Below are 51716 nucleotides of genomic sequence, written 5' to 3' on the forward strand. Positions count from 1 at the left end.
CGGCGCCGGTTGATGTGACGAGCACATAGGCGATGACCATGCCGAAGTAGATGGCAATTCTAAGCGCGATGAACGGGTTCGGAGGAACGGCGCGCCGGGCGATCGGCAGCCGGTTGCTGCACCGCTTCGCCCTTCACCGCATCATTGGAAAAGACATTGATGATCGGCGCATCGAAATCCGCACCGGATTCTTCGATCAGGCGCTCGCCAAGCTGGTCGCGCAGCGTGCGGCCGTTCATTTCGCGCACCGAACCCTCGGGCAGATCGCCAAGCTGGAACGGTCCGTAGGAAATGCGGATCAGGCGATTGACGGACAGGCCAAGCGCGCCGAGCACATTCTTGACTTCGCGGTTCTTGCCCTCGCGCAGACCCATCATGATCCACACGTTCGAACCCTGCTCGCGTTCAAGCGTGGCTTCGATCGCGCCGTAGAACACGCCTTCGACGGCAATGCCATCTTTCAGCGTATCCAGCTTTTCCTGGGTCACGCTGCCATGGGCGCGCACGCGGTAGCGGCGCAGCCAGCCGGTGGACGGCAATTCAAGCGCACGCGACAGGCCGCCATCATTGGTCAGCAGCAGAAGGCCTTCCGTGTTGATATCCAGACGTCCGACGGAAAGGACACGCGGCATATCCTTGGGCAGGGATTCAAAAACCGTCTGGCGCCCTTCCGGGTCGCGGTTGGTCGTCACCAGACCGGCCGGCTTGTGATAGAGCCACAGGCGCGTGCGCTCCTTCTGTGGCAATGGCTTGCCATCGACTTCGATGCGGTCTTCGCGCTTGACATTGATCGCGGGGCTGGCAAGCACCTTGCCATTGACCGAGATACGGCCGGCAGCAATCATCGTTTCGGCTTCGCGGCGCGAGGCTATGCCTGCGCGGGCCAAGCGCTTGGCGATGCGTTCGCTCTCATCAACCGGCGCATCCTCGTGCGATGACCTGCGCGGACCGCGCGTCGCGGGATCCCGCGCCCCGTCATCGAACTTGCGCGGAGCCGGACGGCCACCGCGACCGCCATCGGCGCCCTTCTTGTCGAAGCTGCGCTTTTCAAAGGGACGTTTACCGCCCTTTCCGTCATCATTTGAACTGGTCATGGAATGTTTGCCTTTCAGCGGGGCTAACTACCAGCTATGACGGCAGCTTGCGAGTAAATTCTGGACCATGAGCACAGCGTGAACCAAAAAACTGATCCTATGGGGCCTATGGACCTTGCCCTGGCCGAGGCGAAGGCAGCGGCAAAACGCGGCGAGGTGCCGGTGGGCGCCGTTCTGGTGAAGGACGGCGTGGTTCTGGCCCGGGCGGGAAACCGCACCCGCGAACGCAACGATCCCACCGCCCATGCGGAGATTCTGGTCATCCGCCAGGGCTGCGAAGCGCTTGAAGACGAGCGCCTGACGGGTTGCGATCTCTATGTCACGCTCGAGCCGTGCACGATGTGCGCCGCCGCCATTTCCTTCGCCCGCATCCGGCGATTGTACTACGGGGCGCAGGACATCAAGGGCGGCGGCGTGGAGAATGGTGCCCGGTTTTTTGCCCAGCCCACCTGCCATCATGCGCCGGAGGTCTATTCCGGCTTCCGTGAACAGGAAGCCGAAACCATCCTCAAGGAATTCTTCCGCGCAAAACGGCTCTAGTTGTCGGCGCGTATACGGGCGGAAAAGTCTTCCGCCTTGTCGGCATCCATGGCGCGCTGGTTGATCGACGCCGCCTGAATCTCCGCGTCGAGCGGCTTGCTCCGGTCAATGGCACCGAGATCATAGAGATAGCCGGGCAGGTAACCGGAGAGGATGACGCGGTAGTCCAGCGGCACACCGGGGGTGATTGCCCGGATCATGTCAAAGATGACAGTCGTGCAATTGGCCGTCACCGTATTGTAGAATTGCGCCTGTTTGGACAGCCGGTTGCCGGTGTCGAGATAGGAGAGAAACAGGGCCTGCCGCATTTCCGGCGTCAGGTTGACCCGATAGCGATACACATCCTCCTTGCGGATATTGGTGCGCAACCGGATGATGTCGCGCTCGTCGGCGGCGATCATCGCCAGCTCGAACTGCTTGAAAAAGCCGCCGATCTCCGAGAACTGCTCATGGCGCTTCTTGCGGATTTCAGCCGAGAAAACCACCTGATCGCCATTGTTGAAACCGAAACTCACCAGCGTATGCGCAATCGCCGGGCTCGACCAGTACGACAGGAACACATCCACCGAGGCCAGGTTTTCCAGATCATAGGACCGGACTTCCCAGCGCGGCGTGTAGTCCGTCTGGCTGCGCCATTCGAAATTGCGGACATTGGCCAGCGTCACATGATTGCCAACCAGCGTTCCCGTGACCGTCTGCGCCACATCATCCGCCCAGATGCGGTTGAGCGACGGCATGATGGTGCTCCACCAGAACAGGAGCGCTGCCATGACCGGAATGAGGACAATCAGGGCGCGCCGTACCCGCCCCGTCACTTCGAGCCAAAGAACCGCCAGCCCGATCAGAATCCAGACAATCACAGCGCCAGCCACACCTGGTACGTCCAGGGGAAGCTGGTACCAGAGCGCAAATCCGCCCCAGAAAAAACCGAAGGCCGTCAGGAGAACGAGAATGATCAATCCGGGAATACGCAAAAGACGCAAGATCGGTGGCCCTCAACTGACAAAGTGCACTGCAATAGTCTCGGTACATCAAGGCAAAGGCAAGACGCTTTGTTGAGTCCAAAAAAGAAAGGCTCCTTGAAGGAGCCTTTCACGTATTGCTGCAGTCTTGCAAAATTCCGGTGGCATCAATTCCAGGGAATGAGGTTCTTGAAACTGAAGCCCTTGTCCTTGCGGGCGGCGGCCTTGCGGTCGCGTTCCTTCTTGGCTTCGTCCTCGCCAAGCTCATCGGCAGCAGCCGTTGCTGCCGGGGCGCGATAGGCCAGCGGCGGCTCGCTCAGATAACGGCGCGTTGTTGCCGAACCGGCGGTCGACGCAAGGCGGCGCGCGCGGAATTCGGCAGACTGCTGGCTTGCCGTGCTCACGCCCGAGGGTGGCGGGTTCCTGTCGTTGTAGACACCGTGCTCGCCATTATCGACGGTCCTGGAGGCGGGAGGCGAGTCATTCTCGATCTGCGGCACATAGTTGGGATTGTTCTGGTTGGCCGTCGCCTCATCGCGCAAACGCTTGCGCCGCTGTTCCGGCGATTCCGGCCATTTGGCGCCATTCGCTGCAACGGCATTTTCCTGCGGCGCGGGCAACTGGCTCGGCCTGCCACCAACGGGGCGCACAAGATCCGGGCGCGGATTATACGCAATCGGATCTTTTTTCTTGGGACTGAACGAGGCGATATTGGAAACGTCGTCCAGCAGCTGGCTGCCGGATGTCTTGCTGGTGCCATAGGTTGGTGACGACATGCACCCGGCCAGCGTCAAGGACGCAAGCATTGCACCAAGAACTGTAATACGTCCGTTCAAATCCATACTCGCCACTTTCGCCTCAAGCTCATATTGCCGACTCCGCCGAGTCCATATGCTTGATCAATGCCCTGCCTGTTAAATCAGGCAACTCAATGGCAAGCCTTTTACATGAGGCCGGTCCCAATAAGCAAGCCGACGCAGGCTTTTGTTAAGCAAAATGCGGATCATCCGGCGAATGATCCGCATTTATACACTCAAAAGGCAAGTTTGCCGAGTTTTGCCAGTTCATGCAGTGCCGCCGCATCACGGGCCGAGACATCCGGATAGGCCGGATCAGAACCCACATCATGGGTATAGCGCCATGAACGGGCACATTTCGTACCGGAAGCGCGTTCGGGAACGACAGCCACGCCCTTCACGTCCTCGGTAGTGAATGCTCCGGCCGGCGCCGGTTCATTCTTGATCGTGATGGCACTGGTGATGCAGATTTCCGCCATATCAAGATCGGCAACGGCAGCAAACAATTCCGGATCGGTGACAAAAACCACCGGCGCCGCCTCGAGTGACGAACCGATGCGCTTGTCCGCCCGCTCCAGCTCCAGTGCACCGGTGACGGCGCGCCGGACATCGCGCACCTTGCGCCACTTCTCGGCCAGGGCTTCGTTCTTCCATTCAGCCGGCGTGTCGCGGAACTGTTCGAGATGAACCGAGACGGCGGCGGGATACTGGTCGAGCCAGGCTTCCTCCGTGGTGAACGGCAGCATGGGCGCGAGCCAGGTCACGAGACGGTCGAACAGATGACGCACAACCTGCAGGGACGCACGGCGCTTGATGCTGGACGGTGCATCGCAATACAGCGCATCCTTGCGGATATCGAAGTAGAACGCCGACAATTCAACGTTCATGAAATCGATCAGGGAACGGGTGATGCGCTTGAACTCGAAGGCGTCGTAGCTCGAGCGGACCACCTCGTCGAGTTCGGCCAGACGGTGCAGCATCAGCTTTTCAAGTTCCGGCATATCCGCATAGGCAATCTCATCCCCGGCATCGTGGGCCAGCGTACCCAGCATCCAGCGGATGGTGTTGCGCAATTTGCGATAGGCATCAATGTTGGTCTGGATGATGTTCTTGCCCAGACGCTGATCTTCCCAATAATCGGTGGTCATGACCCACAGGCGCAGGATATCGGCGCCGGAATCCTTGATCACGTCCTGCGGCGTGACCGTATTGCCGAGCGATTTCGACATTTTGCGCCCTTCTTCATCCATGGTGAAACCATGAGTGACGAGGGTATTGTAGGGCGCACGGCCGCGGGTGCCGCAGCTTTCCAGCAGCGACGAGTGGAACCAGCCGCGATGCTGGTCGGAGCCTTCCAGATAGACGTCGGCAGGCCATTTCAGGTCAGGACGGTCTTCCAGCGTGAAGACATGGGTCGAGCCGGAGTCAAACCAGACATCGAGAATGTCGCGCACCTGCACCCACGGCTCATTCGCCTTTTCGCCCAGGAACCGCTCACGCGCACCTTCGGCAAACCAGGCATCGGCGCCTTCCTGCTCGAATGCTTCGAGAATGCGGGCATTGACCGCATCGTCCTTGAGCACGTTGCCATTCTCATCGGCAAAAACGCAGATCGGCACGCCCCAGGCGCGCTGGCGCGACAGGACCCAGTCCGGACGGTCCTCGATCATGGCGCGCAGCCGGTTCTGGCCGCCGGCGGGCACGAAACGCGTCTCGTCGATCGCCTCCAGCGCACGCGAACGCAATGTGGTCTGATCGCCGAGGTCCTTGTCCATATAGACGAACCATTGCGGCGTGTTGCGGAAGATGACCGGCTTCTTCGAGCGCCATGAATGGGGATACGAGTGCTTCAACCGGCCGCGGGCAAACAGCGCGCCGCGGGCGATAAGTTCGTCGATGACGGCCTTGTTGGCATCGCCCTTCTTGCCGTTGTCGTCGATGACACGTGCGGCTCCGCCTTCGCGGTCCGGACCAAAGCCCGGTGCGTCCTTGGTATAAAAGCCGGCATCGTCAACCGTGAACGGGATAGCCGGAGAAATACCCTTCGCCTCGAGTTCACGCGCAGCCGCAGTCCAGGCATCAAAGTCCTCGCGGCCATGGCTTGGAGCGGTGTGCACGAAGCCGGTACCGGCATCGTCGGTGACATGATCGCCGGCCACCATCGGAACCACAAATTCATAGCCGCCGCCCAGCCCCTTGAAAGGATGCGCCAGGGTCATGGCGGCAAATTCGCCAGCCGAAACAGCCCTGATCCGCCTGAAGGTCAGCTTGGCCTTGGCGGCGGATTCCTCCGCGAGCGCATCGGCGAAGATCAGCTTTTCACCGGGGCGCGGCCCAAAATCATTCTCAGCGGTTTCGACCTCGTAAAGCCCATAGGCAATGCGCGGGGAATAGCTGACGGCGCGGTTGCCCGGGATGGTCCACGGCGTCGTGGTCCAGATCACCACATGCGCCGAGCCAAGATCGCCCGTGCCGCCCGCGACCGGGAATTTCACCCAGATCGTGTCACTTTCGTAATCCTGATACTCCACCTCGGCTTCCGCCAGCGCCGTGCGCTCGACCACCGACCACATGACCGGCTTGGAGCCGCGATAGAGCTGACCGGACATGGCGAACTTCAGAAGTTCCCCGGCGATGCGGCTCTCCGCATGGAAAGCCATCGTCGTATAGGGATTGTCAAAATCACCTTCGATGCCGAGGCGCTTGAACTCGACGGACTGGATCTTGATCCAGTTGGCGGCGAATTCACGGCATTCCTTACGGAATTCGTTGATCGGCACGTCGTCCTTGTCCTTGCCCTTGGCGCGGTACTGTTCCTCGATCTTCCACTCGATCGGCAGGCCGTGGCAATCCCAGCCGGGAACATAATTGGAATCGAAACCGCGCATCTGGAACGAGCGGGTGATGACATCCTTGAGGATCTTGTTCAGCGCATGGCCGATATGGATATTGCCATTGGCATAGGGAGGACCGTCATGCAGAACATAGAGCGGGCGTCCCTTGCCGTCTTCGCGCAATTTCCTGTAGAGATTCATTTCGCCCCAGCGCTTGACGAATTCCGGTTCCTTGGCGGGCAGGCCCGCGCGCATCGGAAAATCGGTCTGCGGCAGATAAAGTGTCTTCGAATAGTCGAGTGGGTTGGCGGTGTCGGTCATTTTTCCAGCTTGTGAACAGGCCCGCGCGTCGTCGCAGCAGGCAAAGATGTAAAGAAAAGCAAAAAAGAGCGCGATGGCGCATCCGGAAAACCCGGACCTTCCGCACCCGCAAGCCTAGGCTTCAGGCAAACCGGAAGGCCGGGCCAGTAATTCGTGGTGTCTGAAGCGGTATGGACTGTGCAAGGGTCCAGGAAACAGTTTTCATGAGCGCGCTTTTAGCAATCACTGCTTCCAGAATAAAGGGGCTGACGCAATAAACTTCGCATCAGCCCGATATATCGATCAAAGCGCGAAGTCGAAGCGGTAGGTTGCCTGCAGGCCGAAGGTCGCCTGATTGGCCGATCCGCGCTCCTTGACGATGCTGGAATCGGCGGCTGGCCCCATCAGGCGGCTATATTCCGCATAGGCGCTTGTTTCGATCTTGTCGGTCGTCTTCCAGGTGATCTGGCCGCCAAGGCCGAGCGATTTCAGACCGCCGCCATCGGGACGGTAGGTCGACAGGCCCGATGCCGCCGCTTCCGTCGGGTTCACCCCGTAATACTGCTTGAAATAGTCCCGAGATGCCACGGTGGCGCGCGGGCCGGCCGAAACGCGCACGGTGGGGGTCAGATCCGTAAAGGCATCGACGGCAAAGTCGGCAACGACGCCGTCATGCGAACCGATGCCGCGCCGGACCTCGACGCGGCCGCGAATATTGTCCGTCGGGTAGAATTCGGCAAAGCCGCCGAGTTCAACGCCCCAGTCGACATCATGCACGCCCTTGAGATTAGCGTCGCCGCTGTCCCGGCCGGTGATCAGCTTGCCAGTGATACCGGTGCGGAACACGCCCGTATCGATCAGGCCGATCGATGCGTTGTCATTCAGGGAACTGAACCGGGTGGCGGATCCGGCACGGCCAAGCGAGATGACCGGCGCGGCGCGCAGAAGATAGTCCTTGGCACCTTCATAACGCGGGGCGATGAAGCCTTTTGCACCGAGTTTCAGATACCAGTCGCCCGACCACCAGTTCTGACGGGGAGCGGCAGCCGTCTGGTTCTGCTGACCTTCATAGTAATAGTCATCGGCAGAGCCCGGGACGGCACCGGCAAGAATAAGGGCGCCCGAAAGAGCAGCGACGAGACGAACATGCATGAAATCACTCCAAATTTCGCCTGGGAGGGCGGCAGATTTGAGAATGACGCTAGCGAAGGATAGATAAAATTGGATTTATTCTTATGGTAAACGATTTACCGTTTCATCGAAAATTAATCGTATCATCGAGAGGAGACAGCGGTTTCACACCCTGCAGCAGCCCGCGCGCCTCCTCCTCGTCACGCCGGATCTGCTGCATCATCGGTTCGAGCCCGTCGAACTTTTCTTCGCCGCGCAGATAGGCGAAGAACGAAACCGCGCAGACTTCCCCATAGAGATTGCCGGTGAAATCGAAAACATAGGTTTCGAGCAGCGGCGCACCGTCGGTATCCACCGTGGGTCGGCGGCCAAAGCTGGCCACGCCGTCATAGAGTGTGCCGTCGGCGCGGCGGAAGCGCACGGCATAGATGCCTTCCTGCAGATGCGTCTCGGGCGGCAGCACCATATTGGCCGTGGGAAATCCGATTGTCCGGCCGAGCTGCTTGCCTTGGATCACTTCGGCCCGAATCCGGTGGCGGTAACCCAGAAGTCCCGACGCTTCGACAATATCGCCCGCGCCCAGAAGTTCGCGAATGCGGCTGGATGAAATGGCCTGCCCGCCCTCGTCGCGGAATGCATCGACAAGCGTGACCTGGAAGCCGCGCTTTTCCCCGGCATCCATCAGAAAGGCCGGACCGCCCTGGCGGCCCTTGCCGAAATGGAAGTCAAATCCCGCGACAATGCGGCTTGCCCCAAGACCGGCAACGAGAATCTCGTCCACGAACACATCGGCCGTAAGCTGCGAGAAATCCCGGGTGAAATGGCATTCCACCACCGCGTCGAAACCGAGTGCTTCCAGGATCGAGGCTTTTTCCGCCGCGGGCGTCAGCCTGTCGACCGGCTGATCCGGCACGAAGACGCTGCGCGGATGCGGCTCGAAGGTCAGCACCAGCGACGGCTTTCCGGCGGCACTGGCGGCATCAAGCGCCCGCCCCAGAACAGCCTGATGGCCGCGGTGCACGCCATCAAAATTACCAATCGCCACCACGGCGCCCTTCAGATGCTGCGGCAGATGCGAAGGGTCGGTCAGGCGTAGAATCGGCATGGTGCATGTACCTCAGGCGAGAGCCGGCATGGTGGCAACGGGGTTGCTGCCATGCTTCTTGAGAAAGGCGAGCAGCTCTTCCAGATCGAATATGCCGCCCCTTACATAATCGCCGGCGTGAATGCCGCCGGAAATGTAGAGCACGTCGATTCCGAAGAGATCGGCACCCTTCACATCCGTCAGCATGCCGTCGCCAATGGCAAGCACGCGTGCGAGGTCGACTGGCCCGCCGCGCACGGCCTCCGCCGCGGCAATGGCGGCTTCGTAAATGGGGCGATGCGGCTTTCCGGCAATGAGCGTGCGCCCGCCCATCTGGCCATAATCACGCGCCAGGGCACCCGCGCACCAGATCAGCCGGTCGCCGCGCTCGACAACAATGTCGGGATTGGCGCAGATGAAAGGCAGGTTGCGCGAGCGAAAGCGCGTGAGCATGTCGGCATAGTCTTCGGGGCCCTCCGAATCGTCGTCAAAGAAGCCGGTGCAGACCACGACATCCGCCTCACGCTCTTCGGTCAGCTCGACATCAAGCCCTTCATATAACGTTTCATCACGCTCTGGGCCGAGATGAAACACGCGGCGCGGCGCGTTACGGATCAGGTCACGCGTGACATCGCCCGACGTGACGATGCGGTCATAGGCGGCGTCCGGCACGCCGAGCATCCTGATCTGCTGGGCAACACCGGCGAAGGGACGCGGCGCATTGGTGATAAGGATCACCGTCTGCCCGGCTTCCCGCGCGCGCTGCAAGGCGCTTGATGCGGCAGCGAAGGAATCAACACCATTGTGCAGAACGCCCCAGACATCACACAGAAGAACATCATAACGGTCTCTGAGCGCATCGAGACGCTGCAAATGTACCATGTCGGTCATGCCGATCCTTTCAGATTGCCGGAGCGTATAAGATGGCATCGCTTAGCCGATAGCGGCAATCGTGTCACCTGTGATTGTATCGGGAACGATGGTTCAAGCAGCCTTGACGTAGCCGCGGCTGGCCAGGCGGTCGCCACATTCGCCAAGCACCTCGACCAGGGTCTTGAGGCGCCGCCCCTCCTCCGTCAGGCTGTATTCGACACGCACCGGAACCTGCGGAATGATCGTGCGGGTCACGTAGCCCGCCTCTTCGAGGGCGCGCAGGTCAAGGGTAAGCATGCGCTGCGAAATTTTGGGCATGTCGCGGCGCAGTTCGCTGAAACGCTTTGTTCCTTCCAGCAGATAATAGATGAGCAAGATGCGCCAGCGCCCGCCCAGCACCAGCATGGCATTTTCAACGGGGCATTCGGAAACCAGATCCTTCATCACGCCTATTCCAGCTGAATGTTGGTATAAAATTTGTACCAACATGACATTTTTGTGCCTTCTTTACAATAGTGACCGGCATCGCCATCTTGGATTTCACCGCGGTATGACATTCAAAAAAGAGGAAATGAAAATGGAACCCGTATTGTTTTATGGCGTGCCGCATGGCTGCTCGTTCGGATCAATCGTCGCGCTGGAATGGCTCGGCCAACCCTATCGCCTTGCCCGTATCGACATGCTGGCCAAGTCGAAGAGCACCCTCTATGGCCGCGTCAACAGCATGCACCAGACACCGGCGCTGCTTCTGGAAGACGGCAGGAGCCTGAGCGAAAGCTTTGCCATTCTTCAGAACATCGCCGCACGTGATCTTGGGAGGCAACTGGGATTTGCCCAGGGCACCGGAGCCCACGACAGGCTCAACCAGATGCTGGCCTATCTGCACACCAGCTTTCACTCGGCCTTTTCGCCGGCCTGGACCGCCTACAAGCTGAAAGAGGGCGATCCGGCGATCAAAATGCTGCGCGACCTCGCACGGGAGAAAGCCGCCTCCGGCTATGGCTATCTGCAATCCCATCTGCAGGGGCGGGATTGGCTTGCCGGTGACAACAGGACGATTGCCGACGCCTACATGACCGGCATCGCCCGCTGGGGCGAGGATCTGGGTCTCTTCGACCTGAAAACAGAGTATCCCAGCCTTCACACCTATCTGCAGAAGCTGGAAGCCGACAAGGCCGTGATTTTTGCCCATGCCATCGAGGACGAAACCCCGGCGGTCACCAGCGGCCAGTTTCTCGGCCATATCACATTGGATGAGGCTGGAGCGCGGCTGGCCGCCTGATCGCGCCTGACGATGATCTGCCGGGGCCCTCCCGGCGGATCGGACCGCCTGCCGCTTGGTTCCATTGACATACAACATATGAACATGTATTTATATGTCATATCCAATCAACGGGACGAGCCGGAACAATGTCGCAGTCGCACGCAGGGCACGACCATGGCCCCAAGTTAACCAATGACAATCAGCGCAAGGTGCTGATCGCCTTCATCATCACGTTCTCCTATATGATCATTGAGGTGATCGGCGGCGTTATGTCCGGCTCGCTGGCGCTGATTGCGGATGCGGGCCATATGCTGACCGATGCCTGCGCCCTGGCCCTCGCCTATGCGGCCTTTCGCTTCGGCCAGCGCGCCGCCGACCAGAACCGCACCTATGGCTATCTGCGTTTCGAGGTCATCGCCGGCCTCATCAATGCCATCGCCCTTTTCGCCATTGTTGTCTGGATCGCGATCGAAGCGATCGACCGCTTTCGCGCGCCCGCGGAAATTCTGGCGGGTCCCATGTTCCTCGTGGCCGTCGTCGGGCTGCTCATCAACATGCTGGTGTTCTGGATCCTGACCCGCGGCGACAAGGAACATGTGAACATCAAGGGCGCTGTCCTGCACGTCATGGGCGACCTTCTCGGCTCCGTCGGCGCCATCAGTGCCGCCATCATCATCTATTTTACCGGCTGGACGCCCATCGACCCCATTCTCTCCATCCTGGTTTCCGTGCTGATCCTGCGCAGCGCCTGGGGCCTTTTGCGCAACTCGCTGCACATCCTGCTGGAAGGCGCGCCCGAAAATGCCAGGCCGGAAGAAATCCAGACATATCTCATGGGCGCGGTTGCAGGGCTTGCTGCCGTCAGGCACGTGCATGTCTGGCTGATCACATCAGGCAAGGCGCTTGCCACGTTGCACGTCCAGCCAAAGGACGGTACTGATCCGCGCCATCTTGTAAAGACCGTCGAGGCGGAGCTTGCCAAACGCTTCGATATCCAGCACGCCACCATCGCCATTGATTGGCCTGATATGCCGCATGACGAAGGCGAAATCGGGCAACAGCCCGCATCCGCCTCGGCAGATCACGAGACCGACGGCAATCACACCGGTCATGATCACAGCCAGGCGGGGCACAAGCATTGACGGCCATGACGATGCCGACGGAATCCGATACTGCTCGCCTCGCGGAAACGTTCAGGCTCCTCGGCGACCCGACCCGCCTGCGCATCCTGTTCTATTGCCTTGATGCGCCGCGATCCGTCGGCGATATCGCGGAAAGCCTTCATCTGTCGCAATCGCTGGTCAGCCATCATTTGCGCCTGTTGCGCAGCGCCCGCCTCGTGCGCGGCGACCGGCGTGCCCGGCAAATCTTCTACGCGCTTTCCGACGCCCATGTCAGCGGCATGCTGATGGATATGGCCCACCATGTGCGTGAGGACGGTTGAAGCTCTGGTCCGGCCTTGCCGGTCTCCTCCTCATCTGCGGCGGCACCTATCTTGCCGTGGCCATCATCGGCTGGCCACGGTTTGCGCGATAACGCGATAGCGGGCAGCGCATGGACACGCCGCCCGCGGCCACCATTTAAAAGCCTGTCAGGACAATCTTGCCGCGGGCACGGCCGCTTTCAATGAGCGCATGGGCCTTTTTCAGATTGGCGGCTGAAATCGTGCCGAGATCGTCGGCAAGGGTGGTACGTAACGTGCCGGCATCCACCAGCTCCGCCACCTTGTTGAGCAGCTTGTGCTGCTCCTCGATATCGGCTGTCTCGTAACGCGAGCGGGTGAACATCACTTCCCAGTGAATGGAGACACTCTTCCATTTGAACGGCATGATATCGTAGTTTTTCGGATCATCGATCAGACCGAACCGGCCCTGCGGCGCAATCAGGGCTGCAATCTCCATGCGGTGCGTATCGGAGTTGGTTGTCGAGAATACGAAAGCGGGCGCACCGAGGCCAAGCGCCTCCACCTGCGCGGCGAGCGGTTTTGAATGATCGATGACGTGGTGCGCGCCAAGCTCCTCCACCCATCGGCGTGTTTCCGGGCGCGAGGCCGTGGCGATGACCGTGAGGTTGGTTAGTTTGCGCGCAAGCTGCACGGCAATCGAACCGACCCCGCCCGCACCGCCGACAATCAGGATGGCATTGGCCGCCCCAGCAACCGGCGTGTCGATATGGAGCCGGTCGAACAGCGTTTCCCAGGCGGTGATCGATGTCAGCGGCAGGGCTGCGGCGGCGCTGAAATCGAGGGATTTCGGTTTCCACCCGGCGATGCGCTCGTCGACCAGATGATACTCGGCATTGGTTCCCGGGCGATCCACCGCTCCCGCGTAGAAGACTTCATCCCCGACCTTGAAGTGCCGGACATCCGGCCCCGTGGCAACAACGATGCCGGCCGCGTCCCAGCCCAGAACTCTTGGCTGGCCCGCTTCCGGCTTTGCACCCGCGCGGATTTTCGTATCGACGGGATTGACCGATATGGCCTTCACCGCAACCAGAAGGTCGCGTCCCTGCGCTTCGGGCTTGGGCAGATCGATATCGACGAGTGAGGTTTCCGCAGTGATCGGCTGCGGTTCATAATAGGCGACGGCGCGCATGGCATTCTCCTGATAAGTTGACGCTGTTCAAATGCGCGCTATGTTTGATTGGTGCAAGAATGCACATAAATTGCATATAGTGTCATAAAGGATACCGTGATGCCGCGCATCCGCCATACGAATTTTGATTGCGCACCGGGTTGCCCCGTGGAAGGAACGCTCAATCTCATCGGCGGCAAATGGAAGGGCATGATCCTTTTCCACCTGATGTCCGGCACCCTGCGCTTCAACGAAATCCGCCGGCACCTGAACAGCGTCACCCAGCGCATGCTGACCAACCAGCTGCGTGAGCTGGAGGCCGATGGCTTCATTACCCGCAAGGTCTATGCACAGGTTCCGCCGAAGGTGGAATACTCCCTGACGGAGCACGGCCGCAGCCTCGAGCCGATCATATCGGCCCTCAAACTCTGGGGAGACACCCACCTGCGTTCCGAAGCGGCAAAGGCTGCAGCGGTGCGGCCGCAGGCCGCATAGCCGCGGACGCGTCATCATTGGTTCACAATTGCATGGGATGATTTTGCAAAGGGTTGAAGACGCCCAGTTGCGCATCGCCTTTCCGTCATTCGCCGAAAATTCGGCAAACCTCTCCCTTGACTCTTCCATGGCTGCCCACTATCTCCGAGCCCAGTTAGCACTCGCTGATGGTGAGTGCTAATAACATGGGCGGTCACCCGTCCGTTTCACCGTTTTGACACCAACATCAAGGGTTCTAACCATGGCCAAGACCAAGTTCCGCCCGCTTCACGATCGCGTCGTCGTACGCCGGATCGAATCCGAAGCAAAGACTGCAGGCGGCATCATCATTCCGGATACTGCCAAGGAAAAGCCACAGGAAGGCGAAATCGTCTCCGTCGGTACCGGCGCTCGCGACGAAGCTGGCAAGCTCATCCCGCTCGATGTCAAGGCAGGCGATCATGTCCTGTTCGGCAAGTGGTCGGGCACGGAAGTCAAGATCGGCGGCGAAGATCTGCTGATCATGAAAGAATCCGACATTCTGGGCATCCTCGGCTAATCCGCCGGTTTTCCCTTTAACCAACGAATTTCGATCAAACCGGGTTCAATCCCAGGAGAGATAAAATGGCTGCCAAAGAAGTAAAATTCGGCCGCGACGCGCGCGAGCGCATGCTGCGCGGTGTCAATATCCTTGCTGACGCTGTCAAGGTAACGCTCGGCCCGAAAGGCCGTAACGTTGTTATCGACAAGTCCTTCGGCGCTCCGCGCATTACCAAGGACGGCGTAACCGTTGCCAAGGAAATCGAACTGGAAGACAAGTTCGAAAACATGGGCGCACAGATGGTGCGTGAAGTCGCTTCGAAGACGAACGACATTGCCGGTGACGGCACCACGACTGCGACTGTTCTGGCCCAGGCAATCGTTCAGGAAGGCGGCAAGGCTGTTGCTGCCGGCATGAACCCGATGGACCTGAAGCGCGGCATCGATCTTGCTGTTGCAGAAGTCGTCAAGCAGCTCGGCAAGAGCGCCAAGAAGATCAAGACTTCGGAAGAAGTTGCGCAGGTTGGCACGATCTCTGCCAATGGCGAAACCGAAATCGGTGAAATGATTGCCAAGGCAATGCAGAAGGTCGGCAACGAGGGTGTTATCACCGTCGAAGAAGCCAAGACCGCTGACACCGAACTCGAAGTCGTCGAAGGCATGCAGTTCGACCGCGGCTACCTCAGCCCATACTTCGTCACCAACCCTGAAAAGATGGTTGCTGACCTCGAAGACGCCTACATCCTTCTGCACGAGAAGAAGCTCTCGAACCTCCAGGCTCTCCTGCCGGTTCTCGAAGCTGTCGTCCAGACTTCCAAGCCGCTCGTCATCATCTCCGAAGACGTCGAAGGCGAAGCTCTTGCAACGCTCGTCGTCAACAAGCTGCGCGGCGGCCTGAAGATTGCTGCCGTCAAGGCTCCTGGCTTCGGCGATCGCCGCAAGGCCATGCTGGAAGACATCGCAATCCTCACCGGTGGTCAGGTTATTTCCGAAGATCTCGGCATCAAGCTCGAAAGCGTTACGCTCGACATGCTCGGCCGCGCCAAGAAGGTGTCGATCACCAAGGAAAACACCACGATCGTTGACGGTCATGGCAAGAAGGGCGAAATCAACGCCCGCGTCGGCCAGATCAAGCAGCAGATCGACGAAACCACATCCGACTACGACCGTGAGAAGCTGCAGGAACGTCTTGCCAAGCTCGCTGGCGGTGTTGCCGTTATCCGCGTTGGCGGTGCAACGGAAGTTGAAGTGAAGGAAAAGAAGGACCGCGTCGACGACGCCCTCAACGCAACACGCGCTGCTGTTGAAGAAGGCATCGTTCCCGGCGGTGGTGTTGCCCTGCTCCGCGCTTCGGCAAACCTGACACTCAAGGGTGCAAACTCCGACCAGGATGCTGGCATCAACATCGTTCGTCGCGCTCTGCAGGCTCCGGCTCGCCAGATCGCAACAAACGCAGGTGACGAAGCTTCCATCGTTGTCGGCAAGATCCTTGAGAGCAAGAAGGAAACCTACGGCTACAATGCGGCCAATGGTGAATATGGCGATCTGATCGTCATGGGCATCGTCGACCCGGTCAAGGTTGTTCGTACGGCTCTGCAGGACGCAGCATCGGTTGCCGGTCTTCTCGTTACGACTGAAGCCATGATCGCCGAAGCTCCGAAGAAGGACAACGGCGGCGCTCCCCAGATGCCAGGCGGCGGAATGGGCGGCATGGGCGGCATGGACTTCTAATCAGTCCACGCCAATCGCATACGGAAAAGGCGGGCTTTTGCCCGCCTTTTTTGCTGTCCGTGTTTTAAGCAATGTTCGATCAAGGCGTGTCGATCGGGGAGAGATCGCCCGGTTATGGCCTGTTAAACCGACAAGAGCTTTACCGGTACACCACTTGCTTCAATGATATTGGCCGCAATTTTATCGAAAGTGACGAACACTTCACCGCCCAATCGTTGCCCGTCGAAGGCGATCACGCCATCGGCAAAGTCACCGCCCGCGTCGAGCACGGCAAGGCCGGCCTCGACGGCGGCTTTGGCGGAGACCACATTTTCGCTTTCGGTCAAAGCACGCACGGCCGGCGCAATATCGCTTCGATCAAACTTATAGCCCCTGGCGAGCACCCAACAGAATTCGCACAGGGACGTCGTACTGACAGCCACCAATTCAACCTCTCTGAGGAGATTGGCCGCGGTGGCGGACTGGACCGGATCGTCTTGAACAACCGCTCTGAGGAGAACATTGGTATCAAGCGCGGCTTTCATTTTTTGAGACCCGCCCATCCGTCCGCAATGATCTCATTCATCTCTTCGACGCTGAGCGGTTTTTGATCCGGGCGGCTTAGAAGCCCGATAAAATTCTCTATCGAACCAGACCGCTTGGCGGCATGAACTTCAACCTTGCCGTTGGGCAGAAGCTCAGTCACGATTTTGTCGCCGGGCTGCACGCCCAGATGCTGAAGTACTTCTTTTCGAAGGGTAACCTGGCCCTTGGCCGTCACTGTCAGTATGCTCATCACATCGCCGCCTGTTCAATCCGCAGCAAAGTAAGGCATTTTTACCTTACTTTCAAGAGTGCATGGCGAACGCGCTACTCCGCAGCTTCGGCAAACGAGGCGGCAATGTCAGCCACGCCGGTAGCGTTGTCGAACCGTGCCCGCGCATTGGCGATACGTTGCTCATTCTGGATAGCGAAATCCGCCAGCCCGCGAACCGGCACCAGCAGCTCGCGGCCAAGATCGGTCAGCGCGTAGTCCACGCGCGGCGGAATGGTCGGATAGACGGTCCGGGTGACGAAGCCGTCGCGCTCAAGCCCGCGCAGGGTGCTGGTGAGCATCTTTTGTGAAATTCCGTTGATGGTTCGTCTCAGCTCGTTAAAGCGCATTGAACCATTGCCCAGATAGTTGATAACCAGAACGGTCCATTTGTCACCGACGCGGGCCAGAATGTGATTCACCGCCGTGCAGGCAGAGGTTACTTGGAAGTGCTTCGGTTTCAAAAAAGTGCCTCCTTGCGGGTATTTTCAACAGTCACTTATATAGCGCCAGTAACCAATAGTTACCATAGCGAAAACCTGAGGAATTCTGAATATGACGAAACTGAAGATCGGCATCATCGTTGGCAGCACGCGCATTGGCCGCTTTGCCGAGTTCCCGGCAAAATGGATCGCCGAGATTGCAGGCAAACGCGCCGATGTCGAGGTCGAAATCCTTGATCTCATCGACTATCCGATGGCGTTCTTCGGCGAAGAGCGCGCAACCACGGAACAGAGCGAGACAGCGGAACGCTGGAAGAAGAAACTGCGCGAATTCGATGCCTATGTGGTTACGGTCGCCGAATACAACCATGCGCCGACGGGCGTGCTGAAAAACGCGATCGATCTTGGCGATTTCATCCACAAGCCGGTCGGTTTCGTCGGCTATGGCGGCGTCGGCGGCGCGCGTGCCGTCGAGCACCTTCGCCTGATTTTCGTCGAGATGAGCGCGGCATCGGTCAAAACCGGCATCCACATCTCCTTCCCGGAATATCTGAGCGTGGTCAAAGGCGAAAAGACGCTTGGCGACTATGCCCACCTGAATGAAGCAGCCACCAATCAGCTCGACCAGCTTGTCTGGTGGGGACAGGCGCTGAAGGCAGCCCGCTCCGCATAAATTCTAAAGGGCGGCCATTCCAACGGCCGCCCTTTTGCTTTTCAGCCATACCGAACAGGGAGACCCGCCATGACCAAGAAGCTTACCCTCATCAGCCATCTCCTTTGCCCCTACGTGCAGCGCGCGGCGATTGCACTGGCGGAAAAAGGCGTGCCCTTCGACAAGATCTATATCGATCTCAATGCCAAGCCGGACTGGTTCCTCAAGATATCGCCGCTGGGCAAGGTCCCGCTCCTCAAGGTGGAACAGGACGACGGCAGCGAGGCCATCCTGTTTGAAAGCTCGGTCATTGCCGAATATATCGAAGAGACCGAGGGTGAACCGCGCCTGCATCCCGACAATGCCCTCGACCGGGCCCGCCATCGCGGCTGGATGGAATTCGGCTCGACCATCCTTTCGGATATCTGGTCACTGGAAACCACCAAAGACGCAGCGCTGTTCAACGACAAGCTCGCGACACTGAAAGCCAAGTTTGCCCGCCTCGAAGAGGTTCTCGGCGACGGGCCGTTCTTTGCCGGAGCAAAATTCAGCCTTGTCGATGCGGTGTTTGCTCCGGTTTTCCGCTACTTCGATACGTTCGATGCACTCGGCGATCACGGCGTGTTTGCCGCTTACCCGAACGTGCGTGCGTGGCGCCGCGCCCTGTCGGAGCGGGCGAGCGTCAAGGCTGCGGTCACGCCGGAATATCCGCAGCTGCTGCGCCAGTTCATGGAGCGCTACGATGCGCACATGCTGAAGCTGGCCGCCTGAGCGTGTCCCGGCTATTGGTCTGACCAGACCGCAAGCTCGTAGCCATCCGGGTCGGCGAAGTGAAAGCGCCGGCCGCCCGGGAAATCGAAAATGGGCTTGACGATTTTTCCGCCGGCTGTTTCGACGCGCTTCTGAGCACCGGCAAGGTCATCGGCGAAGAGAATGACCAGCGGCCCGCCGGTCCGCGCATCACCGCCTGCAGCAAAGCCGCCGGTGAGATTGCCGTCGGAAAATTCGCAATATTCCGGCCCGTAATCCTTGAAAGTCCAGCCGAACGCCGCGCCATAGAAGGCCCGCATGCGGCCGATATCACTGACGTTGAATTCGATATAGTCGATCCGTTTGTCCTTGCCCGATGGAGCCATCATCTGTCCTTCATGTCTGTGGTGTTTCCAAAACGGCTTTCAATGCCGTCAAATCTCTCAAAACCCAGGCGGCGTCTTCGGCAAACTTCCCGTCGCTCATCTCAGGCATGCGGAACAGCGTGAAACTGACCTCGCAGCCATCATTGTTCGGGATCACGCGCAGCGGCACATAGACCTCCTCGCCGGTCTCCGTCACGACCCAATGATCCAGCACCCCATAGGCATTCAACGGGGCGAAGCGGATGCGTAGTTTCCCGGCCGGCCCGTCCGCAAGCCATTCGTCGCCGAGTTTCTGCAAACCGGATGCCAGTCCGGATGCCCATTTCGGCACATTCTCCGGATCGGACGCGAAGTCATAAACCGCGCGCCAATCCCGTTCGATGGAAACCTGTAGAGTTCGCGAGTCACGCGTCACCACGGCCTGTCCTCCCCATTTGCATGTTACCTATCGTTGATCCCCCGGCCCTGTCTTGAACAAAACGGCCAATCAGGCGGCCATCTGCTGCACGACGTCGCCGGGCGAAATGCCCGCCAGCGCTTTTACCTCCCGGCTCAGATGCGCCTGATCGGCATAATCCGCCTCAAATGCCAGCATGCCAAGGCTGCTTTCCGGTGTACATTGCGCCAGATGGAGGAAATGCTGAAAGCGCAGGATGCGTTCGAGTGTCTTTGGACCATAGCCGAAATGGGTCCGGCAGTGCCGCCGCAACGTGCGCGCACTCATGTCGAGATGGCTGGCAAGCCGGGAGACATGCGACCCCTCGCCCACCCGGCCAAGCACCGAGAAGGTATGGGCCATAACCGCATCAGGCCGGTCAATCGCGCCCGCCATTGCGGCGATGCCCGCTTCCAGCCGCCGCATGGCATCCGCTTCGGATTGTGCCGGGCTCAGGGTGTCCACAAGCGCGGCAGCCTTTGCGCCCCACAATTCACTGAGATCAACGCGCAAGCCGACGAGTTCGGACATGGGCAGGCCAAGCCATTTTGCGGCGGCGCCCGGCGCGAAGCGCAAGCCGACGACGCTCGTAATACCCGGATCAACCACATGGGGTGCGACGTCGGGCCCGGCCACGCTCAAACGGCCTTGCGACCACAGAATATCGACGCAGCCATCGGGAACAACCGTCACCGGCTTTCCCCCGGCATGTGGGCTCACATGGCTCCAGACGCAGAGAAAATGCGGCTTGAGCGCCGCCTGGGGCACCGACTCACGATACTGCCCCGAGCAATTGGCAAGAACAGGCGTCTCCTGGTGTGAATTCATGGGGAACCCCGCTGAAATTTTCGTTTGCGCAGAACGCCGTATAATCGATTTTATCCCATTGCCGAACGATTTCCAGAACAACATTCTCCTGGCAAACCTTGCCTCGCGCGGAGGTTAGCAGTAGTTCTTCCGGCAACTTCCAACAGGATAGAAAGCACGATGAGCAATACCCGCACCGAAACAGATACGTTTGGTCCCATCGAAGTCGCCGCGGACAAATACTGGGGCGCGCAAACCGAGCGCTCGCTGCATAATTTCAAGATCGGCGGCGAAAGAATGCCGATCCCGCTCGTCCGCGCCCTCGGCATCGTCAAGCGCGCTGCCGCCGAGACCAACATGGCGCTCGGCAAGCTCGACGAGGTGACCGGCCGCGCCATCACCGTCGCAGCGGAAGAAGTCATCGAAGGCAAGCTGGACGATCATTTTCCGCTCGTCGTCTGGCAGACCGGTTCCGGCACCCAGTCGAACATGAATGCCAATGAGGTCATTTCCAACCGCGCCATCGAGATGCTTGGCGGGGAAAAGGGCTCGAAGAAGCCGGTTCATCCGAACGACCACGTCAATATGAGCCAGTCGTCGAACGACACGTTCCCGACCGCCATCCATATCGCCACCGCCGTCGAGGCGACCAAGCGGCTCTATCCTGCCCTTGACCATCTCACCGCCGCCCTGGCGAAGAAGGAAAAGGCCTTTGCCGATATCATCAAGATCGGCCGCACACATACCCAGGACGCGACACCGGTCACGCTCGGCCAGGAATTCTCCGGCTATCGCGCCGCGTTGGAATATGCCCGCAAGCGCATCGAACAGAGCCTTGCCGATGTGTTCCTGCTGGCGCAGGGCGGCACGGCCGTCGGCACCGGCCTGAATGCCCCCGTTGGTTTCGATACCGGTTTTGCCGAAGCCGTGTCGGATATCACCGGCCTCAGCTTCAGGACGGCACCCAACAAGTTCGAAGCGCTTGCCAGCCATGGCGCGCTCGCCAACTTCCATGGCAGCCTGAATGCGCTTGCCACCGATCTTTTCAAGATTGGCAACGACATCCGCTTTTTGGGTTCGGGCCCCCGCTCCGGCCTGGGCGAACTGAAGCTGCCGGAAAACGAACCGGGCTCATCGATCATGCCGGGCAAGGTCAACCCCACGCAGGCCGAAGCGCTGACGATGGTGGCCGCACAGGTATTCGGCAACCAGACGACCGTCACGGTTGCAGCCAGCCAGGGCCATTTCGAACTCAATGTCTTCAAGCCGGTTATTGCCCTCAACGTCCTGCAGTCGATCCGTCTGCTTGCGGATTCGATGGTGTCCTTCGCCGACAATTGCGTCGAAGGCATCGAAGCGGATGAAGTGCGCATCAAGGACCTGCTCGAGCGTTCCCTGATGCTGGTGACGGCGCTTGCGCCCGCCATCGGCTATGACAATGCCGCCAAAATCGCCAAGACCGCCCACAAGAATGGCACGACCCTGCGCGAGGAAGCACTGGCCAGCGGCCACGTTTCGGCCGAGGATTATGACCGCCTCGTTCGCCCGGAACGCATGATCGCACCGGAATGAGAAGAGAAAATCATTTCGTTGTGAACAATGCGTCGAGAAAATAGTGGCTTTGTTTGACAATCGAATTTAGATATTCGGTTGTCACGACAAACTCTGGAGAACGATCCCATGTCAGACAACGCACTTGCCAACTCAACAACGTCCAGCAATGCCATCGTCACGCTGATCAGCCGCATTCTGCTGACCCTTTTGTTCATCCCGGCGGGATATGGCAAGCTGACCAACCTGGCCGGTACGGCTGAATATTTTGCAGCCAAGAGCCTGCCGCTGCCAACGGTAACAGCTGTTATCGTCGGTCTCGTCGAACTCGTGGGCGGCCTTGCCGTTCTCTTCGGCTTCCAGACACGCTATGCCGCCATTCTTCTCGGCCTCTTCACGCTCGGCGCCGCCTATGTCGGTCACTGGGCACCGTTCGAAAGCATCCAGTTCTTCAAGAACCTTGCTATTGCCGGCGGTTTCTTCGTTTTGGCCCAGCATGGTGCAGGCTCGCTTTCGGTCGATGCCAAGCTTCGCTGAAATCAATCGAGGTTCCATGAAAAAGGCCGCTCGCAGCGGCCTTTTTTATTGTCCGGTTTTCCCGTCAGTTTGAAGCCTTGGCTTCGCTCACCAGAACCGGTTTGTCCCGGTAATCCTGCGGGAAGAACTTGCTGAGGCCCTCGATCTTGGGCAGATCGTAATAGGCGATATAGGGCTGCGACGGATGCAGCGTTGCATAATCCTGATGATAGCCCTCCGCGGGATAGAATGTATCCAGCGCGGAAATCTTGGTGACGATCGGTCCCGAATAGGCCTTTGCCTTGTCCAATTGGGCGATATAGGCCTGGGCAATCTTCGCCTGATCCTCATTGGTGGTGAAAATCGCCGAGCGGTACTGTGTTCCCGAATCCGGCCCCTGCCGGTTCAGTTCGGTCGGATTGTGCACCACGGAGAAATAGACCTGCAGGATCTTGCCGAGGCTGACCACCTTGGGATCGAACGTCACCTCGACGGATTCCGCGTGGCCCGTGTTGCCGGAACTGACTGTCTCATAGCTCGCGGTTTCCTTCTTGCCGCCGGAATAGCCGGATACGGCATTGGTGACGCCCTTCAAGTGCTGGTAGACACCCTGCACGCCCCAGAAGCAGCCGCCGGCGAGAACGATCGTTTCCGTCTTTGCGGTTGCCGTCTGGTCGATAGCGGGTGGCGGCACCATGGTGATGCTTTCGGCAAAGGCGGTGGCCGGCGTAAAGATGAGGCAGGAGGCGAGCAGAATTTGACGCAATTTCATATCGATGATCCTTTCCCGGATATCAGGCGGCAGCTTGTTTGAAGGTAAGGGCAACGCCGTTCATGCAATAACGCAGACCGGTCGGCTGCGGCCCGTCGTCAAAGACATGGCCGAGATGGCCGCCGCAGCGGTGACAATTGACGGCGGTGCGTGTCATGCCGAATGAACTGTCCGACACTTCCGTCACGGCTCCCTTGATCGGCGCCCAGAAACTCGGCCAGCCGGTGCCGCTGTCAAATTTTGTATCGGAATCGAAGAGCGGCAGATCACACCCGGCGCAGGCAAAGGTCCCCTTGCGCTTTTCGTGGTTGAGCGGGCTTGAGAACGGACGCTCCGTGCCTTCCCGGCGCAGCACGTCATACTGGTCCGACGTGAGCAGCTTCTTCCATTCGGCATCCGTGTGCTCGACCTCAAACGTGCCGGCTGCATAGGCCTTGGGCTGGGTGGAAAAGCGTGCGGCAAGCAGCGCTCCAAGTCCCAGAACAGCACCGCCAAAAAGCGATCGGCGTGTCATCATGACAAAGTCTCCCTGAACAGGATGACCGAAACATACCAGTCATCTGCAGGGGAATACGTATGGGAGGCAACAAAAGTTACAGGGCCCGCGCAATATCACGGATAGTTGATGCTTAGCCGTGCGCTATCGCCGCCTGTATGCGCTGCGCCAGGGCCGCAACGGCCGCTGGATCGGCACTGCGGCGCGAGGAAACCAGGCACGCCTCCGATTTGAGGATGATGCCGTCTTCCAGCACTTTCAGATGATTGGCCTGCAGGGTCGAACCGGTCGAGGTGATATCAACGATAATATCGGCGGAGCCGGATGCGGGCGCGCCCTCGGTGGCGCCAAGGCTTTCAACGATGCGGTAGACCTGGATACCGTGCATCTGCGAGAAAAACTGCTGGGTCAGGCGCCAGTATTTGGTGGCGATCCGCAAACGCCTGCCGTGGCGCTGGCGGTACTCGGCAGCCACATCGTCAAGGTCAGCCATCGTGGATACGTCGTACCAGACTTCCGGCACGGCCACGACCACATCCGCATGGCCGAACCCCAGCCGCGCTTCGATCTGCACGCGCTCGTCGGCGGAGGACAGGCTCTCGCGGATGAGGTCCTCGCCTGTCACACCGAGATCAACGCTGCCATAGCCAAGCTCGCGGGCAATCTCCGAGGCCGACAGAAACAGGATGTCGATCCTGCTGTCGCCCTCAACCTGCGCACGATAATTGCGCTGATCTTTCGGCAGGATGACCTTCAGTCCGGCCTTTTCAAGCACGTCCAGCGCCTGTTCCTTGAGGCGGCCTTTGGAGGGAAGCGCGAGCGTGATGGTCATTGCGCCTCTCCGGCAATTTTCTCCAGCCGGTCGAGCCAGATCGAAAAACCGACGCCGGGAATGGAATCGACGGCGCCGAGCATGGTCAAAAGCCGGTCATAGCGCCCGCCGCCGACAATGGCGCCGAGGTCGGGCCTGTTCAGTGCGCGGGTTTCGTAGACAAGGCCGGTGTAATAATCGAGCGGGCGGCCAAAGGCAGCGTCGTAGACGATATTTTCCTGCTCGATCCCCGCTTCGCGCACGGCAACAACCCGGGCTTCGAACTGGTCGAGAGCAGGACCGAGGTCAAATTCATTGGCACGCGAGAACGTGCGCAGATGGGACGACGCAGCCTGCAACGGCACGCGTATGGCAAGAAAAGTTTCGAGCGCGGCAAAGGCCTGCGCCGGCAGCTTGACCGAGGCCAGATTGGCCTTCTCGATCAGGCGGCGCGCAATCTCCTGCGGGCTGCGCCCGGCACCGGGCGACAGACCCGCCACCTGCATGTCCTGCTCCAGCGCGGCGGCAAGTCCGGTCTCGTCGCCGTCTGCAACCAGCGCAGTGAGATGGTCGGGTAGAGAACCGTTCTTCTGGCTGGACGAGAGATCGGCGAGCAGGCTCTTCAGCTGACCCGGATTGCCAAAGGCGCGCGCCAGCTTTTTCTGCCAGCCGCGCGGCAGGCCGAGTGCCGCCAGAACCGCTTCGAAAATCGCCTGATCGCCGAGCAGCGTTTCAAGCTCGGTCTTCGGCGCGACGAGACGGATGGAGGCAATGGCGTCTGCCAGCGACCGGGCATCGGCGCGGGCGCGGTTGGCATCGCCCAGATCCTCAACCCCAGCCTGAAAGAACTCGTTGCCGCCCTCACGCCGCTGGCGGAAGACTTCGCCGAGATAGCCATAGCGCTTGGGTGTGGCGGCATTCAGCTCGATGTGGTTGCGGCAGACCGGTATGGTAAATTCCGGGCGCAGGCACAGGCTCTGGCCATTCTCGTTCTCGGTGAGGAAAATCCGGCGGCGCAAGTCTTCGCCCGCCATATCGAGAAACTGGTCAGCTGGTTGAATGACCGGAATATCCACAAGCTCCGCATCCCGCGCTGAAATCAGCGCGGCGAGATCACTGGCAAAGACAGGAGCACGGGAACCGGTCATATCAGATCAGCCTGCCTTCGCGGCGTTGGCACGATCCTCAGCCTGGGCTTCGAGAATCTTGCGCACTTCCGCCACGAGATCGCTTTCCCTGGCAGTGATCTGTGCCTGACGGCCTTCGCGCCACACGGTATTGTCCTCGATCTCGGCCGAAAGACGCGCCCCTTCGATCAGGTCCTTGATCTGCACTTCACCATTGTCGCGTTCCTGCGAACCCTGAATGATCACACAGGGTGCGCCGCGCCGGTCGGCATATTTCATCTGCGGCTTCATACCGGAACCGCCAAGATACATTTCGGCGCGAATGCCCGCCTGTCTGAGGTCCGAAACCATCTTCTGGTAGCGGCCGAGACTTGCCGTGTCGCGGTCCATGACCAGCACGACGACCGGCCCGACATTATCCGACGTGTCGAGCTTGCCGAGGTTCTTCAGGGCCGTCATCAGGCGTGACACGCCGATGGAAAAGCCCGTTGCCGGCGTGGGTTCGCCGCGGAAACGCGACACCAGACCATCATAACGGCCGCCGCCGCCGACGGAACCGAAAACGACCTTTTCGCCCTTCTCGTTGGTCACGTCGAAGGTCAGTTCGGCTTCGAACACCGGACCGGTATAATATTCGAGACCGCGCACCACGGACGGGTCAATGCGAATGCGTGCGCCATAACCGGCAGCCGACGACAGGGCCTCGATGGTGGCGAGTTCGGCAACGCCTTCGACACCCTTGTCGTTGCCGGCGACAACGGCTTCCAGATTGGCAATGGTTTCGCTGCCATTGGCACCGCCAGCGGAGGTAAATGCCAGCACCTTGGTGATCGCCGCCTCGTCGAGGCCCGCGCCCTTGGTGAAGTCGCCGCTTTCGTCAAGACGGCCCTTGCCAAGCAGCAAACGCACACCGTCGGCGCCGAACTTGTCGAGCTTGTCGATGGCGCGCAGGACGACCAGACGCTGGCCCATCTTGTCATCGCCGCCGAGGCCGATGGACTCCAGCACACCGTCGAGCACCTTGCGGTTGTTGACGCGGATGACATAGTCGCCGCGCTTGATGCCGACAGCTTCCATCACATCGGCCATCATCATGCACATTTCCGCATCCGCCGAGACGGAGGGCGCGCCGACCGTATCGGCATCGAACTGCATGAACTGGCGGAAACGGCCGGGACCCGGCTTTTCGTTACGGAACACCCAGCCCGCGCGGTAGCTGCGATAGGGCTTTGGCAGGCTCTCGAAATTCTCCGCTACGTAACGCGCTAGCGGCGCGGTCAGATCGTAGCGCAGCGACAGCCACTGCTCGTCATCGTCCTGGAAGGAGAACACGCCCTCGTTCGGCCGGTCCTGGTCGGGCAGGAACTTGCCCAGCGCATCGGTGTATTCGATGAGCGGCGTTTCCACCGGCTCGAAACCGTAGAGGTCATAGACCTTGCGGATATCAGCCATCATCGTTTCGGCTGCACGCAGATCATCGGGAACCCGATCCACAAAACCGCGCGGCAGCCGCGCCTTCAACCTGTCTGCCTTCGTTGTCATGATTTTGATCCGATACCCTGAAGTGAATTGGAGTTTGCTCTAACCGATCAGGGCATGGAGGGCAAGGAATTACCGGCTCGCAATTGCCGCAGCAAAGCGGGTTCGCAGGCCGTTTTCAGTTTACTACAGGTGGATCAGACAGGCCGCTTGAAGTTCGCGCGGATTTTTTCGATCTCCGCCCGGCATTTGCAACCTTCCACATGGTCGTTCACCAGACCCATGGCCTGCATATGCGCATACATGGTGGTCGGGCCGACAAAGCTGAAACCGCGTTTTTTCAAATCCTTGGAAAGACGCACCGATGCCGGTGTCGTCGGATTGGCCATCAGCGTGCCGTAGTCGACAATGCTGGGGCGCTCTTCAACCGGTGGTTCAAAACTCCAGAAATAGGCGGCAAGCGAACCTTTCTCCTCGAGGAGTTCAAGGACACGCCTGGCATTGTTGATGGTTGAGGTGATCTTGCCGCGATGACGGATGATCCCGGCATTGGCCAGCAGCCGCTCGATATCCTTCTCGCCATAGCGGGCGATGCGTTCGAAATCGAAACCGTCGAACGCCTCGCGGAAATTCTCGCGCTTGCGCAGGATGGTCAGCCACGACAGGCCGGATTGAAAGCCTTCCAGGCATATCTTTTCAAACAGGCGGCGGTCGTCCGTCACGGGCCGTCCCCACTCGTGATCGTGGTAATGGATATATTCCGGCAGCGCGCCGGGCCAGGAACATCTGGTCTCGCCGTCTTCGCCCGTCATCAGACCCGTCTTTACCCGCGCTTCTTCCGTCATCTGCCTGTCCTTCCGGAACATGTTCACCTGGCATTAACCAGTCGCCGAAACCATCCGGTAACCACAACAAATAGTTTCCGGAAAGAATCGCTTTTTATTGATCCTCGTTCACTTTTTTCTACCGCCGCGCGGGCAAACTCAATCCGAAACCTGACAAATCCTGTCAGGAGCGTTGATTGCCAAGAGAATTGTCCGATGAAGACCGCGTTGCTGCTTGCCACCTCCTGCCTGACCGTCTTTGCCTTCCACGCCAATGCCAGCGAGCGCTATGCCACGCGGCCGCCGGTGGTCATGAGCCCCGATCTGTCCGCGCCCTGGGTGATGCAACTGCGGGAGCGCCCCGTCGGCACCTCGGCGAATATTCGTGACCGGGTTATCCTGAGCGACCCGCCGGCGCGCGGAACAAGCATGCATCGCCGCGAGGCGCGCCGTCCGGCCCGGACCGAAGAGGCGGCCAACCCCGCCGTGCGCGAAGTGTCATTCCGCCGCCCGGCCGAACCTGCCGCCGAAGCGCAGCCCAAAAAGCGCGCCATGGACCCGAAATTCCTGCCGCAGACCGTTGCCTATAGCGGCCCGCAGGCGCCCGGCACCATCGTCATCGACACCTCCCAGCGTTTCCTCTTTCTCGTCGAAGCCGACGGCCAGGCGCGCCGCTACGGTGTTGGCGTCGGCAAGGAGGGGTTCGGCTGGAACGGCACCAACAACATCACCCGCAAGGCGGAATGGCCCGACTGGCGCCCGCCCGCGTCGATGATCGAGCGCGAGAAAGAAAAGGGCCGGATTCTCCCGGTTCACATGGAAGGCGGCCCGGCCAATCCGCTCGGCGCCCGCGCACTCTATCTCGGCGATACATTGTACCGTATTCACGGCACCAACGCACCCTGGACAATCGGTCAGGCCGTCTCCAGCGGATGTATCCGCATGCGCAATGAAGATGTCACGGATCTCTACGAACGCGTCAAAGTCGGCACGAAAGTCGTTGTGATGTGAGAGTTAGTGGGGACGGCACCGGGGGCGGTGCCGAAACTGGGCGGTGGTTCCATGGGAGCCACCGCCATTCTTTTGCCTATCCGGCAGCACGCATGACAGGTGCAGGCACACCCTCCGGACACGGCCCGCCATAGACCCAGTCCAGCAACTCCACCGTATGAACAATGGGCAGCTTCGCAGCGCTGGCGATCTGCGTGATGCAGCCGATATTGCCTGTGGCGATGACGCTGGCGCCCGTTGCCTCGATGTTTTTCACCTTGCGGTCACGCAGCGTGCGGGCAATCTCCGCCTGCATGATGTTGTAGGTTCCGGCGGAGCCGCAGCAAAGATGCCCCTCGGCAGGCTCGCGGACGGTGAAACCGGCAGCCTTCAGCAAATCCTTCGGCTGCCGTGTCAGCTTCTGGCCATGCTGCATGGAACAGGCGGAGTGATAGGCGACGACGAGATCCGCCTGATGCTGCGGCGCGGGCAGATTAAGGGTCGTCAAATATTCGGTGATATCCCTGGCCAGCGCCGAGATAACGGCCGCCTTGTCGCGGTAATCCGGATCGAGCCGCAGCATATGGCCGTAATCCTTGATCGTCGTGCCGCAGCCCGACGCCGTGACGATGATGGCGTCAAGCCCGCCCGTGTTCAACTCACGCGTCCAGACGTCGACGTTGCGGCGGGCATCGTCCAGCGCAGCCTCCTCGCGCCCCATATGGTGGACGAGAGAGCCGCAGCAGCCCTCGCCTTTCGGCACGACAACTTCAACACCGAGGCGGGTCAAAAGACGGATTGCCGCCTCGTTGATGCCGGGCTTCAGCACCGGCTGGGCGCAGCCCGTCAGGATGGCGACCCGGCCCCGCTTTTCCTGTGCCGGCTTGTGCAGGCCCGGCTCGGCAAAGCGCGATGTTGCCGGAACGGATTTCGGCGCGAGATCGAGCATGGCTGCAACCGGTTTCAGTGCCGGGATGGACTGGAACAGCGGCGCCAGGGGACGGCCGAGTTTCGCCGCCGTCAATGACAGCCGGAAGCGCTGGGGATGCGGCAGAACGAACGCCAGCAGCGCCCGGATGAAACGGTTCATCACCGGACGTTTATAGGTTTTTTCGATGTGGGCGCGGGCGTGATCGACCAGATGCATGTAGTTGACGCCCGATGGGCAGGTTGTCATGCAGGCAAGGCAGGACAGGCAGCGGTCGACATGCTTGACGATCTGCTCATCGGCGGGACGGCCATTTTCCAGCATGTCCTTGATGAGATAGATGCGCCCGCGCGGGCTGTCGAGTTCATTGCCCAGCGTGACATAGGTCGGGCAGGTGGCGGTGCAGAAGCCGCAATGGACGCATTTGCGCAGGATCTTTTCGGATTCGGCAACGCCGGGGTCAAGCAACTGCTGCGGGGTGAAGTTGGTCTGCATGCTACACTCCTGCAACCATGCGGCCGGGATTGAGAATACCGTCCGGGTCAAACTGCTGTTTCAGCCGCTTCGACAGCGCCGCCAGTGCTGCGGGCTGCGGTTCAAAGACAGGGGTGGCGGCGCGGACCGCATCGGGTGCGCGCACCAGCGTGGCATGGCCGCCGCCATATTTGCGGATGAGGGCCCGGACTGCCTCCGCTTCGGGTTCTCCATCGAGCCGCATCCAGACCAGCCCGCCCTGCCAGTCATAATAGGCATCGGCCGCAGCGCCCATGCGCATGGATGCCACCAGCTTGTAGGCTTCCATCGGCGCCATGGACACGCGCCAGACCGGCCGTTCGGTTCCATCGGCAAACGGGATGACATCGCGCACTTCCTGCCAGAGCTTGCGCGATATCTCACCGGACAGTTCCTCAATGGCACCAGCGGATGACAGCAAGCCGCGCAGCATCGCCGCACGGTCGGCAACGGAGGGCGCAAACCCCTCCAGCCGCAGTAATGTCGACGCCTCGCCTTTCAGAACGCCATCGACAAGCCGTCCGCAAATGTTCACCGGCAGGTGCGCCGCGGACGCCACCTCGCCGCTCGATCCCATGGCGATGGCCATGGCCCGTGCAGCCTCGTCATCCATCAGGCCACGCATAACGAGCGTTGTCTCCGTCTCCGGCGCGGGCAGGACCTTGAAGGTGATTTCCGTTGCGATGCCAAGGGTGCCCCAGGAATTGGCCATGCCCTTGGAAAGGTCGTAGCCAGTGACGTTCTTGACCACCCGGCCGCCCGATTTGAACAGCTCGCCGCGTCCCGAGACAACACGCACGCCCAGCACGTGATCGCGGGCCGATCCCGCCTTCAACCGGCGCGGACCACACAGATTGGCAGCAAGGACACCACCAAGGCTGCCCTGCCCCGCCGCCTGTCCCAGCAATGGCCCGTAATCCATGGGTTCGAACTGAAAGGCCTGCCCCTTGGACGCAAGCAAGGCCTCCAGTTCCGCAATGGGTGTTCCCGCCTTGGCACTCAATACCAGTTCATCCGGTTCATAGAGTGTCACGCCGGAATGGTTCGACAGGGCTATCGTGTGCTCGGTCTGCAGCGGACGGCCGAGACCGCGCTTCGACCCATGGCCGCAGACCTCCACCGGTGCGCCCTCGGACAATGCCCACTGCACCGCCTCGACAATCTCGGCTTCGGTTGAAGGGGTGAATATGGTCATGTCAGCGCGCCCAGAAAGCTCCGGCCCCGCGGCGAGAGCCGGTAGCCAATGTCGAGACTGATGGTCAAGCCGACCTCCTTGAGTTTGCGCACATCACGCTTGAATTTGAGCTTTTCAACGCCGAGCCGGGCGGCAAGATCCGCCGCCGCCATTTCCGGGTGGTCCGCAATCACTTGCAATATCTTCCGGTGGTAGCCCGGTTGCGCCGCCGCCTTGTCCCAGCGGGCGAGCCGGTCCGCGAGGCCGGCAATATCCGCCTGCGACAAGGCCTCCTCGCGCAAGGCTATTCTCTCGTCCACGTCCACGCCCGCAATGGCTATACGGTAGATCGCGCCGTTGCCCTGGCGCAGGTCCCGCTCCAGGGCCGCAACGTCAGCAAATCCCGCCCGCTTCGCCTCGTCTGCCGTGATCTTTTCCCGTGCGGCCAGAGAGACCTCGCCTATGATCAATGAGCCGATGGCCGTCCGCAGACGCGATCCTGTTTTCACGGTCGGCCGGGTCCAGCGCCGGAATGCCAGATCGACATCCCCGCGGGCAATGGCTTCGAGCGTATGTGCCCTGAACAACATCGGTCAGAATCTCGGAATGTCGGGAAACGGCACCTGACCGCGGTGGACATGCATCCGCCCCAGTTCGGCGCAGCGATGCAACTGCGGGAAAACCTTTCCGGGGTTGAGCAGATGCTTGTCATCGAAGGCGCATTTCACGCGGATCTGCTGGTTGAGATCGATCTCGTTGAACATTTCCGGCATCAGCTCACGTTTCTCGACACCCACGCCATGTTCACCGGTGAGAACACCGCCCACCTTGACGCACAGCCGCAGGATATCGGCGCCAAAATCCTCCGCCTTGCGCAGTTCACCGGGAATATTGGCATCGTACAGGATGAGCGGATGCAGATTGCCATCCCCCGCATGGAAGACGTTGGCGACGCGCAATCCATATTTTTCCGAAAGCGCCCGCATGCCCGCCAGAACCTGCGGCAGTTCCTTGCGCGGGATAGTGCCATCCATGCAGAGGTAATCCGGTGAAATGCGCCCGACCGCCGGAAAGGCCGCCTTGCGCCCCGCCCAGAACGTCATCCGCTCCTCTTCGCTCTGCGATATGATGCAGGAGGAGGCGCCGTTTCTGCCGGCGATCTTCTCGACCATGTCGATCAAATGGTTGACCTCCACCGCCGGACCGTCGAGCTCGATGATCAACAGGGCTTCGACGTCGAGCGGATAACCCGCATGGACGAAATCCTCGGCGGCGTGGATCGCCGGACGATCCATCATTTCCATGCCGCCCGGAATGATGCCGGCAGCGATAATATCGGCAACGCATTGCCCGGCGGTTTCGCTTGAGGGGAAACCAACCATCAGCGCGCGGGCCGTTGCTGGCTTCTGCAGGATGCGGACGGTGACTTCCGTCACCACGCCCAGCAGACCTTCCGAACCGGTCATCAGGCCGAGCAGGTCATAGCCTTCCGAATCGAGATGCTTGCCGCCAAGCCGCACGACCTCGCCGCTGATCAGAACCATCTCCAGACCGAGGACATTGTTGGCCGTCAGCCCGTATTTCAGGCAATGCACGCCGCCGGAATTTTCCGCGACATTGCCGCCGATCGAACAGGCGATCTGCGACGATGGGTCCGGCGCGTAATAAAAACCTTCATGTTCCACCGCCTTGGTGATGCCGAGATTGGTCACGCCCGGCTGCACGACGGCAACGCGGTTGGGATAATCGATTTCAAGGATGCGGTTGAACCGCGACATGACGAGCAGCACCGCATCTTCGAGCGGCAAGGCGCCGCCGGACAGCGATGTTCCCGACCCGCGCGGCACGACTTTCACATTGTTGTCGTGGCAGTATTTGAGGATCTGTGAAACCTGCCGCACGGTCTGCGGCAGAACGACAACGAGCGGAAGCTGGCGATAGGCGGTCAGCGCATCGGACTCGAACGCGCGCATTGCGCTGGCAACGTCGACAACGCCTTCACCCGGAACGATGGCCTGCAAGGCGGCAACGATCTCCTTGCGGCGCGACATGGTCGCCGCATCGGCTTTCGGCATCACCAATCCGGACATGAAACCTCCTCCAGCAAACTCCTTAACTGGTAAATTATGTTTACCAGTGTCCATTCGAGTTTGTAAACAGTCTAAACTGTTGAATGGAGGCGGCACACAGCCAAAGTGACGCGTCTCACAGCAGACCCTCAAAGCCAGCGACAAGCGCGACAAGCCCGAATTCAAAACCTTCATCCGGCGAGACATTCTCGAGCTTCCTGAAGGCTTGACCGAGCAGCGGAAACTGCACGCCTGTCTCCGGCGCCATATCGCTCCCTGTTCCGTGCCCGGGCAGACCATTTGCCGCCATGGCGGCCTGCTGCTCGAGCACCGAACCGACGACATAGTGCCCGGCCGCCTGCAGGATGTACCCGGCCGCCACAATATCAAATCCTGCGGCAACCATGAAACCGAGCTGCGCTTCCACTGCTGGGTAAAGTGCCGGACTGGGCCGCGACCCCGCGTGGACCCTGGCCCCGTCGCGGTAGGCGAGCAAGGCGCGCCGGAAGCTGCGTGCATTCTCGATGAGGAAATGCCGCCAGTCCTCATCCGGCAGCGGCAGGGAGCGGCTGTGGTTTTCCACCAGCATGGCCTCGGCCAGCGCATCGAGCAAAGCGGCCTTGTCTTTGAAATGCCAATACAATGCTGGCTGCTGCACCCCCAGAGCCGCCGCAATGCGCCTTGTGGTCAGGCCATCGACGCCCGTTTCGCCGAGCAGATCCAGGGCCGTCCTGATGACTGCCTCGCGCTGCAATTTGATATCACTTCGTTTTGCCATGCTTGACAATTTATCACCGATAAAGGATATGCGTCCAGTTACTTATCAATGATAAATAAGAGTTATCCATGACTTTCGACAAACCCCTGATCGTGATTCTGACAACGGTTACCCTTGATGCTGTAGGCGTGGGCATGATCATGCCCGTCCTGCCGGAACTGCTGACGGGGCTGACGCATGCGGACAACGTTGCTGCTCATTACGGCATTCTCCTTGCTCTCTATGCGCTGATGCAGTTTCTGTGCGCGCCGCTTCTGGGGGCGCTGAGCGACCGCTTTGGCCGGCGGCCGGTCATCCTTGTCTCCCTCGCCGGGGCGACGGCGGATTATCTGGTCATGGCGTCGGCCATGGTGCTGCCGCTGCTTTATATTGGCCGCATCATTTCGGGGGTTACCGGCGCAACCATGTCCGTGGCAAGCGCCGCCATCGCGGATATCACCCCGCAAGACGGCCGCGCGCAGCGGTTCGGCATGATCGGCGCCTGTTTCGGCCTCGGCTTCATTGCCGGCCCCCTGCTGGGCGGCATTGCCGGAGGTTCCGGCATCCACTACCCGTTTGTGCTGGCCATGATGCTCAACGGCGCCAACTTCCTGCTCGCGCTTTTCTTCCTGCCGGAAACCAGAAAAGGTGTGAAAGCGCCGCTTGCGGCCCAAAATCTCAATCCGCTTGGCGGTTTCCGCCGGGTGACCGGCATCAGGAGTCTGACACCGCTCGTCACGGTGTTCACGCTGATCCAGCTTATCGGCCAGGTGCCTGCAGCGCTGTGGATCCTCTACACGCAGGACCGGTTCGCCTGGAGCGTTTCGGCCGTGGGTCTTTCGCTGGCCGCCTTCGGCCTGTGCCATGCGCTCGTCCAGGGGCTGCTTACCGGTCCCATCACTGAAAAGCTCGGCGAAAGGCGCACGCTGATCCTTGGAATGGGCATGGACGGCATCGGCTATGTGCTGATGGGCTTTGCCAGCCAGAGCTGGATGGTCCTGCCCATCCTTGTCTTCCTGTCCATGGGCGGCATCGCCAGCCCCGCGCTCCAGTCGATCATCACGCGGCAGGTCGATGAAACCAGGCTAGGCGAAGTCCAGGGCATTCTTGCCAGCGCAACAAGCCTGACCGGCATCATCGGACCGGTGGCGTTTACCGCCATCTATGCTGCCACCCGGCCCGGCTGGAGCGGCTTTGTCTGGATTTCCGCTGCGATGCTGTACATTCCTTGCATTCCGCTGTTGCGCGCCATCGCCTATCGCCGGGCGGCAGGCCCTTCAGGGGCTTGACCTTGGATTGATCCCGCGGAAAGAGTGCGCCGATGGATCATCTGAATGACATGGAAATTTTTGCGCGCGTGGTTTCATCCGGCAGCATGTCGGCGGCGGGGCGGGAGCTCGGCCTGTCGCCCGCCGTCATTTCCAAGCGGCTGCGGCGGCTTGAAGAGCGGCTGGGCACCCGCCTCCTGCAGCGCACCACCCGGCAAATTGCCCTGACCGAAACGGGGCAAGGCTATTACGAGCGGGTCCTGGCGATCCTGTCGGGTGTCGAGGAAGCGGAAGCTTTCGTATCGCGCCGTTCCGAACAGGCACACGGCCTGCTGAAAGTCTCGGCGCCCACCACCTTCGGGCGCATGCATATTGCGCCGCATCTCGAACCCTTCATGCGGGCCAATCCGGATCTGTCCATCAATCTCATGCTGACGGATGAATTTGCCGATATTGTCGGGGAAGGCTATGACCTCGCCATCCGCATTGCGGAGCTGTCCGATTCCAGTCTGGTGGCGCGCAAGCTCGCGCCAGTGCAAAGATATCTCGTTGCATCGCCGCGCTATATCGCCGAGCACGGAACCCCGCATTCCATTGCGGACCTCGACCATCATATCTGTCTTGCCGCCCATAACGGCGATCCCTGGCGGCTGAACGGGCCGGATGGCAGCGTATCCCTGCGCCCGACCGGGCCGATCCTGACCAATTCGAGCGAGGTGGTGCGCGCCGCTGTGCTCGGCGGTCTTGGCATAGCCTTGCGCTCCACCTGGGACATCGGGCCTGAACTTGCTGCCGGCCAGCTTGTCCGCGTGCTGACCGGCTACGCTGCTTCGCACAACATCGCGATTTACGCGATTTATCCCTCAAGGCAGTTTCTGCCGGCGAAGGTCCGCGTGTTCATCGACTATCTCGCGGCGCTCTACGGCCCAGTGGCGCCATGGGACCGGGTCTGATCAGTCATCATTGTGGGATTTGCGGATCGATTTCACCAGAAACCACATGGCAATGATCGCTATGGGAACAAAGGCAGCGGTGACAACCGATGAGTGCAGTTCCGGCACATAGGCTTCGGCGCCCTTGGCAAGATAATAGAACAGGCCCACGACATAGTAGGAAATCGCGGCCACCGACAGGCCTTCCACCGTCCGCTGCAGGCGCAGCTGCAGTTGCGCACGCCGGTTCATCGAGCTCAGGAGATCGCGGTTCTGCCGTTCCAGTTCCACGTCAACCGACGTGCGCAGCAGCGTGGCGGCGCGCGAGAGTTTTTCCGACAGGTTTTCCTGTCTTCCGCTGACGGAATGGCATGTGCGCATGGCAGGTGCCATGCGCCGCTGGATGAACGCCGCCCAGGTTTCATAGCCGGTCACCGGCTCTTCCTGCAGCGCGGCCAGCCGTTCCAGGACGATGCCATTATAGGCCCGGCTTGCCCCGAACCGGTACAGGCTCGAGGCTGCATCGGCTTCGAGTTCCGCGGCAAGGGAGGTCAATTCATCGAGCAGTTTGTGATTGTCGGCATCCGGTACGCGCATTTCCGTGGTCAGACCCGCCAGGCGGTCTTCGATGCGGCGAATGCGCGGCGACAGGGACTGCGCCAGCGGCAGGCCGAGCATGGCAAGGGTCCGGTAGGTCTCGATTTCGATCACACGCTGCGACAGGGCACCGGCGCGGGCGGGCGACAGGCCATCATCGAGGATCAGGATGCGGGTCATGCCGTCGCCGTCCTGCCGGAAATCCGTCACGATGGATGCACGGCCGTTCTCGACATCGCTGTAGCAGAGGCTGGCCGGATCGAATTCCTCCACCAGCGCCGCGGCGCCATTGTCCTTGCGGATAATCTCCAGCCGCACGCCGTCAATCACGGTGCCCGGCGGATTGAAGCCCTCCCCGAAGGGATGCTGTGCTGCCTGGCCGGCGCGCGGCAACGGACCTTCCCACAGATAGGTCGAGAACTCCGTATGCCGCTCCCAGCGCAACGTGCCGTTGCCCCAGGGCATGATGTGGTGGCGGGCATCGCGCGCGGGAGGCGCTATGCCTATGCTGCGGCTGAGCTCCGCCAGAACCGCATGATCGACCGTGGAACCGCCTTCGGTCATGAAAGCGAGCTGGATGAGAAGGCGCGGCGTGTCCACCAGGGGATAGGGCCGCGCATGCACTTCACCCAGCGCCACGCAACGCTCCGCATGCCCCGGAAAGCCCATCACGCCCGGACCCGTGGCCGCGTTGGAAAATGCCGCCGCTGTTTTCAGTCTTTTCCCCTTCATACCGGCCCCTTTGGTGGCGTGTTCACAAGATGGTGAACGCAATGACCGGCCCTTTCAATGCTCCTTTACGCCGGAAGGCTGCGGCTATGCGACGCTTGCCAACTGGATCAAAGAATTGACCAGTTTCGTGATTTGCCGGTACGCTGTCAGGACACATCACTCCTGCGGACGATTTTCATCATGAGCAGCCCGGTTTTTGCCCGCATCCACTCCTCGCGAACAGCCGATGACATTATCGGCCAGATCGAGACACTCATTCTCGAGGGTATTCTGCGCGTGGGCGACCGCTTGCCGGGGGAGCGCGACCTTGCCGTGCAGTTCGACGTGTCGCGCCCCATTCTGCGCAGCGCGCTGAAGGCTCTCGAAGCCAAGGGATTGCTTGTCGCGCGCCATGGCGGCGGCACCTTCGTTGCCGATGTCATCGGCGAGGTCTTTTCCAAGCCAGTCATGGAGCTGATCTCCAGCCACCCGAAGGCAGCAGCGGACTATCTCGAATACCGCCGGGAGATCGAAAGCATCGCGGCGGATTATGCCGCGCGCCGGGCAACGGACGATGACCGCCTGCTTTTGCGCGGTATCGTTGACGCGATGCAGCGCGCCTACGAGACCGATGATTTCAAACGGGAGGCCGAGCTGGATGTCGAATTGCACAGCACCATCGGCGAATGTGCCCACAACATCATTCTGCTGCACACGTTGCGCTCCTGCTACCGGCTGCTCGCCGACGATGTGTTCTACAATCGCACCCTCATCTACGGCTTTCCCGGCGCCCGGGAAAAGCTGCTGCAGCAGCATCTGTCCATCGCCGCCGCCATCCTGGCTGCAGATCCCGACGGGGCGCGGGCTGCCGTGCACGGGCACATCGACTTTATCGAACAGGCCCAGAAAGAGGCGGCGCGCAGCAATGCCTGGCAGGAAACATCGCGGCTGCGGCGCAGCCAGAGGGAGCTGGACCGCCCATGAAGACAATCGACTTCAAACATGCGCGCGGTCCCGATCGCCTGCGGGTCTATGCCATCGGTGACGTGCATGGCCGCCTCGATCTCCTGCAGGAGATGCACCGGCGAATTCTGGTTGAAAACGCCAAGGAGCCGCCGTTCGACTGGGTGGCGGTGCATCTCGGCGACTATGTGGATCGCGGCCCGGATTCCAGGGGGGTGCTGGATCATCTGGTCAACGCCCAGAGGAAGAACCACCGCATGCTGACGCTGGCAGGCAATCACGATGTCGGATTTCTGGATTTTCTGGCCACGGGCGACGCTCATGGCGTCTTCGCCCGGCATGGTGGCAGGCAGACAGCGCGCTCCTATGGCGTAACGATCGATTTTGACGATCCGGCCTCGGTGGCAGCGGGACGCTCCGCCCTGCTGCGCGCCGTGCCGGCAACCCATGTGGAGTTTCTGCGCGGTTTGCGCCGCTCGATGATCCTCGGAGATTTTTTCTTCTGTCACGCCGGTATCAGGCCCGGGGTTGATCTCGACCGGCAAAATCCGGACGATCTGATCTGGATTCGCTGGGAGTTTCTCGACGATCCCCGGTTGCATTCCAAGGTCGTCATTCACGGTCACACACCGGCCAGCGATGTGGAAGTGCGGCAGAACCGGGTCAATCTGGATACCGGCGCCTATGCCAGCGGCCGCCTCAGCGCCATCAGGATCGACGCTGAAGCCAAGTCTTTTCTGGAAGCGATTGTTTAACGCGAGGCGGAGCTGATTCCGTAACCATCGCTCGATACGGTGCGGCCTCCGGCATCAACCGATACCAGTTCGGCGCCCATGAAAAGGATCGATGCAAGCATCATTGCGGTCAAAAGGGCGGCACTTTTCATCGTCATTCGGGCGTTTCCATCAGTCTCTACGGCCTGGCTTCATGCCAGCTAACCGGCCCGGCAACTACAGCGCACAATTCTTTCCAGCAAGTGAACGAAAGCCACGCTCCCCATGAATACCGACGGGGCAATTTGATTCAAATTTTGCCTGTTGCACAGATGCAACTGAATCGTCCGCCGCTAGATCAGCGCGACCCAGGCGCGCGCCAAAGCGAGGCCGGCCGCATCGGCCGAAGCACCGTTTTCCGCAACCAGTGCCGGATAGTTTGCAAGCCAGCCGGGGTTGTCCCTCATGATCTCGCCGTGGAAAACATGCCGCCATTCCTCGACCAGCGCGGTATCTGCCTCGAAGTGAAACTGGATACCATAGACGGCCCGCCCGATGCGGAAGGCCTGATTGCGCGTCATCGCACTCGAGGCGAGATGCATAGCGCCTTCCGGCAGGGAAAATGTATCCCTGTGCCAGTGAAAAATCGGAAAGTTGTGCGCAACCGCGGACAGCACGGGATCGGCTGCCGCTTCGGCCGTCGCCGTGACCGCATGCCAGCCGAATTCCTGCGGACGATCCAGAATATTTTCGGCCCCGTAGCCGCGCGCAACAAGCTGGCTGCCAAGGCAGATGCCAAGCACCGCCTTGTCCGCATCGCCAAAGCGCCGGATCAGCCGGGCAAGCGCGGGAAGGTAGGGAAACTGGTCGTCAGCAAGCGCATTCTGATCGCCGCCGAGCGAGATCAGCGCGTCATAACCGGCGTCATCGGCAGGCAACGGTTCACCGGTATGGGCCTGCACCAGATCAATCTGTGCACCGGCCTCCGCCAAGGCCTGTCCAACCAGCCCCAATCCGGTATTCTGATAATTCTGTACAACGAGAACGCGCATTCTACCTGCCTGATGATCGCATTGACGATGATCCTGCGATAGCATGGAGCCTTCACAGCCGGAAGCCATCAAATGCCCCTGCAAAACCGTGTCACACCCTTCGGCGACATCCTCGCCGTGCCCCAGCGCGGAACCCTCATGGGCAATCGCGGCATCATCCACGATCCGACAACGCGCACCCTGCTGAAACGGCGCTGGACCACCAGGGCCTGGATCATCTGCGTCTGCGCATTCAGGAACGTCCGGCGCGCCGTCATGGCCCGGCAAAGCTGGACCGAGCTGTTCTTTCTCGATGAGCCGACGGCGCTCAGTGCCGGACACCGCCCATGCTTTTATTGCCAGCGGGAACGGGCGAAGGCTTTCCAGGCAGCCTGGGCCGATGGCAAGGGCATCGCCAGACAATCGGCACCGGAAATGGACCGCGTGTTGCACGGGGAGCGCCTCGACGGGGACGGCGCCAAGAGACGCCACCGGCTTGCAACGGCGGTTAAGGACCTGCCGGACGGCAGCATGATCGCCTCCGGCGACAGTGCCTATCTCGTCTATCGGCGCGCGACTTATCTCTGGTCCTGGGACGGCTATGCGGCCTGCCCGCTGCCCACACGGGACGTCAGCCTGCTGACACCGCCCTCCACCGTTGAGGCCTTGCGCGGCGGTTACCAGCCAATCATCACGGGAGTTCAATCTTAATGCGTTATTTCAGCTAAAAACGCACTCCATGTGAATATCCTCCGGTTCCATCGTAAACAGTTCCGGATCGGGCGCGGTCACGACACAACCGAGATGCCGATAGAAATTCACCGTGTGCTCCGACGGCGTGGCGGAGATGTAGAAGCCCTTGGCGCCGCGCTCCTTCGCCGCCTGCCTGCTGCGTTCAAACAGCCGCACACCCAGGCGCCGGCCGCGATAGGCGTGACTGACATGCAGAAAACTCAACTGCAGCAAGTCTTTCCTTGGACCGCGCCAGATGCTGTCGACAATGGCCGCGCCCGCGAGTTTTCCACCATCGAAAGCGCCAAAGAACTGGCCGCCCCGGTCAAAACTTTCCTGAAGCAAGGGCGTGTATTTTTCCGGCTCGCCCTCTTCCCAACCCGGCGCGTCACAAAATTCGGGATGGAGAACCAGTTCCCCATCCTTCAGCGTATAGATATTTTCGATGATTTCGCTGCGGTCAATGCTCCAGACATGTTCGATCTGATCGCGGGTGAGAGGACGTATTTCCATGGCCTTGCTCTGCAATGTCAAAAGTGTTTATGCTCTTTCCACACATATAGAACAAAACTGCATCTGGCAAATGCCGTCTGGTCTTATGCCTTGGCGCCCTCAGGCACGGTCCGGCCCAGTTTCCATCCGAGGCTGGTACCGGCCGCAGCGATGAGAATGGCTGCAGATCCCAGGAACTGAATGGGCTGCAGCTGATGCCCGAAGGCGAAATAATCAACCAGAATGGCAGCGATGGGATAGATGAATGACAGCGATCCGGTGAGATGGGTCGGCAATTTCTGGATGGCGCTATAGAGCAGAATATACATCAATCCCGTGTGAACCACACCAATCGTGACGATGCTGCCCCATTCGGCCACGCCTTTCGGCAGGACACTGAAATCGGCAAGCGGCGCCATCAGCACGATGCCGACGCAAACCTGAATGAGCGCAATCAGATGCGGCGGCGTGCCCTTCAGCCGCTTGGCCACGATGGATGCGATGGCGTAGAGAAAGGCCGCGCCCAGCGACAGGCCGATACCGGCCATGTAGTTGGTTCCCGTATAACCGCCGCCGGGCTTGGCCTGAACGATCAGCAGCATGCCGGCAAATGCGACAGCCAGCCAGAACAGCTTGGTGAATGTCAGTTTCTCCTTGAAGATCAGCGCGCCCAATACGACGAGCATGAACGGCTGGACATTGTAAACCGTGGTCGCGATGGCAATGGACGCACGGGAATAAGCGGCAAAGAGCAGCACCCAGTTGAGCACAATGGCAACGCCGCCAAGAACGGCAAGACCGAACAGCTTCCATGACATGATGTTGGGACGCAGCAGGCCGAGTGCAGCGCAAACGCCGAGCAATGTCAGCGCTCCAAAGGCGCAGCGCCAGAACACGACGGATAAGACCGGCTGACCGGACATCAGCACAAACCAGCCGATCGTGCCCGAAATCATCATCGCAGCGGTCATTTCCACGCTGCCTCTTGCTACATCCCGTTCCATAGCGCTCGTCCCTTCATCTTGCATCACAAGACTATTCGGCGGGACGGCGTTTTGATATATGAAGAAGAAGGTACAATATTGAGTACACCTGTTTAATGCAGGTAAATTCCCTGATCTGCCTTACGAGGTTGCTATGCTCGACGAAATGGACAAGACCATCCTCGGCATTCTGATCGAAGATGCGCGAATCTCGCTGAAGGAACTGAGCCAGAAAGTCGGGCTCTCGTCCCCCAGCGTGTCCGAGCGGCTGCGGCGGCTTGAAGAAAAAAAGGTGATCCGCGCCTTCACCGTCGATATCGATCCGGCGGCGCTCGGCTACAATCTGACAGCCATCGTGCGGGTCAGGCCCCTGCCCGGCATGCTGCATATCGTCGAGCGGCTGATCCAGGAGATGCCTGAAATTACGGAATGCGACAAGGTGACGGGCGATGACTGCTTTATCGGCAAGCTGCATTTCCGCAGCATGGAACAGCTGGATGGCCTGCTCGACCGGCTGGCGGAAAAGGCGGAAACCAACACCTCCATCGTCAAATCCTCGCCGGTGAAGCGGCGTCTGCCGCCTCTCGGCTGACACCGTCCGCTTGACCGCCCCATCCCCTCTCTGGCATCCATCTCCCATGCGCGCAAATTACCGAATGCAACGGCTTTATATAACCGCGGATCTGGCGGCCGGCAGGCGAACCGACGCCCCGGCGGAAGCCGTCAACTATCTCGCCAATGTGCTGCGGATGAAGGACGGCGATGAAATCCTCGTTTTCAACGGCCGGGACGGCGAATGGCGCGCCGCCCTGCGCTTTGAAAGCAAGAAGAAACTGGCGCTGGAACCGCTTGAACTGACGCGGGTGCAACCGGCAACGCCTGATCTTGTCTATTGTTTCGCCCCGCTCAAGCAGGGGCGGCTCGACTACCTCGTGCAAAAGGCGGTTGAAATGGGTGCCGGGGTTCTGCAACCGGTGATCACCCAGCACACGCAGGTCACCCGAATCGGCGTGGATCGGATCGAGGCCAATGCCATCGAGGCGGCGGAGCAATGCGGCGTGCTGGCCATCCCGGAAACGCGCGAACCGGTCAAGCTTGAGAAACTGCTGGACGGCTGGGATGCGGGGCGGAGGCTGATTTTCTGCGACGAAGGTCATGATACCCATAACCCGCTGCCACTGCTGCAAAGCCTGCCGCGCGGGCCGCTTGGTGTTCTCATCGGCCCGGAAGGCGGGTTCTCGGATACGGAGCGCGAGACCTTGCGCAAACTGCCGTTTGTCACCGCCATTCCGCTGGGCCAGCGCATCCTGCGCGCCGACACAGCCGCCGTTGCCGCACTCGCGCTTATTCAGGCGACGATCGGCGATTGGTGAGTTACAAATTCTCTTGATGAGTGCATCAGCGAAATTTGCTTGCGCTCGTTTCCGAAAACAGCCAATCACGCCGCAAGTTCGAACATTCTAGTGGGGAAGCACCATCCATGGCGCGCGATACAACAGACGAGACGCCCCTTTCCGGTACGGAAGAACTGGCGACCTACCTCGCCCAGGGCTCCAAGCCACAATCGGCATGGCGCATCGGCACGGAGCATGAGAAATTCCCGTTCTACACCGAAGACAACAGTCCGGTTCCCTATGACGGTCCGCGCGGCATCCGCGCCATCCTTGAAGGCATGCAGTCGAAGCTGGGCTGGGAACCGATCATTGACGAAGGCAATATCATCGGCCTGGTCGAGCCGACCGGACAGGGCGCAATCTCGCTGGAACCGGGCGGTCAGTTCGAACTGTCGGGTGCACCGCTCTCCACTATCCACCAGACCTGCCGCGAAACCAATGCGCATCTGGCGCAGGTGCGCGAGATAGCCGAACCGCTCGGCATCCGCTTCCTGGGTCTCGGCGGCAGCCCGAAATGGACCCTGGCCGAAACGCCGCGCATGCCGAAATCCCGCTACAACATCATGTCCAACTATATGCCGAAGGTCGGCAAGGACGGGCTGAACATGATGTACCGCACCTGTACCATCCAGGTGAATCTCGACTTCGCCTCGGAAACCGACATGCGGCGCAAGATGCAGGTGTCCGTAAAGCTGCAATCCATCGCCACGGCGCTGTTCGCCATGTCGCCGTTCACCGAGGGCAAGCCGAACGGCCTGTTGTCCTGGCGTTCCAATATCTGGCGCGATACGGACAACAACCGCTCGGGTGTGCTGCCGTTCATCTTCAACGAAAATTTCGGCTTTGCCGATTACGTGGAATGGGCGCTCGACGTGCCGATGTATTTTGTCCTGCGCCATGGCCGTTACCATGACTGCACGCATGTGACTTTCCGCCAGTTCATGAACGGCGCGTTGAAGGATACCATTCCGGACGCTACGCCCAATATGGGCGACTGGACGAACCACCTTTCAACGCTGTTCCCGGAAGTGCGGCTGAAGCGCTTCCTTGAAATGCGCGGCGCCGATGGCGGCCCGTGGCGGCGCATCTGCGCGCTGCCGGCATTCTGGGTCGGCATTCTCTACGACGCCGAGGCCCTGGATGCGGCGGAAGCCCTCACCCGCGACTGGACCTATCCGGAAGTGCAGGCTTTGCGCGATGAAGTGCCGGCAAAGGGCCTGCGCGCCACGCTGCGCAACCGCTCTGTGCACGACATTTCCCGCGACGTGCTGGCAATTTCGCGCCTTGGCCTGAAAAACCGCGTGCTGCTCAACAGCGAAGGCTTTGACGAGACGCATTATCTCGCATCGCTGGAGGAAGTGGTCGCGCGCGGCACGACCTCCGCCGAGCAGATGCTCAGCCAGTACAACACGGTCTGGGGCGGTTCGGTTGAACCTGCCTTTCTGGAGTACGCCTACTAATTCCACCCTTTGGGAGATATGCAATGAGCAAGACCATCCTGATAACAGGTGCAAGCCGCGGCATTGGCCGTGCGGTGGCCATTCTTGCGGGTCAAAAGGGATGGTCGGTCGGCGTCAACTATATCGGCAACAGGGCTGCCGCCGACGAGGTGGTTGCGGCCGTCATCGCAGCCGGCGGTAAGGCAAAAGCCATACAGGGTGACGTCGCCAACGAGGCCGACGTCATCGCCATGTTCAGGCAGACCGAGGAACTCGGCCCGCTGGACGGCCTTGTCATCAATGCCGGTATCGTAGCGCCCGCATCCAAGCTGATGAATATCGACACCGAACGCCTCAAACGCATGTTCGATGTGAATATCCTCGGCGCCTATGTCTGCGCCCGCGAGGGTGTCCGGCGCATGGCGCGATCGCGCGGCGGCAAAGGCGGGTCGATCGTCATCCTGTCATCCGCCGCAGCCCGCCTCGGCGGACCGTCGGAATATGTCGACTACGCCGGATCGAAGGGCGCGATGGATACGCTGACCATCGGCCTTTCCAAGGAAGTCGGTGCCGAAGGCATCCGCGTCAATGCCGTCCGCCCCGGCCTGATCGAGACCGACATCCACGCCAGCGGCGGCCAGCCGGACCGGGCGCAGCGCCTCGGCGTGATGGCACCGCTGGGACGGCCGGGAACGGCTGACGAAGTCGGCGAATCCATCGTCTGGCTGCTCAGCGATGCCGCGTCCTATGTGACCGGCGCACTCCTTGATGTAACCGGCGGGCGCTAGTCAAGAATTTGACTCCCGTTGCCCGACTTATGTGTTATGCGGAAGCCAGATTGTCTGACGCGGATTCTTCACACCATGCCCACACACAAAGCGCTCACCGAAGCCTTCATTCCCGAACTGCCGAATTATTACCGCGGCAAGGTGCGCGAGAATTATGATCTGCCGGATGGGCGGCGCATCATTATCGCCACGGACCGCATCAGCGCATTTGACCGGATTCTGGCCTGCATTCCGCTGAAGGGCGAAGTGCTGACGCAGACCGCGCGCTACCAGTTCGAGCAGACCAGCGATATCTGTCCCAACCATGTGCTTGATTATCCCGACCCGAACGTCGTGGTTGCCCGCCGTCTCGATATCCTGCCGGTCGAAATCATCGTGCGCGGCTATCTCGCGGGAACCACCGGCACGTCGATCCTGACGCTCTACAAGGCCGGCAAGCGGGAGATGTATGGCACGACCTTCCCCGACGGCCTGCAGGACAATGAAAAGCTTCCCGCACCGATCATCACGCCGACATCCAAGGCGTTCGATGGCGGCCATGATGAACCACTGACCGCCCGGGAAATACTCGACCAGAAGCTGCTGACGCAGGAACAGTGGGACACGATTTCCGCCTATGCGTTCAAGCTTTTCGCGCGCGGACAGGAAATCGCTGCCAGCCGCGGCCTCATTCTGGCCGATACAAAGTACGAGTTCGGCACGGACGCCGACGGCAACATCGTGCTGGCCGATGAAATCCACACATCGGATTCCAGCCGCTACTGGTTTGCCGACAGCTATGCGCCGGGCAAGCGCCCGGTCAGTTTCGACAAGGACTTCATCCGCACCTGGGTGGTCGAGCGCTGCGACCCCTACAAGGATGATATCCCCGAGATTCCGCAGGATATGATCGACGCGACGACCAAGGTCTATATCCAGGCCTATGAAACGATTACCGGCGAAACATTCGTGCCCGGCGATCCCGCCGTCGATCCGCTGGAACGCATCCGCAAGAATCTGGCGCAGTACTTCTAACCCGATAAAAAGATTGAACTTTGGTTGTCGGCAGGGCTACTCTTCTCTCGTGCATCAGCCCGAAGGAGGATCGGCGCCATGAATCTTGTAGACATGTTCCTGAAGGGACAGGGCGGGCAGGCCGTGGAGGCATTGTCCCGCCAGTTTCAGCTCTCGCAACAACAGACAATCGCCGCCATCGAGGCATTGATGCCTGCCTTTTCGCAGGGCTTGCAGCGCAATACCGCCGATCCCATGGGCGTCGGCGCCTTCATCCAGTCGCTGTCATCGGGCCAACACGTCAATTATTTTGATAATCCGCAAGCGGCCTTCAATCCGGCGGGTATCGCCGACGGCAATGCCATTTTGAACAATCTGTTCGGTTCGAAGGAATTGTCACGCGCCGTCGCCGATCACGCCGCGCGGATGACCGGCATCGCCGTCAGTACGCTGCAGCAGATGCTGCCGGTGCTCGCATCCATGACCATGGGCGGGCTCTACAAGCAGTCGACAGGCCAGTTTGCGGCGGCCGGGCTCGGCGGCGGCAATGTCATTGGCGATTTCATCGAGCAGATGATGCGGCAAAGCGGCGGCATCGGCGGCCAGACCGCGCCCAACCAGCCGGGCGCCGCCAACCCCTGGGGCCAGATTCTGGAAAGCATGCTTGGCGGCGGCGCTGCCGGAGCGCCGCAGCAGCCGCAGGGCCAGGCCAATCCGTGGGGCAACAATCCGCTTGGCCAAATCCTCGAACAGATGACGCGCGGCGGGTTTCCCGGCGCCACGCCGCAAGGCCAGCAGCCGGCGGGGAATGCGCAGAACCCGTTCGGCGACAATCCCCTCGGCAAAATCTTCGGCGATATGCTCGGCGGCGGCGCGCAACAGCGCACGGCACCGGAGCCTCAGCCCCGGCAGCCGGACCAACCACCCACTGCCAACAATCCGTTCAAGGATGTCCTCGACCAGATGTTCGAAACGGGCCGGAAAACCAACGAACAATACCAGAAGGGCGTGGAATCCATTTTCGACCAGTATCTGCGCGGCATGGACCGCAACAAGTAGCGGCCCCATAAAGAAAAAGCCCGGCCAGAAGGCCGGGCAGTGGGCAGGCGGGGCACCGGGAGGGGATTCCGGTGTGAATGGGACGCCTGCTAAACCGTCAAAATCGATGCTCAGCTGATCGAGCGTGCTGCGCGCAAACGGGCCCGTACATCGGCCAGTGCACCCAGTTTTTCGCTCGGATCTTCAAGCAGCGACGTGCCAAGGGCCGAATGCAGATCACCGCGCGTGACACCGATGTCATGCAGCATTTGATCGTTCCACTCCCCGAGGCTCAAAATCGTTTTGCGATTGCGGCGGGCGACGATCATTCGGGTGACAAAGCCAGCGGCCTGGGCCAGCGCGAAAGCGATCGCGGGCACAAATCCATTTACTTCAGTCGTTCTCGTTGTCGTCGTCATCGCCCTACTCCTTTTTGAATGGCGCTGATCAAGAAGGGTTGAACCGCGTTGAAACCATTTTCTACGCATCACGCCCGGTATCGTTTCAACACGGGCGTCTCCTGAACATCTGTAGAATGATCCACAAAAATTGATTATTCAAACGAATGTTTTTCATGTAAACGTTCAATAATAATGATGGATTGTGCCGTCCGGGAGCGAAGCCATGAATGCGCCTCTTGATCTTGACCAATTGCAGACATTTATCGCCATTGCCGACAGCGGCAGCTTCACCAGAGCTGCGGATGCGGTCAACAAGACACAGTCAGCGGTCTCCATGCAGATGCGCCGGCTGGAAGAGCGGGTTTCCAAGGCACTCTTCGAACGGGACGGGCGCACCAACAAGCTGACCGAAGACGGCGAGCGTCTGCTGGCCTATGCCCGCCGCATGATGCAGCTCAACGGCGAAACCATCGCCGCTTTCGACGATACGCAGCTGCAGGGACACATCCGCATCGGCACCCCGGACGACTATGCCGACCGCTTCCTGCCGGAAATCATGGCGCGCTTTTCCCGGTCCAACCCGCGCGTCGAACTTTCGGTGGTGTGCGAGCCCACGGTCAATCTCGATGAGATGATCCGCAAGGGGCAGCTCGATCTGGCGCTGGTCACCCAGTGCGACGACATGCGCCGTTCGGAAGTGGTGCGCAGCGAGCAGTTGCTCTGGGTCACGTCGGCGCACCATACGGTGCATGAGGAGAAGGTGCTGCCGCTTGCCGTTGGCCGGCCGACCTGCATCTGGCGCGCCGCGGCAATCGACGTGCTCGACACCATGCATCACGATTATCGCATCCTGTTCACCAGCTGGTCGGCGACGGTTCTGGCGGCCGCTGTGCTGGCTGGTCTTGCCGTCTCGATCCTGCCGGAATGCGCCCTGCGCCCCGGCATGCGCGTGCTCACCGAAGCCGACGGCTTTGGCCGCCTGCCGGAATTCGGCATCGGCATCATGCGCGGCCACACCAAGCCCTCGGCCATCGTGGACGCGCTGGCGCAGCATATCGTCGAAAGCCTCGACAACCTGTCGATGCCAACCCCGGTCAGCATGGCGCCGGCGGCTGCGCCCAACCAGGTCAACCAGCGGCTGCGGCAGGTGCGCTCCACCGAGCTGGTTCCGGGCTGGTAGGCGGTTACAGCCCGCCCTGCCACGCCTTGATGGCATCGAGCGGATAGATCAGCATCAAGACATTGAGGGTGAGATTGTCGCGAATGACATATCCGGCCAGCAATTCGAAGACGATGGCGATGATGATCGTCAGCCAGAGCGGCGCGCGGGAGGCAAAGAAAAAGCCGATCACCATGAACAGGATATCACACACCGAGTTCAGCACGCTGTCGCCGGTATAACCGAGCGCAATGGTCGCCTCGCGGTAGCGGTTGATGACCATATCGGTATTCTCGAAAATCTCCCACGCGGCTTCCACCACGATGGCAAGCAGCAGGCGCAAGCCCACCGGCCTGCTGCGCGCAACCAGCCACAAAAGGCCGTAGAACAGAAAGCCGTGGATGATGTGCGACAGGGAATACCAGTCGGAAATATGCTGGGAATTGTCGGACGAGTTGACTTCGCCCACCCAAAGCTTGACCGCTCCGCAGGTGCAGATCGGATTGCGGCCCATCCACAGCAGGACGATGGCGGTCACCGCGATCATCGCGGCGCCGATCATCAGATAATGGCGCAGACTGAGACGTTGCGTCATGAGCATTCCCCCTTTTCATCCCCGGACCCTGGAACCCGCCTGTCCAAGACTTGACGCCGTTCGCCACCCCGGTAGGAATAGGAAATGACCGAAAAGTCCGAATCGACGTCCAATGTCGCCGAGTATTCCGTATCCGAAATCTCCGGAGCGCTAAAGCGCACTGTTGAGGACACGTTCGGCCATGTGCGCGTGCGCGGCGAAATTTCCGGTTATCGCGGCCCGCATTCCTCGGGCCATGCCTATTTTTCCCTGAAGGACGACAAGGCGCGGATCGAGGCCGTGGTCTGGCGCGGCAGCATGAGCCGGCTGAAATTCCAGCCTGAAGAAGGCATGGAAGTCATCGCGACCGGCAAGCTGACCACCTATCCCGGCTCGTCAAAATACCAGATCGTCATCGAGCAGATGGAACCGGCCGGCGCCGGGGCTTTGATGGCGCTTCTGGAAGAGCGCAAGCGCAAGCTCGGCGCGGAAGGTCTGTTCGACCCGGCCGCCAAGCAATTGCTGCCCTTCATGCCGCGCGTCATCGGTGTGGTCACCTCGCCCACCGGCGCGGTTATCCGCGATATCATTCACCGCATTACCGACCGCTTTCCGCTGCATGTGCTGGTCTGGCCGGTGCGTGTGCAAGGCGAAACGTCAGGCGCGGAAGTGGCCGCCGCTGTGAATGGCTTCAACACCCTGCAGCCGGGCGGCGCCTTGCCGCGGCCCGATGTTCTCATCGTGGCGCGTGGCGGCGGCAGCCTGGAAGATCTCTGGGGGTTCAACGATGAAGTCGTCGTGCGCGCCGTTGCGGCATCCGATATCCCCGTCATTTCAGCCGTCGGGCATGAAACGGATTGGACGCTGATCGATCTTGCCGCCGACGTCCGCGCGCCGACACCGACCGGCGCCGCCGAAATGGCGGTACCGGTGCGGGCCGACCTGCAGGCAAGCGTTGCCATCCTTCTCCTCGTCCTTTCCGGCGGGAATGCTTCCGGAAACTTTCGAAAGTCGGGAAAGGATCGGCGCTTTGGCCA

General features: G+C 60.4%; 57 protein-coding genes and 1 pseudogene. 25 read left to right on the forward strand and 33 right to left on the reverse strand.

The genetic code is table 11. From position 1 onward, the window contains the following. Positions 1 to 128: 128 nt before the first annotated feature. Positions 129 to 1094: pseudogene (locus ACTJJ7_RS26105) on the reverse strand (pseudouridine synthase); the annotation flags it as partial. Positions 1095 to 1202: 108 nt separating this feature from the next. On the opposite strand from ACTJJ7_RS26105, the gene ACTJJ7_RS26110 reads away from it, so the two are divergent. After that, on the forward strand, positions 1203 to 1634 hold the full coding sequence (locus ACTJJ7_RS26110; RefSeq protein ID WP_245421203.1) for a nucleoside deaminase: 432 nt from the start codon (positions 1203 to 1205) through the stop codon (positions 1632 to 1634). Here ACTJJ7_RS26110 and ACTJJ7_RS26115 read toward each other — a convergent pair. The 7 genes from ACTJJ7_RS26115 to ACTJJ7_RS26145 all read right to left on the reverse strand — a co-directional run bounded on the left by ACTJJ7_RS26115 (position 1631) and on the right by ACTJJ7_RS26145 (position 10059). After that, positions 1631 to 2617, reverse strand: coding sequence for a lipoprotein N-acyltransferase Lnb domain-containing protein (locus ACTJJ7_RS26115; RefSeq protein WP_440969302.1), 987 nt, complete (start codon positions 2615 to 2617; stop codon positions 1631 to 1633). The two genes, ACTJJ7_RS26110 and ACTJJ7_RS26115, sit on opposite strands and share 4 nt — an antisense overlap. Before the next feature lie 146 nt (positions 2618 to 2763). Then, the gene (locus tag ACTJJ7_RS26120; protein WP_105736237.1) at positions 2764 to 3438 is read right to left on the reverse strand and encodes a hypothetical protein; all 675 of its coding nucleotides are present in this window, start codon (positions 3436 to 3438) and stop codon (positions 2764 to 2766) included. Positions 3439 to 3629: 191 nt separating this feature from the next. Then, the gene (gene ileS / locus ACTJJ7_RS26125) at positions 3630 to 6548 is read right to left on the reverse strand and encodes an isoleucine--tRNA ligase (RefSeq protein ID WP_440969303.1); all 2919 of its coding nucleotides are present in this window, start codon (positions 6546 to 6548) and stop codon (positions 3630 to 3632) included. Positions 6549 to 6830: 282 nt separating this feature from the next. Continuing rightward, positions 6831 to 7679 (reverse strand): MipA/OmpV family protein, encoded by an 849-nt coding sequence (locus ACTJJ7_RS26130; protein WP_105736241.1) that lies wholly within the window; start codon positions 7677 to 7679, stop codon positions 6831 to 6833. Between the two features lie 103 nt (positions 7680 to 7782). Continuing rightward, a complete protein-coding gene (locus tag ACTJJ7_RS26135; protein WP_440969304.1) occupies positions 7783 to 8763 on the reverse strand; it encodes a bifunctional riboflavin kinase/FAD synthetase in 981 nt (326 codons plus the stop codon). Between the two features lie 12 nt (positions 8764 to 8775). After that, a complete protein-coding gene (locus ACTJJ7_RS26140) occupies positions 8776 to 9624 on the reverse strand; it encodes a TIGR01459 family HAD-type hydrolase (protein ID WP_105736734.1) in 849 nt (282 codons plus the stop codon). A 102-nt stretch (positions 9625 to 9726) separates the two neighbouring features. Further along, positions 9727 to 10059, reverse strand: a complete 333-nt coding sequence (locus tag ACTJJ7_RS26145; protein ID WP_130268756.1) for a winged helix-turn-helix transcriptional regulator — start codon at positions 10057 to 10059, stop codon at positions 9727 to 9729. A 133-nt stretch (positions 10060 to 10192) separates the two neighbouring features. Between ACTJJ7_RS26145 and ACTJJ7_RS26150 the strand changes: the two genes are divergently transcribed. The 3 genes from ACTJJ7_RS26150 to ACTJJ7_RS26160 all read left to right on the forward strand — a co-directional run bounded on the left by ACTJJ7_RS26150 (position 10193) and on the right by ACTJJ7_RS26160 (position 12323). Next, positions 10193 to 10897 carry a glutathione S-transferase family protein gene (locus ACTJJ7_RS26150; protein WP_440969305.1) on the forward strand — a complete coding sequence of 235 codons (705 nt, stop codon included), beginning with the start codon at positions 10193 to 10195 and terminating at the stop codon, positions 10895 to 10897. Positions 10898 to 11025: 128 nt separating this feature from the next. Then, positions 11026 to 12021, forward strand: a complete 996-nt coding sequence (locus tag ACTJJ7_RS26155) for a cation diffusion facilitator family transporter (protein ID WP_440969306.1) — start codon at positions 11026 to 11028, stop codon at positions 12019 to 12021. A 5-nt stretch (positions 12022 to 12026) separates the two neighbouring features. After that, a complete protein-coding gene (locus ACTJJ7_RS26160) occupies positions 12027 to 12323 on the forward strand; it encodes an ArsR/SmtB family transcription factor (RefSeq protein WP_207226715.1) in 297 nt (98 codons plus the stop codon). A gap of 136 nt (positions 12324 to 12459) precedes the next feature. Here ACTJJ7_RS26160 and ACTJJ7_RS26165 read toward each other — a convergent pair whose 3' ends face one another. Next, a complete protein-coding gene (locus ACTJJ7_RS26165; RefSeq protein WP_440969307.1) occupies positions 12460 to 13473 on the reverse strand; it encodes a zinc-binding alcohol dehydrogenase family protein in 1014 nt (337 codons plus the stop codon). Between the two features lie 99 nt (positions 13474 to 13572). On the opposite strand from ACTJJ7_RS26165, the gene ACTJJ7_RS26170 reads away from it, so the two are divergent. The 3 genes from ACTJJ7_RS26170 to groL all read left to right on the forward strand — a co-directional run bounded on the left by ACTJJ7_RS26170 (position 13573) and on the right by groL (position 16197). Continuing rightward, a complete protein-coding gene (locus ACTJJ7_RS26170; protein ID WP_130268751.1) occupies positions 13573 to 13947 on the forward strand; it encodes a winged helix-turn-helix transcriptional regulator in 375 nt (124 codons plus the stop codon). Positions 13948 to 14188: 241 nt separating this feature from the next. Continuing rightward, positions 14189 to 14485 carry a co-chaperone GroES gene (groES, locus tag ACTJJ7_RS26175; protein WP_105736255.1) on the forward strand — a complete coding sequence of 99 codons (297 nt, stop codon included), beginning with the start codon at positions 14189 to 14191 and terminating at the stop codon, positions 14483 to 14485. 65 nt (positions 14486 to 14550) lie between these two features. Next, entirely contained in the window at positions 14551 to 16197 is a 1647-nt protein-coding gene (gene groL, locus ACTJJ7_RS26180) for a chaperonin GroEL (protein ID WP_105736257.1), read from the forward strand. A gap of 122 nt (positions 16198 to 16319) precedes the next feature. Here the strand turns inward: groL and ACTJJ7_RS26185 are convergent, their stop codons facing one another. The 3 genes from ACTJJ7_RS26185 to ACTJJ7_RS26195 form a co-directional block, all read right to left on the reverse strand. After that, on the reverse strand, positions 16320 to 16721 hold the full coding sequence (locus tag ACTJJ7_RS26185; RefSeq protein WP_440969308.1) for a type II toxin-antitoxin system VapC family toxin: 402 nt from the start codon (positions 16719 to 16721) through the stop codon (positions 16320 to 16322). Beyond that, complete coding sequence (locus tag ACTJJ7_RS26190) at positions 16718 to 16972, reverse strand: AbrB/MazE/SpoVT family DNA-binding domain-containing protein (RefSeq protein ID WP_130268749.1); 255 nt, start codon at positions 16970 to 16972, stop codon at positions 16718 to 16720. Before ACTJJ7_RS26190 ends, ACTJJ7_RS26185 begins: the two co-directional genes overlap by 4 nt. Positions 16973 to 17046: 74 nt before the next feature. Further along, positions 17047 to 17454, reverse strand: coding sequence for a winged helix-turn-helix transcriptional regulator (locus ACTJJ7_RS26195; RefSeq protein WP_105736264.1), 408 nt, complete (start codon positions 17452 to 17454; stop codon positions 17047 to 17049). A 91-nt stretch (positions 17455 to 17545) separates the two neighbouring features. Between ACTJJ7_RS26195 and ACTJJ7_RS26200 the strand changes: the two genes are divergently transcribed. Together ACTJJ7_RS26200 and ACTJJ7_RS26205 are read left to right on the forward strand one after the other, a co-directional pair. Continuing rightward, on the forward strand, positions 17546 to 18106 hold the full coding sequence (locus ACTJJ7_RS26200) for an NADPH-dependent FMN reductase (protein WP_105736266.1): 561 nt from the start codon (positions 17546 to 17548) through the stop codon (positions 18104 to 18106). 69 nt (positions 18107 to 18175) lie between these two features. Next, complete coding sequence (locus tag ACTJJ7_RS26205; protein WP_105736268.1) at positions 18176 to 18856, forward strand: glutathione S-transferase family protein; 681 nt, start codon at positions 18176 to 18178, stop codon at positions 18854 to 18856. Positions 18857 to 18867: 11 nt separating this feature from the next. Here ACTJJ7_RS26205 and ACTJJ7_RS26210 read toward each other — a convergent pair whose 3' ends face one another. From ACTJJ7_RS26210 to ACTJJ7_RS26220, 3 genes are all read right to left on the reverse strand, one after another. Then, positions 18868 to 19221: a VOC family protein gene (locus ACTJJ7_RS26210; RefSeq protein ID WP_105736738.1), complete on the reverse strand. Its 354-nt coding sequence runs from the start codon at positions 19219 to 19221 to the stop codon at positions 18868 to 18870. Positions 19222 to 19231: 10 nt separating this feature from the next. Further along, entirely contained in the window at positions 19232 to 19639 is a 408-nt protein-coding gene (locus ACTJJ7_RS26215; protein ID WP_105736270.1) for an SRPBCC family protein, read from the reverse strand. Positions 19640 to 19708: 69 nt separating this feature from the next. Then, the gene (locus ACTJJ7_RS26220; protein WP_440969309.1) at positions 19709 to 20485 is read right to left on the reverse strand and encodes a helix-turn-helix domain-containing protein; all 777 of its coding nucleotides are present in this window, start codon (positions 20483 to 20485) and stop codon (positions 19709 to 19711) included. Between the two features lie 159 nt (positions 20486 to 20644). On the opposite strand from ACTJJ7_RS26220, the gene fumC reads away from it, so the two are divergent. Then, on the forward strand, positions 20645 to 22036 hold the full coding sequence (gene fumC, locus ACTJJ7_RS26225) for a class II fumarate hydratase (RefSeq protein ID WP_105736274.1): 1392 nt from the start codon (positions 20645 to 20647) through the stop codon (positions 22034 to 22036). Between the two features lie 108 nt (positions 22037 to 22144). Continuing rightward, complete coding sequence (locus ACTJJ7_RS26230) at positions 22145 to 22552, forward strand: DoxX family protein (protein ID WP_105736276.1); 408 nt, start codon at positions 22145 to 22147, stop codon at positions 22550 to 22552. A 64-nt stretch (positions 22553 to 22616) separates the two neighbouring features. Here ACTJJ7_RS26230 and msrA read toward each other — a convergent pair whose 3' ends face one another. The 6 genes from msrA to ACTJJ7_RS26260 form a co-directional block, all read right to left on the reverse strand. Next, on the reverse strand, positions 22617 to 23303 hold the full coding sequence (gene msrA / locus ACTJJ7_RS26235; RefSeq protein WP_440969310.1) for a peptide-methionine (S)-S-oxide reductase MsrA: 687 nt from the start codon (positions 23301 to 23303) through the stop codon (positions 22617 to 22619). Positions 23304 to 23325: 22 nt separating this feature from the next. After that, the gene (gene msrB, locus ACTJJ7_RS26240; protein ID WP_440969311.1) at positions 23326 to 23820 is read right to left on the reverse strand and encodes a peptide-methionine (R)-S-oxide reductase MsrB; all 495 of its coding nucleotides are present in this window, start codon (positions 23818 to 23820) and stop codon (positions 23326 to 23328) included. Positions 23821 to 23932: 112 nt separating this feature from the next. Beyond that, a complete protein-coding gene (gene hisG / locus ACTJJ7_RS26245) occupies positions 23933 to 24631 on the reverse strand; it encodes an ATP phosphoribosyltransferase (protein WP_440969312.1) in 699 nt (232 codons plus the stop codon). After that, complete coding sequence (locus ACTJJ7_RS26250; protein WP_440969313.1) at positions 24628 to 25758, reverse strand: ATP phosphoribosyltransferase regulatory subunit; 1131 nt, start codon at positions 25756 to 25758, stop codon at positions 24628 to 24630. Before ACTJJ7_RS26250 ends, hisG begins: the two co-directional genes overlap by 4 nt. Positions 25759 to 25764: 6 nt before the next feature. Continuing rightward, entirely contained in the window at positions 25765 to 27279 is a 1515-nt protein-coding gene (gene hisS, locus ACTJJ7_RS26255) for a histidine--tRNA ligase (protein WP_440969314.1), read from the reverse strand. A gap of 134 nt (positions 27280 to 27413) precedes the next feature. Continuing rightward, positions 27414 to 28061, reverse strand: a complete 648-nt coding sequence (locus ACTJJ7_RS26260; RefSeq protein ID WP_440969315.1) for a DNA-3-methyladenine glycosylase I — start codon at positions 28059 to 28061, stop codon at positions 27414 to 27416. A gap of 195 nt (positions 28062 to 28256) precedes the next feature. Between ACTJJ7_RS26260 and ACTJJ7_RS26265 the strand changes: the two genes are divergently transcribed. After that, complete coding sequence (locus tag ACTJJ7_RS26265) at positions 28257 to 29051, forward strand: L,D-transpeptidase (RefSeq protein WP_440969316.1); 795 nt, start codon at positions 28257 to 28259, stop codon at positions 29049 to 29051. Positions 29052 to 29127: 76 nt separating this feature from the next. Here the strand turns inward: ACTJJ7_RS26265 and glcF are convergent, their stop codons facing one another. From glcF to ACTJJ7_RS26290, 5 genes are all read right to left on the reverse strand, one after another. After that, complete coding sequence (glcF, locus tag ACTJJ7_RS26270; protein ID WP_440969317.1) at positions 29128 to 30453, reverse strand: glycolate oxidase subunit GlcF; 1326 nt, start codon at positions 30451 to 30453, stop codon at positions 29128 to 29130. 1 nt (position 30454) lies between these two features. Next, positions 30455 to 31666: a glycolate oxidase subunit GlcE gene (glcE, locus tag ACTJJ7_RS26275; RefSeq protein WP_440969318.1), complete on the reverse strand. Its 1212-nt coding sequence runs from the start codon at positions 31664 to 31666 to the stop codon at positions 30455 to 30457. Beyond that, complete coding sequence (locus ACTJJ7_RS26280; RefSeq protein WP_440969319.1) at positions 31663 to 32235, reverse strand: ASCH domain-containing protein; 573 nt, start codon at positions 32233 to 32235, stop codon at positions 31663 to 31665. The genes glcE and ACTJJ7_RS26280 overlap by 4 nt, the downstream gene beginning before the upstream one ends. 3 nt (positions 32236 to 32238) lie before the next feature. Then, positions 32239 to 33735 (reverse strand): FAD-linked oxidase C-terminal domain-containing protein, encoded by a 1497-nt coding sequence (locus tag ACTJJ7_RS26285; protein WP_130268737.1) that lies wholly within the window; start codon positions 33733 to 33735, stop codon positions 32239 to 32241. Between the two features lie 115 nt (positions 33736 to 33850). Then, positions 33851 to 34492: a TetR/AcrR family transcriptional regulator C-terminal domain-containing protein gene (locus ACTJJ7_RS26290; protein WP_440969320.1), complete on the reverse strand. Its 642-nt coding sequence runs from the start codon at positions 34490 to 34492 to the stop codon at positions 33851 to 33853. Positions 34493 to 34560: 68 nt separating this feature from the next. On the opposite strand from ACTJJ7_RS26290, the gene tet reads away from it, so the two are divergent. Next, positions 34561 to 35760 (forward strand): Tet(A)/Tet(B)/Tet(C) family tetracycline efflux MFS transporter, encoded by a 1200-nt coding sequence (gene tet / locus ACTJJ7_RS26295; RefSeq protein WP_440969321.1) that lies wholly within the window; start codon positions 34561 to 34563, stop codon positions 35758 to 35760. A 32-nt stretch (positions 35761 to 35792) separates the two neighbouring features. Then, the gene (locus ACTJJ7_RS26300) at positions 35793 to 36692 is read left to right on the forward strand and encodes a LysR family transcriptional regulator (protein WP_105736303.1); all 900 of its coding nucleotides are present in this window, start codon (positions 35793 to 35795) and stop codon (positions 36690 to 36692) included. Here the strand turns inward: ACTJJ7_RS26300 and ACTJJ7_RS26305 are convergent, their stop codons facing one another. Next, positions 36693 to 38000 carry a DUF3422 family protein gene (locus tag ACTJJ7_RS26305; RefSeq protein WP_440969322.1) on the reverse strand — a complete coding sequence of 436 codons (1308 nt, stop codon included), beginning with the start codon at positions 37998 to 38000 and terminating at the stop codon, positions 36693 to 36695. It abuts the gene before it with no gap. Positions 38001 to 38180: 180 nt separating this feature from the next. On the opposite strand from ACTJJ7_RS26305, the gene ACTJJ7_RS26310 reads away from it, so the two are divergent. After that, positions 38181 to 38963, forward strand: a complete 783-nt coding sequence (locus tag ACTJJ7_RS26310; RefSeq protein ID WP_130268734.1) for an FCD domain-containing protein — start codon at positions 38181 to 38183, stop codon at positions 38961 to 38963. Beyond that, positions 38960 to 39697, forward strand: coding sequence for a metallophosphoesterase (locus ACTJJ7_RS26315; RefSeq protein WP_440969323.1), 738 nt, complete (start codon positions 38960 to 38962; stop codon positions 39695 to 39697). Before ACTJJ7_RS26310 ends, ACTJJ7_RS26315 begins: the two co-directional genes overlap by 4 nt. Here the strand turns inward: ACTJJ7_RS26315 and ACTJJ7_RS26320 are convergent. Further along, a complete protein-coding gene (locus tag ACTJJ7_RS26320; protein WP_165401767.1) occupies positions 39694 to 39834 on the reverse strand; it encodes a hypothetical protein in 141 nt (46 codons plus the stop codon). The two genes, ACTJJ7_RS26315 and ACTJJ7_RS26320, sit on opposite strands and share 4 nt — an antisense overlap. 174 nt (positions 39835 to 40008) lie before the next feature. Beyond that, on the reverse strand, positions 40009 to 40707 hold the full coding sequence (locus ACTJJ7_RS26325) for a type 1 glutamine amidotransferase (protein ID WP_440969324.1): 699 nt from the start codon (positions 40705 to 40707) through the stop codon (positions 40009 to 40011). A 72-nt stretch (positions 40708 to 40779) separates the two neighbouring features. Here ACTJJ7_RS26325 and ACTJJ7_RS26330 point away from each other — a divergent pair, with 72 nt between their 5' ends. Then, positions 40780 to 41397 carry a hypothetical protein gene (locus ACTJJ7_RS26330; RefSeq protein ID WP_440969325.1) on the forward strand — a complete coding sequence of 206 codons (618 nt, stop codon included), beginning with the start codon at positions 40780 to 40782 and terminating at the stop codon, positions 41395 to 41397. A gap of 9 nt (positions 41398 to 41406) precedes the next feature. Here ACTJJ7_RS26330 and ACTJJ7_RS26335 read toward each other — a convergent pair whose 3' ends face one another. After that, positions 41407 to 41931 (reverse strand): GNAT family N-acetyltransferase, encoded by a 525-nt coding sequence (locus tag ACTJJ7_RS26335; RefSeq protein ID WP_440969326.1) that lies wholly within the window; start codon positions 41929 to 41931, stop codon positions 41407 to 41409. Positions 41932 to 42014: 83 nt separating this feature from the next. Continuing rightward, positions 42015 to 42914, reverse strand: a complete 900-nt coding sequence (locus ACTJJ7_RS26340) for a DMT family transporter (RefSeq protein ID WP_440969327.1) — start codon at positions 42912 to 42914, stop codon at positions 42015 to 42017. A gap of 133 nt (positions 42915 to 43047) precedes the next feature. On the opposite strand from ACTJJ7_RS26340, the gene ACTJJ7_RS26345 reads away from it, so the two are divergent. The 6 genes from ACTJJ7_RS26345 (at position 43048) to ACTJJ7_RS26370 (ending at position 48566) form a co-directional block, all read left to right on the forward strand. Then, the gene (locus ACTJJ7_RS26345; protein ID WP_105736315.1) at positions 43048 to 43485 is read left to right on the forward strand and encodes an Lrp/AsnC family transcriptional regulator; all 438 of its coding nucleotides are present in this window, start codon (positions 43048 to 43050) and stop codon (positions 43483 to 43485) included. 46 nt (positions 43486 to 43531) lie between these two features. Beyond that, positions 43532 to 44266, forward strand: a complete 735-nt coding sequence (locus tag ACTJJ7_RS26350; protein ID WP_440969328.1) for a 16S rRNA (uracil(1498)-N(3))-methyltransferase — start codon at positions 43532 to 43534, stop codon at positions 44264 to 44266. Positions 44267 to 44373: 107 nt separating this feature from the next. Beyond that, a complete protein-coding gene (locus tag ACTJJ7_RS26355; RefSeq protein ID WP_440969329.1) occupies positions 44374 to 45747 on the forward strand; it encodes a glutamate--cysteine ligase in 1374 nt (457 codons plus the stop codon). A 23-nt stretch (positions 45748 to 45770) separates the two neighbouring features. Continuing rightward, a complete protein-coding gene (locus ACTJJ7_RS26360; RefSeq protein ID WP_440969330.1) occupies positions 45771 to 46514 on the forward strand; it encodes an SDR family oxidoreductase in 744 nt (247 codons plus the stop codon). A gap of 75 nt (positions 46515 to 46589) precedes the next feature. Then, positions 46590 to 47528, forward strand: a complete 939-nt coding sequence (locus ACTJJ7_RS26365; protein WP_440969331.1) for a phosphoribosylaminoimidazolesuccinocarboxamide synthase — start codon at positions 46590 to 46592, stop codon at positions 47526 to 47528. 78 nt (positions 47529 to 47606) lie between these two features. Further along, on the forward strand, positions 47607 to 48566 hold the full coding sequence (locus ACTJJ7_RS26370) for a DUF937 domain-containing protein (protein WP_105736324.1): 960 nt from the start codon (positions 47607 to 47609) through the stop codon (positions 48564 to 48566). Between the two features lie 110 nt (positions 48567 to 48676). Here the strand turns inward: ACTJJ7_RS26370 and ACTJJ7_RS26375 are convergent, their stop codons facing one another. Then, positions 48677 to 48964 (reverse strand): DUF1127 domain-containing protein, encoded by a 288-nt coding sequence (locus tag ACTJJ7_RS26375; protein ID WP_158531265.1) that lies wholly within the window; start codon positions 48962 to 48964, stop codon positions 48677 to 48679. A 205-nt stretch (positions 48965 to 49169) separates the two neighbouring features. Here ACTJJ7_RS26375 and ACTJJ7_RS26380 point away from each other — a divergent pair, with 205 nt between their 5' ends. Beyond that, positions 49170 to 50126, forward strand: a complete 957-nt coding sequence (locus ACTJJ7_RS26380) for a LysR substrate-binding domain-containing protein (RefSeq protein ID WP_130268725.1) — start codon at positions 49170 to 49172, stop codon at positions 50124 to 50126. Between the two features lie 4 nt (positions 50127 to 50130). On the opposite strand, the gene ACTJJ7_RS26385 is transcribed toward ACTJJ7_RS26380, so the two are convergent. After that, a complete protein-coding gene (locus tag ACTJJ7_RS26385) occupies positions 50131 to 50700 on the reverse strand; it encodes a DUF2585 domain-containing protein (RefSeq protein WP_440969332.1) in 570 nt (189 codons plus the stop codon). An 84-nt stretch (positions 50701 to 50784) separates the two neighbouring features. On the opposite strand from ACTJJ7_RS26385, the gene xseA reads away from it, so the two are divergent. Then, positions 50785 to 51716: exodeoxyribonuclease VII large subunit (gene xseA / locus ACTJJ7_RS26390; RefSeq protein ID WP_440969333.1), on the forward strand; the 932-nt coding region annotated here is incomplete at its 3' end.

It is taken from the genome of Phyllobacterium sp. 22229, from assembly GCF_052056495.1.
Lineage (GTDB): Bacteria > Pseudomonadota > Alphaproteobacteria > Rhizobiales > Rhizobiaceae > Phyllobacterium > Phyllobacterium myrsinacearum.

Coding starts and splice junctions, on each gene's coding strand:
- ACTJJ7_RS26110 (WP_245421203.1), top strand. CDS start 1,203: ATGGACCTTGCCCTGGCCGAGGCGAAGGCAGCGGCAAAACGCGGCGAG.
- ACTJJ7_RS26120 (WP_105736237.1), bottom strand. CDS start 3,438: ATGGATTTGAACGGACGTATTACAGTTCTTGGTGCAATGCTTGCGTCC.
- ileS (WP_440969303.1), bottom strand. CDS start 6,548: ATGACCGACACCGCCAACCCACTCGACTATTCGAAGACACTTTATCTG.
- ACTJJ7_RS26130 (WP_105736241.1), bottom strand. CDS start 7,679: ATGCATGTTCGTCTCGTCGCTGCTCTTTCGGGCGCCCTTATTCTTGCC.
- ACTJJ7_RS26135 (WP_440969304.1), bottom strand. CDS start 8,763: ATGCCGATTCTACGCCTGACCGACCCTTCGCATCTGCCGCAGCATCTG.
- ACTJJ7_RS26140 (WP_105736734.1), bottom strand. CDS start 9,624: ATGGTACATTTGCAGCGTCTCGATGCGCTCAGAGACCGTTATGATGTT.
- ACTJJ7_RS26145 (WP_130268756.1), bottom strand. CDS start 10,059: ATGAAGGATCTGGTTTCCGAATGCCCCGTTGAAAATGCCATGCTGGTG.
- ACTJJ7_RS26150 (WP_440969305.1), top strand. CDS start 10,193: ATGGAACCCGTATTGTTTTATGGCGTGCCGCATGGCTGCTCGTTCGGA.
- ACTJJ7_RS26155 (WP_440969306.1), top strand. CDS start 11,026: ATGTCGCAGTCGCACGCAGGGCACGACCATGGCCCCAAGTTAACCAAT.
- ACTJJ7_RS26160 (WP_207226715.1), top strand. CDS start 12,027: ATGACGATGCCGACGGAATCCGATACTGCTCGCCTCGCGGAAACGTTC.
- ACTJJ7_RS26165 (WP_440969307.1), bottom strand. CDS start 13,473: ATGCGCGCCGTCGCCTATTATGAACCGCAGCCGATCACTGCGGAAACC.
- ACTJJ7_RS26170 (WP_130268751.1), top strand. CDS start 13,573: ATGCCGCGCATCCGCCATACGAATTTTGATTGCGCACCGGGTTGCCCC.
- groES (WP_105736255.1), top strand. CDS start 14,189: ATGGCCAAGACCAAGTTCCGCCCGCTTCACGATCGCGTCGTCGTACGC.
- groL (WP_105736257.1), top strand. CDS start 14,551: ATGGCTGCCAAAGAAGTAAAATTCGGCCGCGACGCGCGCGAGCGCATG.
- ACTJJ7_RS26185 (WP_440969308.1), bottom strand. CDS start 16,721: ATGAAAGCCGCGCTTGATACCAATGTTCTCCTCAGAGCGGTTGTTCAA.
- ACTJJ7_RS26190 (WP_130268749.1), bottom strand. CDS start 16,972: ATGAGCATACTGACAGTGACGGCCAAGGGCCAGGTTACCCTTCGAAAA.
- ACTJJ7_RS26200 (WP_105736266.1), top strand. CDS start 17,546: ATGACGAAACTGAAGATCGGCATCATCGTTGGCAGCACGCGCATTGGC.
- ACTJJ7_RS26205 (WP_105736268.1), top strand. CDS start 18,176: ATGACCAAGAAGCTTACCCTCATCAGCCATCTCCTTTGCCCCTACGTG.
- ACTJJ7_RS26210 (WP_105736738.1), bottom strand. CDS start 19,221: ATGGCTCCATCGGGCAAGGACAAACGGATCGACTATATCGAATTCAAC.
- ACTJJ7_RS26220 (WP_440969309.1), bottom strand. CDS start 20,485: ATGAATTCACACCAGGAGACGCCTGTTCTTGCCAATTGCTCGGGGCAG.
- fumC (WP_105736274.1), top strand. CDS start 20,645: ATGAGCAATACCCGCACCGAAACAGATACGTTTGGTCCCATCGAAGTC.
- ACTJJ7_RS26230 (WP_105736276.1), top strand. CDS start 22,145: ATGTCAGACAACGCACTTGCCAACTCAACAACGTCCAGCAATGCCATC.
- msrA (WP_440969310.1), bottom strand. CDS start 23,303: ATGAAATTGCGTCAAATTCTGCTCGCCTCCTGCCTCATCTTTACGCCG.
- msrB (WP_440969311.1), bottom strand. CDS start 23,820: ATGATGACACGCCGATCGCTTTTTGGCGGTGCTGTTCTGGGACTTGGA.
- hisG (WP_440969312.1), bottom strand. CDS start 24,631: ATGACCATCACGCTCGCGCTTCCCTCCAAAGGCCGCCTCAAGGAACAG.
- ACTJJ7_RS26250 (WP_440969313.1), bottom strand. CDS start 25,758: ATGACCGGTTCCCGTGCTCCTGTCTTTGCCAGTGATCTCGCCGCGCTG.
- hisS (WP_440969314.1), bottom strand. CDS start 27,279: ATGACAACGAAGGCAGACAGGTTGAAGGCGCGGCTGCCGCGCGGTTTT.
- ACTJJ7_RS26260 (WP_440969315.1), bottom strand. CDS start 28,061: ATGACGGAAGAAGCGCGGGTAAAGACGGGTCTGATGACGGGCGAAGAC.
- ACTJJ7_RS26265 (WP_440969316.1), top strand. CDS start 28,257: ATGAAGACCGCGTTGCTGCTTGCCACCTCCTGCCTGACCGTCTTTGCC.
- glcF (WP_440969317.1), bottom strand. CDS start 30,453: ATGCAGACCAACTTCACCCCGCAGCAGTTGCTTGACCCCGGCGTTGCC.
- glcE (WP_440969318.1), bottom strand. CDS start 31,666: ATGACCATATTCACCCCTTCAACCGAAGCCGAGATTGTCGAGGCGGTG.
- ACTJJ7_RS26280 (WP_440969319.1), bottom strand. CDS start 32,235: ATGTTGTTCAGGGCACATACGCTCGAAGCCATTGCCCGCGGGGATGTC.
- ACTJJ7_RS26285 (WP_130268737.1), bottom strand. CDS start 33,735: ATGTCCGGATTGGTGATGCCGAAAGCCGATGCGGCGACCATGTCGCGC.
- ACTJJ7_RS26290 (WP_440969320.1), bottom strand. CDS start 34,492: ATGGCAAAACGAAGTGATATCAAATTGCAGCGCGAGGCAGTCATCAGG.
- tet (WP_440969321.1), top strand. CDS start 34,561: ATGACTTTCGACAAACCCCTGATCGTGATTCTGACAACGGTTACCCTT.
- ACTJJ7_RS26300 (WP_105736303.1), top strand. CDS start 35,793: ATGGATCATCTGAATGACATGGAAATTTTTGCGCGCGTGGTTTCATCC.
- ACTJJ7_RS26305 (WP_440969322.1), bottom strand. CDS start 38,000: ATGAAGGGGAAAAGACTGAAAACAGCGGCGGCATTTTCCAACGCGGCC.
- ACTJJ7_RS26310 (WP_130268734.1), top strand. CDS start 38,181: ATGAGCAGCCCGGTTTTTGCCCGCATCCACTCCTCGCGAACAGCCGAT.
- ACTJJ7_RS26315 (WP_440969323.1), top strand. CDS start 38,960: ATGAAGACAATCGACTTCAAACATGCGCGCGGTCCCGATCGCCTGCGG.
- ACTJJ7_RS26320 (WP_165401767.1), bottom strand. CDS start 39,834: ATGACGATGAAAAGTGCCGCCCTTTTGACCGCAATGATGCTTGCATCG.
- ACTJJ7_RS26325 (WP_440969324.1), bottom strand. CDS start 40,707: ATGCGCGTTCTCGTTGTACAGAATTATCAGAATACCGGATTGGGGCTG.
- ACTJJ7_RS26330 (WP_440969325.1), top strand. CDS start 40,780: ATGCCCCTGCAAAACCGTGTCACACCCTTCGGCGACATCCTCGCCGTG.
- ACTJJ7_RS26335 (WP_440969326.1), bottom strand. CDS start 41,931: ATGGAAATACGTCCTCTCACCCGCGATCAGATCGAACATGTCTGGAGC.
- ACTJJ7_RS26340 (WP_440969327.1), bottom strand. CDS start 42,914: ATGGAACGGGATGTAGCAAGAGGCAGCGTGGAAATGACCGCTGCGATG.
- ACTJJ7_RS26345 (WP_105736315.1), top strand. CDS start 43,048: ATGCTCGACGAAATGGACAAGACCATCCTCGGCATTCTGATCGAAGAT.
- ACTJJ7_RS26350 (WP_440969328.1), top strand. CDS start 43,532: ATGCGCGCAAATTACCGAATGCAACGGCTTTATATAACCGCGGATCTG.
- ACTJJ7_RS26355 (WP_440969329.1), top strand. CDS start 44,374: ATGGCGCGCGATACAACAGACGAGACGCCCCTTTCCGGTACGGAAGAA.
- ACTJJ7_RS26360 (WP_440969330.1), top strand. CDS start 45,771: ATGAGCAAGACCATCCTGATAACAGGTGCAAGCCGCGGCATTGGCCGT.
- ACTJJ7_RS26365 (WP_440969331.1), top strand. CDS start 46,590: ATGCCCACACACAAAGCGCTCACCGAAGCCTTCATTCCCGAACTGCCG.
- ACTJJ7_RS26370 (WP_105736324.1), top strand. CDS start 47,607: ATGAATCTTGTAGACATGTTCCTGAAGGGACAGGGCGGGCAGGCCGTG.
- ACTJJ7_RS26375 (WP_158531265.1), bottom strand. CDS start 48,964: ATGACGACGACAACGAGAACGACTGAAGTAAATGGATTTGTGCCCGCG.
- ACTJJ7_RS26380 (WP_130268725.1), top strand. CDS start 49,170: ATGAATGCGCCTCTTGATCTTGACCAATTGCAGACATTTATCGCCATT.
- ACTJJ7_RS26385 (WP_440969332.1), bottom strand. CDS start 50,700: ATGACGCAACGTCTCAGTCTGCGCCATTATCTGATGATCGGCGCCGCG.